General features: G+C 67.6%; 44 protein-coding genes and 2 pseudogenes (1 of these 46 running past the window's edge). 32 read left to right on the plus strand and 14 right to left on the minus strand.

Annotated elements, in window-relative coordinates:
* A pseudogene (locus MBTS_RS04475) lies at positions 1-1117 on the minus strand (hypothetical protein); the annotation flags it as partial.
* Between the two features lie 131 nt (positions 1118-1248).
* Positions 1249-1575 carry a HesB/IscA family protein gene (locus tag MBTS_RS04480; RefSeq protein WP_018043514.1) on the minus strand — a complete coding sequence of 109 codons (327 nt, stop codon included), beginning with the start codon at positions 1573-1575 and terminating at the stop codon, positions 1249-1251.
* 99 nt (positions 1576-1674) lie between these two features.
* On the opposite strand from MBTS_RS04480, the gene MBTS_RS04485 reads away from it, so the two are divergent.
* The 12 genes from MBTS_RS04485 (at position 1675) to MBTS_RS04540 (ending at position 14690) form a co-directional block, all read left to right on the plus strand.
* Positions 1675-2943: a deoxyguanosinetriphosphate triphosphohydrolase gene (locus MBTS_RS04485; protein WP_192215175.1), complete on the plus strand. Its 1269-nt coding sequence runs from the start codon at positions 1675-1677 to the stop codon at positions 2941-2943.
* A 22-nt stretch (positions 2944-2965) separates the two neighbouring features.
* The gene (locus MBTS_RS04490; RefSeq protein WP_056149402.1) at positions 2966-3553 is read left to right on the plus strand and encodes a GDSL-type esterase/lipase family protein; all 588 of its coding nucleotides are present in this window, start codon (positions 2966-2968) and stop codon (positions 3551-3553) included.
* A 135-nt stretch (positions 3554-3688) separates the two neighbouring features.
* Positions 3689-5434, plus strand: a complete 1746-nt coding sequence (gene argS / locus MBTS_RS04495) for an arginine--tRNA ligase (protein WP_192215176.1) — start codon at positions 3689-3691, stop codon at positions 5432-5434.
* 30 nt (positions 5435-5464) lie between these two features.
* Positions 5465-6889 carry an SPOR domain-containing protein gene (locus tag MBTS_RS04500; RefSeq protein ID WP_192215177.1) on the plus strand — a complete coding sequence of 475 codons (1425 nt, stop codon included), beginning with the start codon at positions 5465-5467 and terminating at the stop codon, positions 6887-6889.
* A 205-nt stretch (positions 6890-7094) separates the two neighbouring features.
* On the plus strand, positions 7095-8099 hold the full coding sequence (nagZ, locus tag MBTS_RS04505; RefSeq protein WP_147830321.1) for a beta-N-acetylhexosaminidase: 1005 nt from the start codon (positions 7095-7097) through the stop codon (positions 8097-8099).
* Between the two features lie 175 nt (positions 8100-8274).
* Complete coding sequence (locus tag MBTS_RS04510) at positions 8275-8538, plus strand: twin-arginine translocase TatA/TatE family subunit (RefSeq protein WP_018043520.1); 264 nt, start codon at positions 8275-8277, stop codon at positions 8536-8538.
* Between the two features lie 149 nt (positions 8539-8687).
* On the plus strand, positions 8688-9203 hold the full coding sequence (gene tatB / locus MBTS_RS04515; RefSeq protein WP_056149410.1) for a Sec-independent protein translocase protein TatB: 516 nt from the start codon (positions 8688-8690) through the stop codon (positions 9201-9203).
* The gene (tatC, locus tag MBTS_RS04520; RefSeq protein WP_018043522.1) at positions 9200-10000 is read left to right on the plus strand and encodes a twin-arginine translocase subunit TatC; all 801 of its coding nucleotides are present in this window, start codon (positions 9200-9202) and stop codon (positions 9998-10000) included. The genes tatB and tatC overlap by 4 nt, the downstream gene beginning before the upstream one ends.
* Before the next feature lie 234 nt (positions 10001-10234).
* Positions 10235-11521 carry a serine--tRNA ligase gene (gene serS, locus MBTS_RS04525; protein ID WP_056149417.1) on the plus strand — a complete coding sequence of 429 codons (1287 nt, stop codon included), beginning with the start codon at positions 10235-10237 and terminating at the stop codon, positions 11519-11521.
* Positions 11521-12285: a 5'/3'-nucleotidase SurE gene (gene surE, locus MBTS_RS04530; RefSeq protein ID WP_147830325.1), complete on the plus strand. Its 765-nt coding sequence runs from the start codon at positions 11521-11523 to the stop codon at positions 12283-12285. Before serS ends, surE begins: the two co-directional genes overlap by 1 nt.
* A gap of 111 nt (positions 12286-12396) precedes the next feature.
* On the plus strand, positions 12397-13050 hold the full coding sequence (locus MBTS_RS04535; RefSeq protein ID WP_147830327.1) for a protein-L-isoaspartate O-methyltransferase family protein: 654 nt from the start codon (positions 12397-12399) through the stop codon (positions 13048-13050).
* A 212-nt stretch (positions 13051-13262) separates the two neighbouring features.
* Positions 13263-14690 (plus strand): murein hydrolase activator EnvC family protein, encoded by a 1428-nt coding sequence (locus MBTS_RS04540; RefSeq protein WP_192215178.1) that lies wholly within the window; start codon positions 13263-13265, stop codon positions 14688-14690.
* A 106-nt stretch (positions 14691-14796) separates the two neighbouring features.
* On the opposite strand, the gene MBTS_RS04545 is transcribed toward MBTS_RS04540, so the two are convergent.
* Positions 14797-15459 carry a LysR family transcriptional regulator gene (locus MBTS_RS04545; RefSeq protein WP_238253899.1) on the minus strand — a complete coding sequence of 221 codons (663 nt, stop codon included), beginning with the start codon at positions 15457-15459 and terminating at the stop codon, positions 14797-14799.
* Positions 15460-15495: 36 nt separating this feature from the next.
* A pseudogene (locus MBTS_RS24210) lies at positions 15496-15693 on the minus strand (helix-turn-helix domain-containing protein); the annotation flags it as partial.
* A gap of 79 nt (positions 15694-15772) precedes the next feature.
* On the opposite strand from MBTS_RS24210, the gene MBTS_RS04550 reads away from it, so the two are divergent.
* Complete coding sequence (locus MBTS_RS04550; protein WP_238253897.1) at positions 15773-16420, plus strand: cysteine hydrolase family protein; 648 nt, start codon at positions 15773-15775, stop codon at positions 16418-16420.
* A 174-nt stretch (positions 16421-16594) separates the two neighbouring features.
* Here MBTS_RS04550 and MBTS_RS04555 read toward each other — a convergent pair whose 3' ends face one another.
* Complete coding sequence (locus tag MBTS_RS04555) at positions 16595-17485, minus strand: ATP-binding protein (protein WP_192215180.1); 891 nt, start codon at positions 17483-17485, stop codon at positions 16595-16597.
* 233 nt (positions 17486-17718) lie between these two features.
* Between MBTS_RS04555 and yajC the strand changes: the two genes are divergently transcribed.
* The 5 genes from yajC (at position 17719) to MBTS_RS04580 (ending at position 22252) form a co-directional block, all read left to right on the plus strand.
* Entirely contained in the window at positions 17719-18054 is a 336-nt protein-coding gene (gene yajC, locus MBTS_RS04560) for a preprotein translocase subunit YajC (protein ID WP_056164250.1), read from the plus strand.
* A 91-nt stretch (positions 18055-18145) separates the two neighbouring features.
* Positions 18146-19753: a protein translocase subunit SecD gene (gene secD, locus MBTS_RS04565; protein ID WP_056149426.1), complete on the plus strand. Its 1608-nt coding sequence runs from the start codon at positions 18146-18148 to the stop codon at positions 19751-19753.
* 287 nt (positions 19754-20040) lie between these two features.
* On the plus strand, positions 20041-20988 hold the full coding sequence (secF, locus tag MBTS_RS04570; RefSeq protein ID WP_018043530.1) for a protein translocase subunit SecF: 948 nt from the start codon (positions 20041-20043) through the stop codon (positions 20986-20988).
* A gap of 2 nt (positions 20989-20990) precedes the next feature.
* Positions 20991-21377 (plus strand): Mth938-like domain-containing protein, encoded by a 387-nt coding sequence (locus MBTS_RS04575; protein WP_018043531.1) that lies wholly within the window; start codon positions 20991-20993, stop codon positions 21375-21377.
* Positions 21374-22252 carry a phytoene/squalene synthase family protein gene (locus MBTS_RS04580; protein ID WP_056149427.1) on the plus strand — a complete coding sequence of 293 codons (879 nt, stop codon included), beginning with the start codon at positions 21374-21376 and terminating at the stop codon, positions 22250-22252. Before MBTS_RS04575 ends, MBTS_RS04580 begins: the two co-directional genes overlap by 4 nt.
* A gap of 228 nt (positions 22253-22480) precedes the next feature.
* On the opposite strand, the gene MBTS_RS04585 is transcribed toward MBTS_RS04580, so the two are convergent.
* Positions 22481-23404: a manganese catalase family protein gene (locus MBTS_RS04585; protein WP_026175884.1), complete on the minus strand. Its 924-nt coding sequence runs from the start codon at positions 23402-23404 to the stop codon at positions 22481-22483.
* A gap of 303 nt (positions 23405-23707) precedes the next feature.
* On the opposite strand from MBTS_RS04585, the gene MBTS_RS04590 reads away from it, so the two are divergent.
* The 4 genes from MBTS_RS04590 (at position 23708) to MBTS_RS23965 (ending at position 26469) form a co-directional block, all read left to right on the plus strand.
* Positions 23708-25393, plus strand: coding sequence for an L-lactate permease (locus MBTS_RS04590; RefSeq protein WP_018043534.1), 1686 nt, complete (start codon positions 23708-23710; stop codon positions 25391-25393).
* 140 nt (positions 25394-25533) lie between these two features.
* Complete coding sequence (locus MBTS_RS04595) at positions 25534-26058, plus strand: GNAT family N-acetyltransferase (RefSeq protein ID WP_056149748.1); 525 nt, start codon at positions 25534-25536, stop codon at positions 26056-26058.
* Between the two features lie 36 nt (positions 26059-26094).
* Positions 26095-26331, plus strand: coding sequence for a hypothetical protein (locus MBTS_RS04600; RefSeq protein ID WP_238253895.1), 237 nt, complete (start codon positions 26095-26097; stop codon positions 26329-26331).
* Between the two features lie 6 nt (positions 26332-26337).
* Positions 26338-26469, plus strand: coding sequence for a hypothetical protein (locus MBTS_RS23965; protein ID WP_274534509.1), 132 nt, complete (start codon positions 26338-26340; stop codon positions 26467-26469).
* Positions 26470-26599: 130 nt separating this feature from the next.
* Here MBTS_RS23965 and trmFO read toward each other — a convergent pair whose 3' ends face one another.
* A complete protein-coding gene (gene trmFO / locus MBTS_RS04605) occupies positions 26600-28030 on the minus strand; it encodes a methylenetetrahydrofolate--tRNA-(uracil(54)-C(5))-methyltransferase (FADH(2)-oxidizing) TrmFO (RefSeq protein WP_147830332.1) in 1431 nt (476 codons plus the stop codon).
* Between the two features lie 31 nt (positions 28031-28061).
* A complete protein-coding gene (locus MBTS_RS04610) occupies positions 28062-29036 on the minus strand; it encodes a S1C family serine protease (RefSeq protein WP_018043539.1) in 975 nt (324 codons plus the stop codon).
* Between the two features lie 270 nt (positions 29037-29306).
* Here MBTS_RS04610 and MBTS_RS04615 point away from each other — a divergent pair, with 270 nt between their 5' ends.
* From MBTS_RS04615 to glgB, 7 genes are all read left to right on the plus strand, one after another.
* Positions 29307-29858 (plus strand): sigma-70 family RNA polymerase sigma factor, encoded by a 552-nt coding sequence (locus MBTS_RS04615; RefSeq protein WP_018043540.1) that lies wholly within the window; start codon positions 29307-29309, stop codon positions 29856-29858.
* Positions 29855-30568 (plus strand): anti-sigma factor, encoded by a 714-nt coding sequence (locus MBTS_RS04620; protein WP_192215181.1) that lies wholly within the window; start codon positions 29855-29857, stop codon positions 30566-30568. The genes MBTS_RS04615 and MBTS_RS04620 overlap by 4 nt, the downstream gene beginning before the upstream one ends.
* Before the next feature lie 40 nt (positions 30569-30608).
* Entirely contained in the window at positions 30609-31406 is a 798-nt protein-coding gene (gene otnI, locus MBTS_RS04625) for a 2-oxo-tetronate isomerase (protein ID WP_056149432.1), read from the plus strand.
* Between the two features lie 179 nt (positions 31407-31585).
* Positions 31586-36151 carry a malto-oligosyltrehalose synthase gene (gene treY / locus MBTS_RS04630; protein ID WP_244973498.1) on the plus strand — a complete coding sequence of 1522 codons (4566 nt, stop codon included), beginning with the start codon at positions 31586-31588 and terminating at the stop codon, positions 36149-36151.
* Positions 36152-36285: 134 nt separating this feature from the next.
* Complete coding sequence (locus tag MBTS_RS04635) at positions 36286-39669, plus strand: maltotransferase domain-containing protein (protein ID WP_192215182.1); 3384 nt, start codon at positions 36286-36288, stop codon at positions 39667-39669.
* 169 nt (positions 39670-39838) lie between these two features.
* Entirely contained in the window at positions 39839-43096 is a 3258-nt protein-coding gene (gene treS / locus MBTS_RS04640) for a maltose alpha-D-glucosyltransferase (protein WP_147829920.1), read from the plus strand.
* Complete coding sequence (gene glgB / locus MBTS_RS04645; RefSeq protein ID WP_192215183.1) at positions 43097-45409, plus strand: 1,4-alpha-glucan branching protein GlgB; 2313 nt, start codon at positions 43097-43099, stop codon at positions 45407-45409. It begins immediately after the preceding gene.
* Between the two features lie 306 nt (positions 45410-45715).
* Here the strand turns inward: glgB and glgA are convergent, their stop codons facing one another.
* Positions 45716-47248 (minus strand): glycogen synthase GlgA, encoded by a 1533-nt coding sequence (gene glgA / locus MBTS_RS04650; protein ID WP_147829916.1) that lies wholly within the window; start codon positions 47246-47248, stop codon positions 45716-45718.
* A gap of 146 nt (positions 47249-47394) precedes the next feature.
* Entirely contained in the window at positions 47395-49020 is a 1626-nt protein-coding gene (locus MBTS_RS04655; protein WP_187273328.1) for an alpha-amylase family glycosyl hydrolase, read from the minus strand.
* A gap of 318 nt (positions 49021-49338) precedes the next feature.
* On the opposite strand from MBTS_RS04655, the gene MBTS_RS04660 reads away from it, so the two are divergent.
* Together MBTS_RS04660 and MBTS_RS04665 are read left to right on the plus strand one after the other, a co-directional pair.
* Complete coding sequence (locus MBTS_RS04660) at positions 49339-51870, plus strand: glycogen/starch/alpha-glucan phosphorylase (protein WP_192215184.1); 2532 nt, start codon at positions 49339-49341, stop codon at positions 51868-51870.
* 185 nt (positions 51871-52055) lie between these two features.
* Complete coding sequence (locus MBTS_RS04665) at positions 52056-52430, plus strand: VOC family protein (protein WP_056150048.1); 375 nt, start codon at positions 52056-52058, stop codon at positions 52428-52430.
* 128 nt (positions 52431-52558) lie between these two features.
* Here the strand turns inward: MBTS_RS04665 and MBTS_RS04670 are convergent, their stop codons facing one another.
* Together MBTS_RS04670 and MBTS_RS04675 are read right to left on the minus strand one after the other, a co-directional pair.
* Positions 52559-52975: a DUF779 domain-containing protein gene (locus MBTS_RS04670; RefSeq protein WP_056426231.1), complete on the minus strand. Its 417-nt coding sequence runs from the start codon at positions 52973-52975 to the stop codon at positions 52559-52561.
* A gap of 59 nt (positions 52976-53034) precedes the next feature.
* On the minus strand, positions 53035-55239 hold the full coding sequence (locus MBTS_RS04675) for a 3-hydroxyacyl-CoA dehydrogenase NAD-binding domain-containing protein (protein ID WP_192215185.1): 2205 nt from the start codon (positions 55237-55239) through the stop codon (positions 53035-53037).
* A 111-nt stretch (positions 55240-55350) separates the two neighbouring features.
* Between MBTS_RS04675 and MBTS_RS04680 the strand changes: the two genes are divergently transcribed.
* Positions 55351-56139, plus strand: a complete 789-nt coding sequence (locus tag MBTS_RS04680; protein WP_056150034.1) for an EAL domain-containing protein — start codon at positions 55351-55353, stop codon at positions 56137-56139.
* A 125-nt stretch (positions 56140-56264) separates the two neighbouring features.
* Here the strand turns inward: MBTS_RS04680 and MBTS_RS04685 are convergent, their stop codons facing one another.
* Positions 56265-56753: a DUF2059 domain-containing protein gene (locus tag MBTS_RS04685; RefSeq protein WP_056250108.1), complete on the minus strand. Its 489-nt coding sequence runs from the start codon at positions 56751-56753 to the stop codon at positions 56265-56267.
* A gap of 103 nt (positions 56754-56856) precedes the next feature.
* Positions 56857-57671 carry the 3' portion of an acetyl-CoA C-acetyltransferase gene (locus MBTS_RS04690; RefSeq protein WP_192215186.1) on the minus strand. 394 nt of this gene lie beyond the right edge of the window, so the window shows 815 of its 1209 coding nt (coding positions 395-1209); its start codon lies beyond the right edge, outside the window; its stop codon occupies positions 56857-56859.

Consider the following 57671-nt stretch of genomic DNA (forward strand, 5'->3'; position numbering starts at 1 on the left):
CGGGGGGCTTGGGCGAAGCGGGCACCTCGTCCGGCGGCAGGTCGAGACTCAGATCCTTGAATGCCAGGGTGCCGAGCGCCGGCGTCATCTGCCGCAAATCCGCTTCGGTGGGCTCCCCGGCCTGGGTCGAAAGCTTGCGCATGGCCACCACGGTCGGGGCAAAGGAGAAGCCCGCGACGCTCAAGCGCGCGAGCTTTCCGGCGGCATCGCCCGCGGTGAAGCCGAGATCTTCCATGCTGAGGCCACCGGAGGACAGGACCATGCGCCCCATGCCGATCGATACGGGCTCGCCGTCCTTCGTCTGGCTGATGGTGAGCCCGGTGGCCTGGACCGAGCCGACGGAGAAGCCGTCGAGAACGTCCGCCATCACCCCGAAGATTCTCGCCCTGTCGGCGGGATTGCCCTGAGCTTGGTCCGCGCGCGCCATCGCGTCCAGCGCGCCCGTCCAGGTCGCCGGAATCTGGCGCCCGCTGAGGTCGGTGCCCTCGATGCGCGCCACCTTCACCACCGTGCCGTCGGCCTCCATCAGCGTATCGGAGACCGAGAACGCGCCATAGAGGCGCATCATCGGGCTCTTGGCATCGCCGGCCTCACCGTAGAGACGCGCCATCGCCATGAGATCGACGTCCCGCATCTCCATGCGGCCGTAGCTGGCGCTGCGCTTCTCGCCGCCTCCCGCCTCGGCAGCCGTCGCCCCCGCCGCTGCCGCCTGGGCGATGCGGCCGCCGCGCACATCCTTGGCAGTCACGTCGCGGTAGATCACGGTCTGGGTCCTGGGGCCGACCCGTATCTCGGAGCGAAGCTCGGGAATCACGATGCTCGCGGCATCGAACTTCGCGAGACGCGCTGGCAGAGGCTCGGGGCCGGATCTGAGCAGGGCGAGAAGGTCGTCCTTCGTCAGGCGCGTGCCGCTGACGATGACCTGCGGCGCGGTGAGGACCGTGCCGCCGAAGGTCATCGTCACGTTCTGGAGCGTGACGTCCTGCACGGCGGAGGCGGCTTCCTGCGCCGAGGCCGGCAAGGGGCCGATCGGGCCGCCGCCGCCGAAGACGAGGAGGGCGCAGACCGAAAGGCCAGCCGTCCGCATGAGAAAGGGACGACCTTGTGGGACGATCATGAGCGGATCCGGGGCGCTGCGAAAAAAGGCGCTTCGTGCAACGGTGCCGCGCCGAACCGCATCCGTGCCGCTTTTTCCACGGCGAGGCAATCGCGCTGCCTCACGCCGTGCTGTGACGGAATGACGAAGCCTCAGAGCGAGAACGAGGTGCCGCAGCCGCAGGAGGAGGTGACCTGCGGATTCTCGATCTTGAAGGCCTGGCCAATCAGGTCGTTGGCGAAATCGATGGTCGATCCGCTCATGTATTCGAGGGAAACCGGATCGACGAGGACGGTGGCGCCGTCCCGCTCGATCACCACGTCGTCCTCGGCCCGCGCCCGCTCGATGTCGAAGGCGTAGGAGAAGCCCGAGCATCCGCCGCCGTTCACGCTGATCCGCAGGGACGCGCCGGGAGGCTCGGCTCCCATGATCTCGTTGATGCGCTTGGCCGCGCGGGGGGTCAGGGTGATGTCGGCCATCGTGATGCTCTTGGGTTCTTGTCGATTGCCAGAAGCGCTAGCCCACACAAGATATGCGCCGTAGAGACGCGCTGCAACGCGGGATGATCGTTGCGCGCGATGGCGCATTCAGGAGGTGACGTGCGGCACAGGGGCGAACGCTGGCGGGCGCGCTACGCCACCGATCCGGCGGCCACGCGCGGGCGGCTGATCCCGGAGGCGATCTCGCCCACACGCAGCCACTTCCAGCGCGACCGCGACCGGATCATCCATTCGGCCGCCTTCCGCCGCCTCAAGCACAAGACCCAGGTCTTCGTCCACCACGAGGGCGACCATTACCGCACCCGTCTGACCCACACCCTCGAAGTCAGCCAGATCGCCCGTGCGCTGGCCCGCGCGCTCGGCCTCGACGAGGATCTCGCGGAGGCGCTGGCACTCTCCCACGACCTCGGCCACACCTGTTTCGGCCATACCGGCGAGGACGCGCTCGATGCCCTCATGGCCGCTCACGGCGGGTTCGACCACAATGCCCAGGCCCTGCGGATCGTCACCCGGCTCGAGCGGCGCTATGCCGGGTTCGACGGGCTCAACCTCGCCTGGGAGACCCTGGAGGGCCTCGTCAAGCACAACGGCCCGCTCCTCACGAAGGAGGGCGACCCGACCCCGCGCTGGGCGGCACGGGGCATTCCCGCCGCCATCCTCGAATACAACGCACAGAACGACCTCGACCTCGCCCGTTTCGCCGGGCCGGAGGCACAGGCGGCGGCTCTGGCCGACGATATCGCCTATGACAGCCACGACCTCGACGACGGTCTGCGGGCGGGCCTGTTCGAACTGTCGGATCTCGACGGCGTCCCCTTCCTCCGGGACATCCTCGACGAAATCGACGCGCTGCACCCGAATCTCGAGGAATCGCGAAAGATCCACGAACTGGCGCGGCGCGTGATCACCCGCTTCGTCGAGGACGTGATCGCCGAGAGCACCCGGCGGATCGAGGCCCTGGCACCGGCTTCCGTCGCCGATATCCGCGCGGCCGACGAGGCGGTCGTCTCCTTCTCGCCGGCCCTGGAGGAGGCGGATGCCGCGATCAAGCGCTTCCTCTACGCGCGGATGTACCGCCACCCGAGCGTGCTGGCGGTGCGGGCGCAGGCGGACATCATCGTCGCGGACCTGTTCGATGCCTTCAGCACGAACCCTGCCCGCATGCCCGAGGAATGGCGGGCCGGGCTCGAGGCGGCGGGGGAGGGGCGCATCGCCCGCCGGGTGGCCGACTATATCGCCGGCATGACCGACACCTACGCGGTGCTCGCCCACAAGCGCCTGTTTCCCACGACGCCGGACCTGCACTGGAGTCCCGAGAGCCGGGGCCTGCCGCTGGCGGAGGGGTAGGGCCGGGATGTCGGGACGATCCATGCGCATCTGCTTCATCGGCGACAGTTTCGTGAACGGGGTCGGTGACGACACCTGTCTCGGATGGACGGGCCGTCTCTGTGCCGAGGCCCGTCGCGCGGGCTGGGACGTCACGCATTACAATCTGGGCATTCGCCGCGACACCAGCCTCGACATTCAGGGCCGCTGGCGCGGCGAGGCCGAAGCCCGCCTGCCCAAGGGGCTGGACGGCCGGCTCGTTTTCGCGTTCGGCGCAAACGATTGCACCCTCATGGATGGCCGAACCCGCGTCGCCCATGACAGCTCCCTCGATGCAACACGGGCAATTCTCGCAGACGCCGCCGGTTGGCGAAAAACCCTGATGATCGGCCCGCTTCCCGTCTGCGACGATCCCTCGACGGATGCACGAATCCTGGCTCTGTCGCGCGACATCGCTCCCCTCTGCGCCCGACTGGGTGTTCCGTTCCTGCCGGTCTTCGGCGTGGCCACGGGATCCGATGCATGGACCAGCGAGGCCGCGGCGGGGGACGGAACCCACCCCAATGCCGGCGGCTACGCGGCCCTGGCCGGCGCCGTGGCCGAGTGGGAGGCTTGGCGCGCCTGGTTCTGAAGCGCCGGGCTGATGGGGGCAGCAAAGGGCGATGGGCGGCCTCCCGTGACACCTGCCCCCCGCATTGGTATGCCGCCGCATTGAGGCGCAGGCCGTCGTGACGATGCGGCTTGGCGCGAGCGGAATAGATATCCCATGAACATCTTCGCCACCTTCGAGACGCGCGTACGCGAGGCGCTCGAGAGCCTGATCCGGTCCGGGACGCTGCCCGAGGGGCTCGATCTCTCCCGCGTGGTGGTCGAGCCGCCGCGCGATGCCACTTATGGCGACCTCGCCACCAATGCCGCCCTGGTCCTCGCCAAGGAGGCCCGGACCAATCCGAAGGCGCTGGGCGAAGCGCTTGCGGCGGAGCTCCGGCAATATCCCCGCGTGATCGAGGCGAGCGTGGCCGGACCGGGCTTCATCAACCTGCGCCTGACGCCCGAGACCTATCACGAGGTCGTGCGTGCCGCGCTCGGCGAGGGCACCGAGTACGGTCGAGCCCACCTGCCCGGCGGCAAGGTCAACATCGAATATGTCTCGGCCAACCCCACCGGGCCGATGCATGTGGGCCATGGCCGCGGGGCGGTGTTCGGCGACGCGCTGGCCAACCTGCTCGTGGCGGCCGGCCGCGACGTGACGCGCGAGTACTACATCAACGATGCCGGTGCGCAGGTGGACGTGCTCGCCCGCTCCGCGTTCCTGCGTTACCGCGAGGCGCTGGGCGAAGAGGTCGGCCCTGTGCCCGAAGGCCTCTATCCCGGTGACTACCTCGTGCCGGTGGGCAAGGCCCTCGCCGAGACGCACGGACGCGCACTCCTCGACACGCCGGAATCCGACTGGCTGCCGCAGGTGCGGGCGGATGCCATCGCCGCGATGATGGACCTGATCCGGGGCGATCTCGCCCGGCTCGGCATCCACCATGACGTGTTCTTCTCGGAAGCCACCCTGAAGGAGGCGGTGCCCGCTCTTCTGGCGGAGCTTCGTGAAAAGGGCCTCGTCTACGAAGGCCGGCTGCCGCCGCCGAAGGGCCAGCTGCCCGAGGATTGGGAGGACCGCGAGCAGACCCTGTTCCGCACCGTGGAGTTCGGCGACGACGTCGACCGGCCGCTGCTGAAATCGGACGGCTCGTTCACCTACTTCGCCTCGGACATCGCCTATCATCGCGACAAGATCAGGCGCGGCGCCACAGACCTGATCGACGTCCTCGGCGCGGATCACGGCGGCTACGTCAAGCGCATGCAGGCGGCGGTGAAGGCGGTGAGCGACGGGAACGCCACCCTCGACGTCAAGCTATGCCAGTTGGTGCGGCTCCTTCGGGCCGGCGAGCCAGTGAAGATGTCCAAGCGCGCGGGCGAATTCATCACCCTCGCCGAGGTGGTCGACGAAGTCGGCCGCGACGCGATCCGCTTCATGATGCTCTACCGCAAGAACGACGCGACCCTGGACTTCGACCTCGCCAAGGTGGTGGAGCAATCCAAGGACAACCCGGTCTTCTACGTCCAGTACGCCCATGCCCGCTGCGCCTCGGTGTTCCGGCAGGCGCGCGAAGCGATGCCCGGCGAGGACTTTTCCGTCGCCGGCCTCGCGGATGCGGATCTGACGCTGCTGGCCGATTCCGCGGAAATCGAGATCATGCGCCTCATCGCCCAATACCCGCGGGTGATCGAAGCGGCGGCGGCGGCACACGAGCCACACCGTGTGGCATTCTACCTCTACGAGCTGGCAAGTTCCCTGCATGGTTTCTGGAACAAAGGCAAAGACCTGCCGCAATTACGGTTTATTAATCCAAACGACCGAAACTCGACACGGGCAAGACTGGCCCTCGTGGAGGCTTTGAGAGGCGTCGTCGCCTCCGGCCTCGCGGTCTTGGGTGTCACCGCGCCGGATGAAATGCGGTGAGGTGATCTCGGCGTGAAGAGGAATGCTGCCATGACGACGAACGCTTCGCGAGCGCCTGTCGATTTCGACGCCTTCGCGCGTGACTTGCAGCCCACGACGCCGCCCCAGCCGCAGGGCCAGCCTGCGGCCAAGCCCGATCCGCTGGCGGAACTCGCCCGCATCGTTGGCCAGGACGACCCCTTCCGCGCCCTCCTCGAAGCCCGCGATTCCCGTACCGCGCCCCAGCCGCAGGGCCAGGGCGGGCGGAGGGAGCCGATCTTCCACGACGAGGCACCGGCAGCCGCCCCGTCGGCCCATTCCGGGTCACCTGCGGCCTATGCACCTGCGCCTGCGGCCTACGCCCAGCATCCTCAGTACCAGTCCGAATCGGAGGCCTCGCTCTCGGCTCATCCGGCCGATGCCTTCGACCAGTATCTCGCCTCCGTCGATCACAGCGCCTATGCCGACGGGGTCCACGATCCCCGCGGATCGGAGGCCTATGCGCCGGAGCAGGAAGACCGCCTCAACCGCGCGGCCGAACGGCCCCGCCAGCGCAGCCGCCTCGTCTCCGTGGGTGCCGGCCTCGGCGTGCTGGTGGTCTGCGTCACCGGCGCGCTCACCTGGCGCGGCCTGCATTCGAGCCAGGGCGACGGCACCGTGCCGACGATCCTGGCCGACAAGGCTCCGCTGAAGATCGCCCCGCAGAAGGCGGACGGCGTCGAGATTCCCGACCAGAACAAGCAGATCTACGATCGCAACGCCAAGGACGGCCAGATCCGCATCGTCAACCGCGAAGAGCAGCCGGTCGACGTCGCGCAGGCCGCCCGTTCCGCCCAGCGCGCCGGGGAGGGCGGAGCCACGCCCTCGACCGGGCAGGGCGGCAATACGGCCCCCCTCACCGAAACCCTCGGCGAGCCACGCCGGGTGCGGACCGTCTCAGTGAAGCCGGATACGCCTCCGCCGCCGCCCCAGCGCGAGGCTTCCGCCGCCCAATCCGTGATCCCCACGATGACGCTTCCGGGCGATAACGGCGGCTCCACCAGCGGGTCGATGCATCCGCGTGTCGGAAAGCTGCCGACGGCGACGCCCGCAGTGGCCGACGAAACTGCGGTACCCGAGCAGGCCGCCCCCGCTCCCCGCGTGAAGGCCCCGCAGCGCGTTAGCGCCGTCGCTCCCGATGCGACGTCCGCCCTGCCGACGCCCGCCCCCGTTCCGGCGGCTTCGACCGCGCCCGTCAGCGGGTATTCGGTCCAGCTCGGGGTGCGCACCAGCGAGGCCGAGGCTCAGGCCGCCTTCAAGCAGATGCAGGGCAAGTTCAGCCAGCTCTCCGGCAAGCCCGCCCTGATCCGTCAGGCCGAGGTAAGCGGCAAGACGATCTACCGCGTCCGCGTCGGACCCCTGGCCAAGGCCGAAGCCACCACCCTCTGCACCGAACTGCAGGGTGCAGGCGGCCAGTGCTTCGTGGCCAAGAACTGAGCCAAGGGAATTGAGTTTCGGGATCCGGGCCTGAGGATTCCAGGCCGAGGGAGCCGAAGCGAAGACCTCGAAGGCGATCGTCGACACCTCGCATCCCGGTAGCGCTTCGTGCGAGCCCCGCCCGGGCGAGGGCCGCCGCGACCGGCAAGAGCAGGGGCGGACGTCCCTCGGATCGTCTGTCCATTCAAGCCGAGCAGCATCCCCCATGACCACTCGCGCCCTGATCCTCGGCTGTGCCGGCCGGACCCTCTCGGACGAGGAGGCCGCGTTCTTCCGCGATGCGCAGCCCTGGGGCTTCATCCTGTTCAAGCGCAACATCGGCTCGCCGGACGAAGTGAGGGCGTTGACCGATGCGCTGCGGGCCACGACGGGCCGGGCCGACACGCCGATCCTGATCGACCAGGAGGGCGGACGGGTGCAGCGGATGGGGCCGCCGCACTGGCCGTCCTATCCGGCGGGCGCCCGTTTCGGCCGGCTCGACGGGTCGGGCATCGCCATGGCGCGCCTCGGCGCGCGGCTGATGGCATACGATCTCGCCTCGGTGGGGATCAACGTCGATTGCGCGCCCGTTCTCGACGTGCCCGTGGCCGGCGCCCACGACATCATCGGCGACCGCGCCTACGGCACCGATCCGCACGCCGTCATCGCCCTGGGGCGCGCGGTGGCCGAGGGGCTAATGGAGGGGGGCGTCCTCCCCGTCATCAAGCACATCCCCGGTCACGGCCGCGCCGCCTGCGACAGCCACATGGACCTGCCCGTGGTGGAGGCAGAGGGCGTGAGCCTGGCCGCCCACGATTTCGTTCCCTTCCGCGCCCTGGCGGACCTGCCGATGGCGATGAGCGCCCACGTGGTCTACGCCGCCCTCGACCCGCACCATCCCGCCACGCAGTCCAGCGTGGTGATCGGACAGGTGATCCGCGGCCTGATCGGTTTCGACGGACTGCTCATGACCGACGACCTCTCGATGAAGGCACTGGACGGCACCTTTCGCGAGAAGGCCGAGAAGGCGTTCGCCGCCGGAATCGACGTCGCTCTCCATTGCAACGGCGATCGGCAAGAGATGCAGGCCGTTCTCGAAGGCACGCCGATCCTGTCCGGCGAAGCCCTGCGCCGCGCCGAGGCCGCCCTGGCCCGGCTCGCACCGCAGGAGGAGTTCGACGTCGCCGAGGCGCGCTCGCGCTTCGAGGCAGGCCTTTCCGCCCAGGCATGAGCGCGATGCTCCCGACGCGTTTATGACGCACTGCACAATTGCCTCAGATGCCGCGAATGCCGTGGCCAGAGACCCCGTGGTTCTTGTGTTCGCTTCCTCCCATCCCTAGTTTCCCGACAATCCGTCGTGAGAGGGCGTCGCTGGGCAGGCGACCGCATGGGCGCAGGAGTTTGCCATGGGCAGCATGAGTATCTGGCACTGGATCATCGTCGCGGGCATCGTGATGCTGCTGTTCGGGCGCGGCAAGATCTCCGACCTGATGGGCGACGTCGCCAAGGGTATCAAGGCCTTCAAGAAAGGCATGGCCGAGGATGAGACGCCGGCCGGGCAGGCGCCGGCCGTGCCGCCGCCGAGCAACGGCGAGCCCGTTCGCACCCTGCCTCACCAGGGCGAGCCGGCCACCGCCAGCCACGTGTCGGCCGACCGCAAGGTCGTCTGAGACCGTCAAGGCGACATCGGCGGTCCTGGACGGGATCGCCCGAAGTTCGTGTGAGCGAAATCGCCCGACGGAGATCGGTCTTGCGTGAACCATGCTAGGCCGTCGGTCGTGACGAGGCATAGGCCATCGGCCGCGGGACGAGCGACACCATGTTCGACATGAGTTGGGGCGAGGTGATGCTGATCGGCGGCGTCGCCCTCATCGTCATCGGGCCCAAGGATCTTCCCAAAGCCCTGCGCACCGTGGGCCAGGTGACGGGCAAGATGCGTCGCATGGCCGGCGAGTTCCATGCCCAGTTCAACGAGGCGATCCGCGAGGCCGAGTTCGACGAGGTCCGCCGCGAAGTCGACGGTATCAAGCGTTCCGCGAGTACGATGGGGCCGAGCTTCAATCCGGTCCAGACCATCCGCGACGAGATCCGCGGCGCCGTGGACGGACGCTCGCAATCGAGCACGCAGCCCCTGGCCAACGTGGCCGCCAAGCTCGCCGAGAACGACCCGCCCGCGCCGTCCGAGCCGTCGATCCAGGCTCCCGCATCGGCTGAGCCGGCGCACGTCGAGCCACCGCCCCCGCCGGATTACGCGCTGCCCGATCTCCCGCCCCGGACTGCCATGGCCCCGACCGAACCCTCCACCAAGCCTACCGAGCCCGGCGCTGCCTCATGATCGATCCGGTCGACGAATCCGAGGTGGAGGCATCGCGCGCGCCGCTCCTCGACCACTTGATCGAATTGCGCTCGCGGCTGATCAAGTCCCTGGCGGCCTTCGTCGTGATGTTCTTCGCGTGCTTCTTCGTCTCGCGGCACATCTACAACATCCTGCTCCACCCCTACGTCTCCATCGTCGGCCCGGAGAAGGCACAGCTCATCGCGACGCATTTCCTCGAACAGGTGTTCACCAACATCAAGCTCAGCGTGTTCGGCGCGGGTTTCCTCGCCTTCCCGGTCATCGCGACGCAGATCTACGCCTTCGTCGCGCCCGGCCTCTACCGCAACGAGCGTCAGGCCTTCCTGCCCTATCTCGTGGCGACGCCGATCTTCTTCGTTCTGGGCGCACTGGTGGTGTTCTTCCTGGCGATGCCGCTGCTCATCCAGTTCTCGGTGAGCCTGCAGCAAGTCGGCCAGCCGGGCGAAGCGACGATCTCGCTTCTGCCGAAGGTGGACGAATATCTCTCGCTCATCATGACCCTGATCTTCGCCTTCGGGCTGGCGTTCCAGCTGCCGGTGATCCTCACCCTGCTCGGCCAGATCGGCGTGATCGACACCGTCTTCCTGCGCGAGAAGCGCCGCTACGCCATCGTCCTCGTCTTCGTGGCGGCCGCGATCCTGACGCCGCCCGACGTGATCTCGCAGCTGTCGCTGGCCCTGCCGATGCTCCTTCTCTACGAGGCCTCGATTTTCTCGGTGGCCCGCGTCGAGCGCCGCCGCAAAGCCAAGCGGGTCGCGGAAGGGCTGGAGCCGTAGGCGCCACATAAACGCCATCCCCCCCCCCCTCATCCTGAGGTGCTGCGTAAGCGGCCTCGAAGGAGGCCTCCAGTCCGCAACTTGGTGTCTGGAGGCCTCCTTCGAGGGCTGCGCTGCGCTGTGCCGCCTCAGGATGAGGGGATATCGGGGATGCTCCGTCGACTCATGCCCGGCCTTGTCGGGGTCGCCCCGATGCTGCAAAGCGTCGGCGACTCACAGCGAACCGAGCCGCCCATGCACGACATCCGCGCCATCCGCGAGAATCCGCAAGCGTTCGACGAAGCCCTGCGCCGTCGCGGCCTCGACGCGCTCTCGGCCGAGCTGATCGCCCTCGACGACGCGCGCAAAACCGCCACCTCGGCGGCGCAGGCCAACCAGGAGCGGCGCAACGCGCTGGCCAAGGAGATCGGCGGCGCGAAGAAGGCGAAGGACGAGGCGCGTGCCGCCGAGTTGATGGAAGAGGTGGCGCGGCTGAAGGAGGAGGGGCCCGCCCTGGAGGCGGCCCAGACGGAGGCCGGCAAAGTCCTCGACGACCGCCTCGCGGCGATCCCCAACCGCCCGAACCCGGAGGTGCCGGAAGGCGCCGACGAGCACGGCAATGTCGAGCACCGCGCCTTCTCCGGCAGCCGGACCAAGCTCGCCACCGGCCGCCAGCATTTCGAGCTCGGCGAGGCCTTCGGCCTGATGGATTTCGAGGCGGCCTCGCGCATGTCCGGCGCGCGGTTCGTGGTGCTCAAGGGCCAGCTCGCGCGGCTGGAGCGGGCGCTCGGGCAGTTCATGCTCGATCTTCACACCGGCGAGCACGGCTACACCGAAGTGGCGCCGCCGATCCTGGTGCGCGACGAGGCGATGTTCGGCACTGCGCAGTTGCCGAAGTTCCGGGACGACCAGTTCCGGGCCGGAGAGGAGCACTGGCTCATCCCCACGGCCGAAGTCCCCCTCACCAACCTCGTGCGTGAATCGATCCTCTCCGAGGACGAGCTACCCTTACGCTTCACCGCGCTGACCCCGTGCTTCCGCGCCGAGGCCGGGTCGGCCGGGCGCGACACGCGCGGCATGCTGCGCCAGCACCAGTTCAACAAGGTCGAGCTCGTCTCGATCACCACGCCCGATCAATCCGCCAACGAGCACGAGCGGATGCTCGGCTCGGCCGAGGCGATCCTGAAGAAGCTCGACCTGACCTACCGGGTGATGACGCTCTGCACCGGCGACATGGGCTTTGCCAGCCAGAAGACCTACGACATCGAGGTCTGGATGCCAGGGCAGGAGACGTTTCGCGAGATCTCGTCCTGCTCGGTCTGCGGCGACTTCCAGGCGCGGCGGATGAACGCGCGCTACCGCCCGAAGGAGGGCAAGGGCGCACAATTCGTGCATACCCTCAACGGATCGGGCGTCGCGGTCGGCCGCGCCCTCATCGCCGTGATGGAAAATTACCAGAACCCGGACGGCAGCGTCACCATCCCGTCGGTTCTCAAGCCCTACATGGGCGGCATCGAGAAGATCGAAGGGCTCAAGAGCTGATGCGCATCCTGGTCACCAACGACGACGGCATCCACGCGCCGGGCCTCGAAACCCTGGAGGGCATCGCCCGGACCCTGTCCGACGACGTCTGGGTCGTGGCGCCCGAGAGCGATCAGTCCGGCGTCTCGCACTCCCTGTCGCTCAACGATCCCCTGCGCCTGCGCCAGGTCTCCGAGAAGCGCTTCGCCGTGAAGGGCACGCCCTCCGACTGCGTGATCATGGGGGTGCGCCACATCCTCAAAGACCATGGGCCGGACCTCGTCCTGTCCGGGGTCAATCGCGGCCAGAACGTCGCCGAGGACGTGACCTATTCCGGCACCATCGCGGCGGCCATGGAAGGCACCATCCTCAACGTGCGCTCCATCGCCCTGAGCCAGGCCTACGGCGCCGGCGGGCGCGGGGCGATCAAGTGGGCCTGCGCCGCCCATCACGGGCCGGGCGTGGTGAAGAAGATCCTGGAGATCGGGATCGAGCCCGGCATCGTCGTCAACGTCAACTTCCCCGATTGCGAGCCCGAGGAGGTCGTCGGCACCTCCGTCGCCGCGCAGGGGATGCGCAATCAGGCGCTGCTCGCCATCGATGCGCGCCATGACGGACGCGGCAACCCGTATTTCTGGCTCGCCTTCGCCAAGGCGCGGTTCGAGCCCGGCCACGGCACCGACCTGAGGGCCATCGCGGAGAATCGCATCTCGGTGACGCCGCTGCGCCTCGATCTCACCGACGAGCCGACGCTGACGCGCTTCGCCCAGGCCTTCGCCGAGTGAGACGCCCCGGCCTTCGCGCGGCGCAAGCGCGACCGCGTGTCGGCGCCCCGATGCCGGATCGCGGACGTTCCGGGAATCGGACCATCCGCACACAGCCGTGAGACGACGTCCATGACGATGGAAGGCTCGGTCGAGGATGCCGCCTTCGTCATGGCCCTGCGCGGCCTCGGCGTGCGCGACACCGATACCCTGCGGGCGATGGAGCGGGTGCCCCGCGCCCGTTTCGCGCCCCGCGAGCACCGGGATCTCGCCCGGCGGGACGTGGCCCTGCCGCTCGCCTGCGGACAGACCATGTCGGCGCCCACCGTGGTCGCCGCGATGCTCACCGCCCTGAAGGTGAAGCCCGGCGCCCGCATCCTCGAGATCGGCACCGGCTCGGGCTACGTCACCGCCCTGCTCATCCGCCTCGGCGCCGCCTCCATCCTGAGCGTCGAGCGTTACGCCACCCTGGCGGAGGATGCCGTCTCGGCCCTCGACCCGGAGGACCGGGTGATCGCCCGTGTGGAGGTCGGCGACGGCCTCGATCCCGACGTCGCAGGGGAGGGGGCGTTCGACCGCATCCTGGTCAACGGCACCCTGCCGGCCATGCCCGCCCATCTCGACTCCCTCCTGGCGCCCGGCGGCAGGCTGGTGGGCGCTCTCGCGCAGTCGGGCGGCGCGCGCCTCGTCCTCGCCGATCGGGGCGGGGAGGGCGCCGTCGTTAAAAATCTCGGCGTCCAATTAAGGCTGGCGCCCCTCACACCCGGCAGAGCCTTCGTTCTCTAGGTAACAGGAGCAGGCCCGGATCCAGGGACCCAAACCCTTGATCCATCACGATCTTATCGCCGGGCACAGCCGCGGTCGATTTGGATCGAGCCGGGACGTGCCTGCCAGGAAAGTTCCTTCGACGCCGAAAACGTGGTGAACGGGAACGGTTGTTTAACCTGAATCCCGTTTGAATGACGTCATCAAGTTGCGTCAGGCAAACAGGTGCGTCGATGCGGGTTCGCGGGACTGGTCTAGGGTTGAGGACGCTGTCGCGTTTCGCGCTCATCGGTGTGATCGGCGGCAGTGCCGCCGGATGCTCAACCGATGCGTCGCGGTTGGGCGACCCCTTCGGGAACCCCTTCGCCTCGAATGTTTCGAGTGAGCCGAGCGCCACGGGCAGCCTGCCCGATGACGGCGAGATGGCTCCGGCTCCGGCGGTACGGACCCCCAGGATCCAGTCGCAGGCCCTCGGTGCGCCGATGTCGCCGCGTCCGCTGGCCGCGACGCCTCCCATGGCCACGGGCCGCGTCGCCTCCACCGCGCCGTCCTCCGGGATGGTCTCCGGCATGAACCCCTCGGGAATGAATCCTGCGGGCATGAATCCGGATGCCGGCCGCGGCATGGTCGCGACGCCGCGCACCGTTCCTGCGGCGCCCCCGCCGCGCATCCCGTTCAATGCCGGGGCCAAGGCCGCGGAGGCCAGGGCCGCCGAGGCGAAGGCCGCGGAAGCGAAGGCTCGTGCCGAGGCTGCCCGCGCCGAGGCCGCGCGCCAGGACAGCGTCCGCCAGGAAGCCGCCCGCAAGGAATCCGAAGCCCGGACGCTGGCTGCGGCCAAGACTGCCGCCGAGGCCAAAAAGATCGCCGAGGCGAACAAGGCGTCGGAGTCCAAGCGCGCCGTGGAAACCAAGAAGCTGGCGGAGGCCAAGCTCGCGGCCGATGCCAAGCATGCGGCCGAAGCCAGGAAACTCGCGGAGGCCAAGAAGGTCGCTGAGGTGAAGAAGGCCGCCGAGGCGAAGAAGCCCGTCGAGGTCGCCAAGGCCGAGGCTCCGAAGGTCGATCCCGCCAAGGCGAAGGCCGAGGCCGCCCGCAAGGCCGCAGACGCCGAGGCCAAGCTCGCCAAGGCCGAAGCCGCCAAAGATGCGGCCAAGAAGGTCGCCGAGGCCAAGGCCGCCGACTTGGCAGCCGCCAAGGCCAAGACCGCGCCGGTCAAGGTCGCCTCACTGACGCCCGTGCCCGAAAAGGCCGAGCCCGCCAGCACCGGCTCCGTCGCGGCTCCCGCCGCCGAGCCCGACCAGTCGTTCCGCTGGCCCGCCAAGGGCCGGGTGATCTCGGGCTACGGCACCAGCGGCAACGAGGGCATCAACATCTCGGTGCCCGAGGGTACGGCGGTGAAGGCCGCCGAGGACGGCACGGTCGCCTATGCCGGCTCGGACGTGAAGGGCTACGGCAAGCTGGTGCTGGTTCGCCACACCAACGGCTACGTCTCGGCCTACGCCCATAACGGCGAACTCGACGTCCGCCCCGGCGAGAAGGTCAAGCGCGGCCAGACCATCGCCAAGTCCGGCGCCTCGGGCAACGTGACTTCGCCCCAGCTGCACTTCGAGATCCGCAAGGGTGCGACACCGGTCGACCCGATGCCGCACCTCGCCAGCAACTGAGCGGATTACCATTCACACAACGAACGGCGGCTCCCAGGAGCCGCCGTTTTCATTTGTGCTCTGCTGCTTTGCGAACGCTCGAAGACGGCGGGGCCGTTAGCGCAGATCAGCGATGGTGTGCCTCGCAGAACCGGTCATCGCGTTCGAATGCCTCGGCAAGCCGATCCGCCACCATCCTGACGGCCGGCGCCTTGCGGATGTCCTGATGCTGCGCGAGCCAGATTTCGCGTGTCGGAAGAGAGCCATCGAAGGGGAGGCGCTGGAGCTGCCCCTCGAAGGGTCCGATCATGAACTCGGGAAGCAGCGCAATCCCCATTCCAGACAGTGCGGCTGCCCGCTGTCCGGTGATGTCGTCGATCCGAGCCGCGAACCCGTCGCTGCCGGCCTGCTCGATCAGCCAACGCTGTTGTGGCAGCGTATCGAAGCGGTGCGAGTAGCCGATGAACCGGCGACGGGCATTGCCGGGGTCGTAAGTCTTCGCGGCGACCAGAGCGAAGCGCATGATTCCAAGGCGCCGACGAGCATGCGAACCCTCCTCAGGTCGCGTCAGCCGGATCGCGAGATCGGCTTCGAGCCGGTCGAGGGAGACCAGCGGGACGCCGCTCGCGATGGTCAGGACGATCCCGGGATGTTCCGTGCCAAGGGACGCCAGCGCCGGCACGACGACCTCATTGGCGAGGCCCGGTGTCACCGCCACCACAACTTCGCCCGACAGGAGTTGCCGTGCTCCTTTCGCATGCCTGATCAATGAAACGGCATCGTCGGCCATGCGTGCCGACAAGATGCCGAGCTCCCGGCCCGCCGTAGTGAGGATGGCTCCCGTCGCCATGCGGTCCACCAAGCGCAGGCCGAGCACTTCCTCCAACCGGGCCAGACGGCGACTGACCGTGGCATGACTGACACCGAGCCTGCGTGCCGATGCCGAGAGCGAGCCCTCCATCGCCACGGCGTGGAGAATACGCAAGTCATCCCAATCGATATCCCGTTCGGACATGCTGCTCATTTCCGTACAAGACTTGGGTGAAACTGCTCATTTTTGTGCAGCAGCCCAGGTGGTACCCCGTTCGGCGGAGGATGATTCCATGTCGAACATGTTGCTTGGCGCCGTATTGCTGGCTCTGTCTACGCCTGCCGTCGCCCCACGCACCCTCTTGGAAATAGCGGGAGCCCGCCCCCCGGCCTTGGACAAGACTCGTGCCGCGCTCGTCATCATCGATGCGCAGAAGGAGTATCGATCCGGCGTGCTACCTCTGCCGGGGTTCGATCCAGCCGTTACTCGGATCGTGGAACTACGGGATTGGGCGCATGCGAACGGCGTTCCGGTGATCCATGTCCGGCATGTGGCCAAAGCCAATTCGGCCGCCTTCGCCGAGGGGTCGGCTGGAGCCGAGTTCATACCCGAATTGACCCCGATACAGGACGAGATGGTCGTGACGAAGCGCCTTCCCAACAGCTTTGCAGGAACCGATCTCGACGACATTCTTCATCGCGAGCGGCGCGGCCTGTTAATCCTCGCCGGCTTCATGACTCACATGTGTGTGGAGGCAACCGCCCGCTCGGCACTGGATCGGAGTTATGAGAGCTTCGTCGTGGCCGATGCGACAGCAACCCGCTCCCTGCCGGCAGGGAGCGGTTCCATCGCCGCGGAAGAGGTTAAGCGCAACGCCCTTGCGGCTATCGCTGACCGCTTTGCCTGGATCGTCCCCACCTCCTGGGTGACCGGCCGGTAGCCGCGCTCGCACACTATCCGCCTCCCGATCACGGACCGCCTCAAGACCGTAGTGGGCATGCCCCTGCCATCCGAGGCTCATCCGCGCGCAAGCCCCAGATCTCTCTCCGCTCGCGCTCGATGTATCCGGAAAATCGACCTCCCGGCATACCGACGCGACTGCGGGCGGCCACGTTCAATCGAGCCGCTGTCCCAGCCGCCCCGCGAGGTCCTGGATGAACTGAAAGGCGGTGCGGCCGGAGCGCGAACCGCGGGTGGTGGCCCATTCCAGGGCCTCGGCCCGTACCGTATCCGGGTCGGCCTTCAGCCCGTGGCGCTCCACATAGGCGCGGATCATGGCGAGGTACTCGTCCTGGCTGCATTTGTGGAAGCCGAGCCAGAGGCCGAAGCGGTCGGAGAGCGAAACTTTCTCCTCCACAGCCTCGCCGGGATTGATCGCGGTGGAGCGCTCGTTCTCCACCATGTCGCGGGCGAGGAGATGCCGCCGGTTGGAGGTGGCGTAGAACAGCACGTTGTCGGGTCGGCCCTCGATGCCGCCGTCGAGAGCCGTCTTGAGCGACTTGTACGATGTGTCGTCGCCATCGAAGGACAGGTCGTCGCAGAACACGATCCAGCGGTGCGCATCGCCGCGCAGGGTCGCCATCAGGTCGGGCAGGGCCTCGATGTCCTCGCGGTGGATCTCCACCAGCTTCATCGGTAGCTCACCCTCCGCCCGCTCCGCGTTGATCCGGGCATGGGCCGCCTTCACCAGGGACGACTTGCCCATGCCGCGCGCGCCCCAGAGCAGGGCGTTGTTGGCGGGCAGGCCTTTGGCGAAGCGCGTCGTGTTGTCCACGAGGATGTCGCGGGCCCGGTCGATGCCGGTCAGCAGATCGATCTCCACCCGGTTGACCTTCGGCACCGGGATCAGACGGCGGTCCGATCCCCAGAGGAAGGCATCCGCCGAATTCAGGTCCAGGGCCGGCTTCGCGGCCGGGGCGGAACGCTCCAGGGCGGCGGCGATCCGCCCGAGGACGGGCAGGATCGCGTCGAGCATCGCCCGGTCGGCAGGTGGGGTCGAGGTCATGGCGTCTCGAAACTCCTTGGATGTGCTGTCGAGCGCGTCCATACGGACAATGCGGCGGAAAATCACGGGTGCGGCATCGGGTGCGGGCCATCCGATCCGCGCATCCTGCGGACGCGCCGTTGCTTTCACCAAGTGCATGGCTATAGTCCGCGCGCTTTTCGACCTGTCCTGACGCGCCCATACCCGCCTGCGCGCGACTCCCTAGGACCGGCTCAGCCCAAGGAGTCACCCGCTTGATTACCCCCGCCTTCGCGCAAGGGGCCACCGCGGCCGCTGGCGGAGCGGACATCGCCTTGCAGGTGGTGCCGTTCGTCCTCATCTTCGTCATCATGTACTTCCTGATCCTCCGCCCGCAGCAGCGCCGCGTGAAGGAGCATCAGGCCCTCGTGAAGAACGTGCGCCGGGACGACACCATCGTCACCACCGGCGGGCTGGTCGGCCGCGTCACCAAGGTCGCCGACGAGGCCTCCGAGATCGAGGTCGAGATCGCCCCGAACGTCAGGGTGAAGATCGTCCGGACGATGATTTCGGAAGTCCGCGTCAAGGGCGGTCCGGTCAAGGCGGCCTGAGATCCCGGGGCCGTCACGCGTGGCGGCCTTGTGCACCGCTTGAAGATGCCGGTGCAAACACCGGCATCGTAAGAAGAAACGGAACGGGCGGATGCTGCGCTTTTCGAGAACCAAGATCGTCGCGACGCTGGCCGTCATCCTCATCGGCCTGAGCCTCGCCGTGCCGAGCTTCTTCTCGGCCGAGCAGCGCAAGGGCTTCATGGCGTCCCTGCCGGGCTGGTTCCCGAGCTGGATCGTGCCCCAGCGGGCCATCGTGCTGGGGCTCGATCTCCAGGGCGGCTCGCAGATCCTCCTCGAAATCGACCGGAACGACCTGATCCGCTCGCAGACCACGGGTCTGCGCGACGACGTGCGCCGCACCCTGCGCGAGGCCGGCATCACCCCCGAGGGCGGCATCCAGCTGATTCCGCGTGGCGTCCAGATCCGCATCTCCGATCCGGCCAACCGCGCCAAGGCCCTGCCGAAGCTGCGCGAACTGTCCCAGCCGATCTCCAACGCCATGGTGGCCCAGGCCGGCGGCCAGACCCTCGACGTCACAGACCGGCCCGACGGCACGATCCAGTTGCTGCTCACCGATGCCGGCCTCACCGACCGCACCCGCCGGGCCGTGACGCAGGCCATCGAAGTCATCCGCCGCCGCATCGATTTCGGCGGCACCAAGGAGCCCTCGATCCAGCAGCAGGGTGCCGACCGCGTCCTCGTCCAGGTCCCCGGCCTGCAGGACCCGCAACAGCTCGAGGATCAGCTCGGCAAGACCGCCAAGCTCGAATTCCGCATGCTGGCCGATTCGCCCTCCGGCGATGTCGACATGCTCACCAACAAGGACGAAGGCGGCGGCAAGGTGCCGGTGGAGCGCCGGGTCATGGCCGATGGCGGCGATCTCACCGACGCGCAGCCGGCCTTCGACCAGCAGAGCCACGAGCCCATGGTGAGCTTCAAGTTCAACCTGAAGGGCGCCCAGCGCTTCGGCCAGGCTACCTCGGAGAACGTGGGCCGCCGCATGGCCATCGTGCTCGACAACGAGGTCGTCTCGGCGCCGCGCATCAACACCCCGATCACCGGCGGTTCGGGCCAGATCACCGGCAACTTCACCGTCAAGCAGGCCAACGACCTCTCGATCCTGCTGCGCGCCGGTGCGCTGCCCGCCAAGCTCACCGTGGTCGAGCGCCGCGTCGTCGGCCCCGGCCTCGGCAACGATTCCATCGAGGCCGGCAAGAAGGCGACCATGGTCGCCGGCATCCTCGTCATCGTCTTCATGTTCGCCACCTACGGGGTGTTCGGCTTCTTCGCCAACATCGCCCTCCTCGTCCATGTGGGCCTCATCCTCGGCCTGATGTCGGTGCTGGAGGCGACCATGACCCTGCCGGGCATCGCCGGCATCGTGCTCACCATCGGCACGGCGGTGGATTCCAACGTGCTGATCTACGAGCGCGTGCGGGAAGAGGTGCGGGCGGGACGCTCCATCGTCTCGGCCCTGCAGGCCGGCTTCGACAAGGCCTTCGCCACCATCATCGATTCGAACTCGACCATGGCCATCGCCGCCCTGATCCTGTTCTTCCTCGGCTCCGGCCCGGTGAAGGGCTTCGCCGTGGTGTTCATCCTCGGCATCCTCACCACCGTCATCACGGCGGTGACGCTCACCCGCATGATGATCGCCCTGTGGTACAACTACGCCCGACCCAAGGCCTTGCCGTTCTGAAACAAAGCTCTGCCGTTCTGAAATCAGTCCGAGCATTCACAGTTTGCGAGAGGAGCCCGATCCGGTTTTCGAGTGATCCGTCCATCTGCAAAACAATCCCGTCACCCCGGGGCCGCTAAGCGGAGCCCGGGATTCAGACACCCGGGATTGCCAGGAGAACCTCCACCTGAGTGCCTGGATTCCGGGCTCGCCCTGCGGGCGCCCCGGAATGACGGACGTGCGGTGGAACCGGACGCGCTCTTTTCGACGACCCGATCGACCTCATTGCCGAAAGACCGAGACCGAACATGCGTCTGCTCCGCCTCTGGCCCGATGAGTCGCACGTCGACTTCATGCGCTTCCGGCGCTTCACCTTCCCGCTCTCGGCCTTGCTGTCGGTGGGGACGGTGATCCTGTTCCTGACGGTCGGCCTGAATTTCGGCATCGACTTCAAGGGCGGCACCCTGGTGGAGTTGCAGGCGAAATCGAAGACGGCCGACGTGGCCGCCGTGCGACACACCGCCAACAGCTTCGGCTTCGGCGAGACCGAGGTGCAGGAACTCGGCGGCGACGGGCAGATCCTCGTCCGCTTCCCGCTCCAGCCGGGCGAGCAGGGCCAGACGGCGGTGATGCAGAAGGCGCACGGCGCTTTCGACGCGGAATACGAGTTCCGCCGCACCGAGACGGTGGGGCCGCGCGTGTCGGGCGAGCTCGTTCAGTCGGGCACGCTCGGCGTGGTGCTGTCGGTGCTCGCGGTGCTCCTCTACCTCTGGTTCCGCTTCGAGCGGGAACTGGCGCTCGGCGCCATCGTCGGCACCCTGCACGACATCGTGCTCACCATCGGCATCTTCGTCATCAGCCGGATCGAGTTCAACATGACCTCGATCGCGGCGATCCTCACCATCGTCGGCTACTCGCTGAACGAGACGGTGGTGGTGTTCGACCGGACCCGCGAGCTGATGCGGCGTTACAAGACCATTCCCACGGTGGAACTGCTCAACCTGTCGATCAACTCCACCATGTCGCGCACGGTGATGACGGCGACCTCCGCCTTCCTGTCGCTGCTCGCCCTGGTGCTGTTCGGCGGAGAGGCGATCCAGGGCTTCGCCGTGGTGATGCTCGCAGGCGTGGTGATCTGCACCTATTCGGCGATCTTCGTGTCGACCCCGGTCCTGATCTATCTCGGCCTGATGCTGTCGGGCGTGAAGTCGCAGAGCCGTCCCACCGGCGGCCGCGTGCCCCAGGCGGCGGAATAGAGATGGCGGAGGGCAGCCTGCATGACGGGTTCGTTCCCGGGCGCCACCTCATCGACGCCTATGGCAATGGCGGCTTTCGCTTCGCCGACATGTCGCATCGCGGCTCGATCCTGGTGACGCCGGGGGGCATCAGGGCCTGGGATGTCGTGGAGGCCAAGGCCATCGACCGCAACGCCCTGCGCCCGGTCGTGGCCGAGGCGGGGGCGGTCGAGCTCCTCCTCATCGGCACCGGCCTCGACATAGCGCCGTTTCCGGACAATCTGCGGCGCTGGCTCAAGGACAACGGAATCGGCCTGGACGTGATGCAGACGGGGGCCGCCGCGCGGACCTACAACATCCTGATGGCGGAGAACCGCAAGGTCGCCGCCGCGATGATCGCGGTCGCGTGACGAAGACCGAGACCAGCCCCGGAACGGCCGAACCCCTCGCCTTCGCCTTCTCGCATTGTGAGGCCCTTGTCCGCGAGGGCGACCCAGACCGCTACTTCGCCACCCTCTTCGCGCCGGCGGCCTTCCGGCCGCATCTCTTCGCGCTTGCCGCCTTCAGCCTCACCACCGCCCGCGTGCGCGACGCCGTCACCAACCCGATAGCGGGCGAGATCCGTCTGCAATGGTGGCGCGACGCGCTGCAGGGGGAGGCGAGGGGCGACGTGAAGGCCAACCCGGTGGCCGCCGCGCTGGACGACGCCATCGTCAAGCGCAAGCTCGGGCGCCAGCCCTTCGTCGATCTGATCGATGCCCGCGTCTTCGACCTCTACGACGATCCGATGCCGCGGGTGAACGATCTCGAAGGTTATTGCGGGGAGACCGCCTCCTCGCTCATCCGCCTCGGCGGCCTCGTCCTCTGCGACGGCGCGGAGCCGGGGGGCGCCGCAGCCGCCGGCCATGCCGGTGTCGCCTTCGGTGTCGTCGGATTGCTACGGGCGCTGCCGTGGCACGCCCGCAACGGGCAGGTCTACCTGCCGGCCGATATCCTCAAGGATCATGGCGTCACCCGCGAAGACATCGTCACGGGACGCGGCGGCCCCGGTCTCCTCGGGGCGACGGCCGATCTGCGGGCCCTGGCCCGGCGCCACCTGAAGGCCTTCGAGGACGCGCGAGCCAATATCGCGCCTGCCGCTCTGCCCGCCTTCCTGCCGACGGCCCTGGTGGAACCGAGCCTCGCGATGATGGAGCGGCCGGGCTACGACCCGCTCAACACAATCATCGCCCTGCCGCGCTGGCGGCGGCTGTGGCGGCTCTGGAGGGGGTCAAGAAGGGGATGAGATTTCACCCAACCTGTCACCTCATCCTGAGACGCCGCGCAGCGGCCTCGAAGGAGACCTCCAGTACCCGCGGCGCGAACTGGAGGCCTCCTTCGAGGCCTGCGCTTCACTCCGGCGCCTCAGGATGAGGTGGTAGGTGGGAGGGCGTGCGCCCCGGACTGCATTCCTGCCCGTCGCACGAAACGAAAGAAAAGCCCCCCGACAGTAATCCGTCGGGAGGCCAAGGCTTCAGCGTGCCTTCTTCGTCAGCTTCTCCGCGATCTCGAACATCTCCTGCGGGGCGTAGTCCGGGGTGAAGGCCGAAGGGACGCCGGTGAGCTGGTGGATCTTGCCGCCGTCGGGCATGCCCTCGACCACCGACAATTCGCCCGGCGGATCACCCGGCAGAGCCATCTCGCCATTGCCCCAGATGCCGGCCATCTCCGTGTAGTCACCGGGGCTGAAGGTGTAGAGCCGGCGGTGCGAGCCCTCCTGCAGGTACTTCTGGCATTCGGGGATCTTGTCGAGGTTGATGTTCGGCGTCGGCAGGAACTTCTCGATCTCGACGCCTGTGATCTTCTTCAGTGCCAGGGCGTAGGCATGGGCGTGGACCGAACCGCGCACGAGAAGGTAGCCACAGACCTCGCGCCCGGTCGGGTCGGTCAGGGTCTCGTAGACGCGCAGCTTGTGCAGGCGGGCGCCGCATTCGAGATGGAAGTTGTGGAGCAGGTCGACGACCACGTTGCCGGTGGTGGTGATGAAATCGTTGTTCCAGGACGCGCCGTTGCTGTTCACCGGGGTGACGCCACCGCCATTCGACAGGAACGCGGCCGCAAGGCGAATGTCCTTCATGTCCTCGAAGGGCGCACCCGAAATGTCGCCGCCATCTTTCTCGTCGCCATCATTGTCGGGGCCGTTGTTGAGCATGGCGACGCCATTGCTCACCAGCTCCACATGGCCCAGCTCCTCGGCTGTGATCGCGGCAACGAGGCTATAGAACGGGCGTAGCTTAGACTTGCTGCGGAAATTGAAGCTCTGGAACATGTAATTCCCAAGAGTCGACATCTCCCCATATTTACCACCCAGCAGTTCCTGCAGGGCAGCGGCAGCGTTCGGATCTTTCCTTTTGGGTGCGGGCAGTTCGGCTTGCAGCTTATCGACGCGCATGAACATAGGTTGATCTCCGTATCGCTGGCATGGAGGATACCAAGGGGAACGGTCTCCCGACTCTCATGTTCCGAGGCTGCGACAGGTCGCACAGCCGCCTCGCTTCCGTTTCGGAACGGCTCCGCTTGTGTTTCGAAGGAGATGCCTTGCCGTTTCCGGGCGTCTGCAGTCTCGGCGGACAGAAAGCGAAGCACGCGCGCAACATGATCTGAATACAAGATTCTTCGCGTTGAGCCAGCTCCACTGCTCTGCTAGCTACGATGTCAAGGGCCCGGCGAGAGATCGGGCTCACCGAGGAGCGCGACGCCCGTGAATACGTGGAACCAGGTCTACGATCCCTTTGGGAGCCCATGGCTCTCGACGCTTGCGGCATCCCTGCCGGTCATCGCCCTGCTCGGCATGATCGCCAGCGGCAAGGTCAAGGCTCACATCGCCGCCGTCCTCTCTCTGGTCCTGGCGTTCTGCGTCGCCGTCTTCCTGTTCGGCATGCCGGCGGATCTGGCCACCCGCGCCTCCGGCTACGGCATCGCCCTCGGGCTTTTCCCCATCGGCTGGATCATCCTCAACGTCATCTTCCTCTACCGGCTCACGGTGGAGAAGGGTTGGTTCGCCACTCTGCAGCAGTCGGTAGCCGGCATCACCACCGACAGGCGGCTCCAGCTGCTGCTGGTCGCCTTCGCCTTCGGCGCGTTCTTCGAAGGCGCGGGCGGCTTCGGCACCCCCGTGGCGGTCACCGGCGCCATCCTGATCGGCCTCGGCTTCTCGCCGCTGGCCGCCTCGGGCTTGTCGCTCATCGCCAACACCGCCCCGGTGGCCTATGGCGCGCTCGGAGCGCCCATCGCCGGCCTCGCCTCGGTGACCGGCTATGACCCCTACGTTCTCGGCGCCATGATCGGCCGGCAGCTGCCGTTCTTCTCGGTGCTGGTGCCGTTCTGGCTGATCTGCGTGTTCGCGGGTTTCCGCGGGATGCTGCAGATCTGGCCCGCCATCCTCGTCTGCGGCGGCTCGTTCGCGCTCGCCCAGTTCGGCATCTCGAACTACGTCAACCCGTGGATCGTCGACATCGGCGCCGCGCTCGTCTCCATGGGCGCCCTGGTGCTGTTCCTGCGCTTCTGGCGCCCGGCAGTGATCTGGACCTCGCCGGCCCTGCGCGGCAACGATCCGTCCATCGGCTACGTCACCACCGTCGACGGCCCCAAGGCCGCCGCCGCCACCCGCACCGCCACCTCTTCCGAGATCCTGCTGGCCTGGGTGCCGTGGATCATCCTTTCGGTGATCGTGGCGATCTGGGGCACCAAGTTCTTCAAGGACATCGTCGACCCGATCTTCATCTGGAACTATCCGGTGCCGGGCCTGCACAACGTCATCATGAAGGTGCCCCCCGTGGTGGCCACCGCCCATCCGGAGCCTGCCGTCTTCAAGTTCGCCTACATGTCCTACACCGGCACCGGCGTCCTGTTCGCGGCCATCATCTCCGGCCTCCTGATGCGGTTCTCGCCCTGGCGCCTCGTGACCGCCTACATCGAGACCATCTGGGTGCTGCGCTACTCGCTCATCACCATCTCGGCGATGCTGGCGCTCGGCGTGCTCACCCGTTACGCGGGCGTCGATGCCACGTTGGGTCTCGCCTTTGCGGGCACGGGCATCCTCTACCCGTTCTTCGGCACCCTCCTGGGCTGGCTCGGCGTCGCGCTCACGGGCTCCGACACCGCGTCGAACGTCCTGTTCGGCGGCTTGCAGAAAATCACCTCGGAGCAGCTCGGCCTGTCGGGCATCCTCATGGCCTCGGCGAACTCGTCGGGCGGCGTCATGGGCAAGATGATCGACGCCCAGTCGATCGTCGTCGCCTCCACCGCCACCGGCTATTTCGGCCAGGAGAGCAAGATCCTGCGCTTCGTGTTCTGGCACTCCATCGTGCTGGCCTGCCTCGTCGGCGTGCTCGTGATGCTGCAGGCCTACGTCTATCCGTTCAACGCGATGGTCATCCATCCGTGAGGGCGAACCGATAGGCCGGATCGATGACCCGTCCCGGCGATGCCGGGGCGGGTTTCATTTTTGTCGCGCCGCGCGAGGAAGGAGCCCTTCGGCGAAGAGGGATCTTGCCCTCGTGGCCGCGCGGCTCCACCACGGAAGCCATGTTCTTCCGCACGCTCGCCTCGCGCTACTCCCTGTCGAACCTGCCCACGCAGGCGACCGCACGCCTGCGTCTCGCGCCGCTGGTCCAGGCGGATGCGGAGGCGGTCCAGGCCCTCACCGACGATCAGGCGATCACGGGGGCGGTGGATTTCCTGCCCGATCCCTTCACCCTCGATCATGCCCGCCGCCTGATCGGCAGGGGGAAGCCGACCAAGGATTGCTTCCTCGGGGCCAAGGCCGACGGCGTTCTCGTGGCGGTGGTCGGTCTCCACCTGCGTGGCGAGCACGCGGTGGAACTCGGCTACTGGGTCGGCGGCGGCGCCCGGGGCCAGGGCTACGGCAGCGAGGCGGTGACGGGGGCCATCGCGATCCTGCGCAAGCGCTTCCCCCACCGCTTCATCGTCGCCGAGTGCCGGCCCGAGAACGAAGCCTCGCGCGGTCTCCTTCTCAAGACCGGGTTTCGCGATACCGGTGACGAGGGCCACCGGCCGGGCCGACGCATCTTTTCGCTGGATCCGGTGTGATTGGACGATGTCGGAATCGCAGCCGCGGAGGGAGGCGTGACCGAAGGCGGCAATAGAAAATTTCTTGCCAAGCGGTTCAATGAGCACGTCAAGCTTCTCGCGACGCTCTTCAACGCCTTGTCGATTGCAACATTCGGCGCCGCCTTCGTCGTGCCGCTCGCGCAAGGCCAATATGGCGTGCTCAGCGGAGGACATTGGATTTTGATTTTCGCTGCCCTCGCACTACATTTAGCGGGGCACGCTGCTCTTCGATTCATGCGCAGTGAGGATTGAAGCTCGATGACGCTCTCCCTGCAGATCGCCGGCCTCGCCGCCATTCTCATTGTTGGTGGATTGTCCGCGCTCAAGCTCGCGGCGATGGATTTCGACCGGCGCCACCCACGCCGCACCGAGCCCGCACCACGCGATTGATCGTGGACGGACCTGAGGTCGGTTGCGGCTTCTGGTGGCACTGCCCCGAAAGCGTTCGCTGGAAAAACCGAAGTCTTGGTTCGCATGTCCCCCGCCCCCTACGCGGGGAGAGGGCATGCGCACGCGCCGTCTATTCCGCCGCGATCGGTACCGCCTCGCCTCCCATCCACGAAGCCAGATCCGCCCGCGCCCGGTCGGTATAGGCGCGCTTCTTCGCCACCGCCTTTTCCGGCCCCTTCAGGCGCTTGCCGCCCTCGCCCTTCGGGGCATGGGCGAGGGGCGGAAACAGGCCGAAATTCACGTTCATCGGCTGGAACGAGCGGGGGCTCCCGGCCTCCTCGGCTGCGATGTGGCCGCCGGTGATGTGGCCGATGAGGGCGCCGAGCGCCGTGGTGGCGGGGAGTGGCGCCAGGGTCTCACCACGTGCCTCGGCAACGGCGAAGCGACCGGCCATGAGGCCGATGGCGGCGCTCTCGACATAGCCCTCGCAGCCCGTGATCTGTCCGGCGAAGCGCAGGCTCGGCCGGGCCTTGAGGCGCAGGGTCCCGTCGAGGAGACGGGGGGAATCGAGATAGGTGTTGCGGTGGAGGCCGCCGAGACGCGCGAATTCGGCGTTTTCCAGGCCGGGAATCGTGCGGAACACCCGGACCTGTTCGGAATAGGTCAGCTTCGTCTGGAAGCCGACCATGTTGTAGAGGGTGCCCAGCGCATTGTCCTGGCGCAGCTGGACGATGGCGCAGGCCTTCACCGTGGGATCGTGCGGGTTGGTGAGGCCGACGGGCTTCATCGGGCCGTGACGCAGGGTCTCGGGCCCGCGCTCGGCCATGACCTCGATCGGCAGGCAGCCGTCGAAATAGGGGGTGGTCGCCTCCCATTCCTTGAACCCGATCTTGTCGCCCTCGATCAGCGCCTGGATGAAGGCGTCGTACTGTTCGCGGTTCATCGGGCAGTTGATGTAATCGGCCCCCGTCCCGCCCGGCCCGACCTTGTCGTAGCGCGACTGGAACCAGGCCTTGTCCATGTCGATGGAGTCGCGGTGGACGATGGGCGCGATGGCATCGAAGAAGGCCAGCGCCTCGGCCCCGGTCAGGCCGCGGATCGCCTCCGCCAGGGCGGGCGATGTGAGGGGGCCGGTGGCGATGATGGTCCGGCCCCATTCCTCCGGCGGCAGGCCCTCGACCTCCTCGCGGGCGATGGTGACGAGGGGATGCGCCTCCAGAGCGGCGGTGACGGCGGCGGCGAACCCGTTCCGGTCCACGGCGAGCGCGCCGCCGGCCGGCACCTGGTTGGCGTCGGCCGCGCGCAGGATCAGCGAGCCGAGCGTCCGCATCTCCTGGTGCAGCAGGCCGACGGCGTTGCCGTTGGCATCGTCCGAGCGGAACGAGTTCGAGCAGACGAGCTCGGCCAGGTCCTGACCGTGATGCGCCTCGGTGGCACGCACCGGGCGCATCTCGTGCAGCACCACAGCATGGCCGCTCTCGGCGATCTGCCAGGCGGCCTCGGACCCGGCGAGGCCGCCGCCGACGATGTGGATGGGGGAGGTGTCTACGTGGTCCGTCATGGGCACGGGATAGACCCGCGTCCCGTCCCGATCAATGCAGCTGCGGCGAGACCAGGAAACGCTCGCGGTCGCTCGACGTCACGACGAGCTTGATCGGACGCCCGTCCCGCTCGATCGTAAGCGGCACCCGCACCCCCGCCTCGCCCAGCGCCCAGACCTGACGGAAGAACCCGGCGAGATCCTCCACCGGCTCGCCCGCCACCGCCGCGAGCACGTCGCCCACGCGCAGATCCGCGCTCTCGGCGGGGCCGTCATCGGCGAGCCCCATCACCACCACCGCCCCGTCGCTGTCGCTGGCATAGAGACCGAGCCAGGGCCGGGTCGGACGGTCCGCCCGCCCGCGAGTGGTCAAATCCTCGAGGATCGGCGGCAGGAGGTCGATGGGAACGACGAGGTTGATCGCCTTCGGGCCTTCCGCGCCGCCCTGCTGCAACTGCAGCGAGCCGATGCCGAGGAGGTCGCCGGCCGGGCCGATCAGGGCCGTGCCGCCCCAATGCGGGTGCGAGGGCGCGGTGAACAGGGCCTCGTCGAGGACGTATTCCCAATAGCCCGCGAATTCCTGCCGCGCGATCAGCTCGGCGGCGACGCAGCGGGTGCGTCCGCCGGCTCCGGCCACCACCGCCTTGTCGCCGATCTTGAGGCTGGCCGAGCGCCCGATGGGAAGCGGCGGCAGCGCCAGGTCGCCCAGGGCCTGGACGAGGCCGAACCCGGTGACGGCGTCGAAGCCGACCACATGGCCGGGAACAGAGCGTCCGTCATGCGTCGTCATCCAGACGCTGTCCGCCTCGGTGACGAGGTAACCGATGGTGAGGACGAGGCCGTCTTCGCGGATCACCACGCCGTTGCCGGCCCGCTCCGTGCCCAGGGTCTCGGCGGTGAACGCCTCCGGCGGGATGCGTGTCGAGAGCGACACGATCGCCGACAGGGCCCTGTCGAGGTCGTACGCGTAATCGCCCGCCTTGGGCTGCACGGCGGCGGGAATTTTCCAGTCTCCGTGCGACGTCATGAATCCCGTATCCTTGTCCTGCGCCTGGGAGTTCCACGGCCCCACATCCTCGAAGGATCGGCGACCGTCTGCGGGAGATAGGTCGCCGGCTCGCCGTCGAACACCCACGCCCGGCCGCACGCAGATCAGCATTGAGAGAAGACGTGCCGATCCCCATCGATCGCGCGCCATGCAGTAGCCGGCGCGCGTCCGCTCCATTAAGACTCGCTTGCAACGTTCCCGCCAGATCGAACGGTCGTATCATGTCGTGCCGAGAGGATGCCCCGACCCTTGCGTGACGACGCGGCACTGGCGCGACTGATCGCGGCCGTGGCATCCGGCAACGAGCAGGCCCTTCGGGCTCTCTACGATCTCACCGCTCCGAAACTTTTCGGCATCGTGCTCCGTATCCAACGGGATCGCGGTATGGCGGAAGACGTGCTCCAGGACGTCTACCTGCGCATCTGGCAGAATGCCGGTTCGTTCTCTCCGGAAGCGGGCCGCCCGTTGCCGTGGCTCTGCACCATCGCCCGCAACCGGGCGATCGACGGGGTTCGGCGCAAGGGCGAGGTGCAGGGGCCGGTGAGCGAGGACGGAGAGGATTGGGTGGAACGGTTGGCCGATCCGCATGACAGCGAAGGTGCGATTCTCGGGCGCGATGCCCTTCGCACCTGCCTGTCCCGCCTGGAGGCGACGCAGCGCGACTGCATCGTGCTCGCCTATTGCGAGGGCCATTCGCGGGAAGAGCTGGCCGAGCGGTTCGCGCGTCCCGTCAACACCATCAAGACCTGGCTGCATCGCGGGCTCGCGGCCCTGCGCGGCTGCCTGGAGGGGCCGGCATGACCGAGGACCCCGCCGAGCGTGACCTGCGCGCCGCCGAATACGTCATCGGCACGCTCGACGCCACCGAGCGCGCCGCCATGGATCTCGAACTCGCCGTCGATCCCGCCGCACGCGCCGCCGTGCGGGAGTGGGAGCGCCGGCTGGCGCCCCTCGCCGCCGCCATCCCGGAGATCGAGCCGGGCGAGGGCGTGTGGCCGGCGATCCTGCGCGCGCTGCCCCACCGCTCCTCCGCGTCTCCGGCGGCGAACGAAAACCGCGTGACCGCCCTCTCGCGCAAGCTCGGCCTGTGGCGGGCGGCAGCGGCGGGCGCCGGAGCCCTGGCCGCCGGGCTGGCCCTGTTCATCGCCGTCGGCCCCCGTCCCGGCGTGGAGGGCGAGACACGCTACGTCGCCGTGGTCAGCAGCGGCGGCGAGGCGCCGGCCCTCATCGTCAGCATCGATACGGCGGCGGGAACCGCGCGGGTACGCCCGGTGGGCGCCGAGGCGCCGGCGGGACGCAGCCTCGAATTGTGGTATGTGGGAGCCGACAAGACGCCGAAATCCCTCGGGCTGATCGGCAAGGACGCCGCACGCCTGGCTCTGCCCGCCGGGTCCGAGGCCGCGCGGCGCGGCGAGGGTGTCTTCGCCGTCTCGGTGGAGCCGCCGAACGGCTCGGCCACCGGCCTGCCCACCGGCCCCGTCGTCTATACGGGCAAGCTGATCCGCGATTGAGGATGGCCCGGATGGGACCCCGCCACCATGGAGCCCTCCCATGCCGCGCTTTGCCGCCAACCTGACGCTGCTCTTCACGGAGCTCGCCTTCCTCGATCGGTTCGAGGCCGCGTCCCGTGCCGGGTTCACGTCGGTGGAGTTCCTGTTCCCCTACGAGCATTCGCCGGATGCGATCGCCGCGCGCCTCGCCGCGCACGGGCTCGACCTCGTCCTGTTCAACATGCCGCCCGGCGATTGGATGGCCGGTGAGCGCGGTCTCGCCGCTCTGCCAGACCGCTTCGATGAGACCACCGCCGGGGTCGAGACGGCGCTCGCCTATGCGCTGGCGACCGGCTGCCCGCGCCTGCACATGATGGCGGGCCTGGCCGACGGGCGCGACAGCCGCGCCGGGCAAGCTTATCGCCGGTCCCTGCGCCACGCCGCCGGGCGCCTTGCCGAGCATGGCATCGACCTCCTGATCGAGCCCATCAACCGCCGCTCCATGCCGGGCTATTTCCTCGACGATGTCGATGCCGCCGCCGATCTCGTGGCGGAGCTGCGCGCGGAGGGTCTCGCCAACCTCAAGCTCCAGTTCGACATCTTCCACTGCCAGATCCTGCACGGAGACGTCACCACGCGGCTGACCCGACTCCTGCCGCTGATCGGCCATGTCCAGGTCGCGAGCGTACCGGCGCGCCACGAGCCCGGCACGGGGGAGGTGAACGACGCCTTCGTCTTCGCCGAACTCGACCGGCTCGGATATTCGGGCTCGGTCGGGTGCGAGTACAATCCGCGTGGCCGAACCGAGGATGGGCTCGGCTGGCTGAGCGCCTGTGCGAGCGGACGAGCACGGATTTAGCGCGGTGAGGCCGGTTCCCTCCCGAACCCGATGAAGCATACCGCTTTCACTTGGCACGGTTCGCCGCGGAGGTGTGGGACCGTCAATTGTTTATGACGCGGCATCGTGGTTAGGGACTGCCCCGGCCGGCTCGAACGGCCAAGCTTCCAGAAGCTTTTCCCCAAGGGACAGATCAATCGATGGCCGACCTCTTCAAACCCGTCGGCGTGACGGGGAACGCCGTCGTGGACAGCCTCATCCTCGGCGGCGCCTGGAACGCCGCGACCCTGACCTACGGGTTCAAGGCGCAGGACATCGATGCGAACGGGATCGACGATTTCTCCGAGGGCGACTGGAAGGCGTTCTACAGGGAGATCTACGACACCGTCAGCAGCGTCGCGAATGTCGATTTCGTCGAAGGCAGCGTGGCGCGGGCCCAGTTGATCCAGCGGCTCGATGTCGGCGGAGGCGGCGAATCCGGCACGCCCGCCCAGGGCACCACCTCGCTGGAAACGGCGGTGGGCATCGACCCGACGAGCGTGAAAGGGGCCGCGGACGTGGTCCGCCTCGGCACCTATTCCGAAACCTGGATCCACGAAATCGGCCACAGCCTGGGGCTCGGCCACCCCCATGACGGGGAGAACGGCAAGCTGCCGGGCGTCGTCGAGCCGGGCGATTTCGGCACCGGCAACCTCAATTCCCAGATCTACACGGTGATGGGCTACACCTTCCCGTTCTGGGGCGAGGACAACCCGTTCACACCCGAGCACGACGAGAACACCGCGCTCAACGCCCAGCCGGGCTCCTTCGGTGCCATCGACATCGCGGCCCTGCAGCATCTCTACGGAGCCCGCGCCCACAACACCGGCAACGACGTCTATCGCTTCAGCGACGATGTCGATGCCAACCGCGGCTACACCACGATCTGGGATACGGGCGGCTCCGATACGATCGTCTATGAGGGATCGAGCGCGGCCAAGATCGACCTGCGCGCCGCCACCCTGAAAGCCGAGATCGGCGGGGGCGGCTGGCTCTCCACGTCGGAACCCCTCACCGGCGGCGTGACCATCGCCAACGGCGTCTCCATCGGTGCGCCGCCCGATCTGCTGGCGCCCAAGGGCCAGGATTGGGGCCTGCCGGCCTTCCACCCCCTCGAAATGGAGCGCGACGGGCTCGCGGCGTTCCGCGCCCTGGTCCAGGCGAACATGCGCCATGCCGGCGCGATCCGCATCGACCATGCCTTCCAGCTCGCCCGCCTCTTCCTCATCCCTGTCACCGGATCGGCGAAGGACGGCGCCTATGTCGCCATGCCGTTCGAGCCCATGCTCGCGGTGCTTCGGCTGGAGAGCCACCGGGCAAAATGCCTCGTCATTGCCGAGGATCTCGGCACCGCGCCGCAGGGCTTCTCGGATGCGCTGATGCAGGCCGGCATCCTGAGCTACCGCATCCTCGCCTTCGAGCGCGAGCATGGCGGCCGCTTCAAGAGCCCCGGCGCCTATCCGCGCGACGCTCTGACGGCGATTACCACGCACGACCTTCCGACCTTCGTCGGCTGGTGGCGCGGGGTCGACACCGACACCCGCCAGGCGCTCGGCCTCTACGACGCCGAGCGGGCAGAAGCGGAGCGCCGTGAGCGCGTCACCGAACGCTCCCGCCTTACCGAGGCGCTCGCCTCCGAGCAGCTGCTGCCGAGCTACGACGTGCCCGAGGTGGCGCCGTTCGAAGCGGCGGCGCGCTACTTGGCGCGTGCACCGTCCATGCTCACGGCGGTGCAGTACGAGGATGTCGTCTCGGAACTGAGCCAGGCCAACGTGCCGGGCTCGACCGAAGGCTATCCCAACTGGCGACGCAAGCTCGACCGCAGCCTGGAGGCCATCGCCGCGCCGGGCGGTCCCTTGGCGAAGCTCGCCGCCGCGCTCTCGGCCGAGGAACGCGGCCCCCGTTCGGGTGCGGCGCGTCTCTCCTCGCCGCCGCCGCGCGCCACCTATCGGCTGCAGTTCCACAAGGACTTCACCTTCGCCGATGCCGAGCGGATCGTGCCGTATCTGGCGAAGCTCGGCATCAGCCACGTCTATGCCTCGCCGATCCAGAAGGCGCGGCCGGGCTCGACCCATGGCTACGACATCGTCGACCATTCGACGATCAACCCGGAACTCGGCGGCGAGGAGGGCTTCGTCCGCTTCTCCGACGTGATGCACCGGCACGGCCTGAAGCTGCTCCTCGACATCGTACCGAACCACATGGGCGTCGGCGGCGCGGACAATCCGTGGTGGCTCTCCGTCCTCGAATGGGGCGATCTCTCGCCGCTGGCGCACGCCTTCGACATCGACTGGCAGCGGCAGGGCGCCCGCAACAACCTCGTCATCCCGTTCCTGGGCGACCGCTACGGCGAAGCCCTCGAACACGGCACCCTCGACTTGAAATACGATGCCGCCGCCGGCGCCTTCAGCGTCTGGCATTACGAGCATCAGTTCCCGATCTGCCCGCTGCAATATCCCTCGATCCTCAACCGGGCGCTTGCGGCGCATGGCGAGATCGGCGACGACGCGGCGGCAGAAGTTCTCGCCGTCTCCGAGCGGCTGCGGCTGATGAGCGAAGAGACGAATGCGGAGCGCCGCCGGGGCTTCCCGGAGGAGGCCGACGGCCTCAAGCGCCGGCTCGCCGACGCGGTGGAGGCTTCGCCGGCCATCGCGAAGGCCATCGACCGCACGCTGACCCTGCTCAACGGTTTCGAGGGACGGCCCGACAGTTTCGGGCCGCTCCACCGGCTCCTCGAGCAGCAATCCTACCGTCTCGCCCATTGGCGCGTGGCGGCCAGCGACATCAACTACCGTCGCTTCTTCGACGTGAACGGCCTCGCGGGCCTGCGCGTGGAGAAATCCGACATCTTCCACCGCTCGCACGAGACGGTGTTCCGCCTCATCTCCGAGGGGCGGATCGACGGGCTGCGGATCGACCATATCGACGGTCTCGCCGACCCGCAGGGTTATGCGCGCGCCCTGCAGAGCGCGGTCGGCCCCGGCTTCTACGTCGTGGTCGAGAAGATCCTCGAACCCGGCGAGAAGCTGCGGCCCTGGCCCGTCGCCGGAACCACCGGCTACGACGTGCTCAACCAGCTCGACGGCATCCTGGTGGACCAGGAGAAGCACACCCGGATCACCCGGTTCTATCGCTGGGCCACCGGCATGGACGAGCCCTACAAGGCGCAACTCCGGGCGGCCAAGGCGGAGATCCTCGAGATCAGCTTCGCCAGCGAGCTCGAAGTGCTCACCGCCGACCTGAAGCGCATCGCCGATGCCGACCGGCGCACGCGCGACTTCTCGGTGAACGCCATCCGCCGGGCGCTGATCGAGATCATCGCGCGCTTTCCCACCTACCGCTCCTACCTGGCGAGCGACCTCGACGAGAGCGATGTCGAGGACGAGGACGTCCGCCTCATCGAGGGGGCGGTGGCCAAGGCCAAGCGCTGGAGCGCTCTGCCGGACCGGTCGGTCCACGACTTCGCCTCGAAGGCCTTGCTCGGCCGGATCGATGCCGGGGGGCCGGGGCGTCCCGATCCCGCCGTCATCCTGCGGTTCCGCCGCCGGTTCCAGCAGCTGACCGGTCCGGTCATGGCGAAAAGCCTGGAAGACACGCTGTTCTACCGCTTCTCGGAACTCCTCGCCCTCAACGAGGTCGGCGGCGATCCGGGGGAATACGGCATCGATCTGGAGCATTTCCACGCGCTCCAGGCGGCGCGGGCGCGTGACTGGCCGAACGCCATGATCACCACGGCGACCCACGACACCAAGCGCGGCGAGGATGCCCGCTCGCGCTTGCTGGCCCTGTCCGAGATCCCCGAAGTCTGGGCCGAAGCCTGGACCATCCTCGGCCAGTCGGCCCGCACCCACCTCACCGCCATGGAGGAGGGGCCGGCGCCCGATGCCAACGACCAGTGGATGTTCCTCCAGGCCATCCTGGGCGCCTGGCCGCTCGAATTGCTGGAGCGGGACGACGAGGCCGCCATCGCGGAGTTCCGCGACCGTCTCGACGCTTATTCCGAAAAGGCCCTGCGCGAGGGCAAGCGCCGGTCGAGCTGGGTCAATGTGGATGAGCGGTACGAGGCCGCGGTCAAGCGGCTGTTCGCCGGCCTGATCGCGCCGGGCGCGAAGTTCATGACGCTCATGCGCCCGATCGCGCGGCGGCTCGCCCATCTCGGCATGATCGCCGGCCTCGGCCGGACGGTGCTGAAGGCGACCCTGCCGGGGCTCCCCGACGTCTACCAGGGCACCGAGTTCTGGGACTTCTCCTTCGTCGATCCCGACAACCGCCGCCCGGTGGATTACGCGGCGCGGGAGGAGGCCTTGAGCGACACGGCCGATCTGCCCGCCTTGCTCGACCATTGGCCGGACGGGCGGGTGAAGCAGGCGACGCTGGCGCGTCTCCTCGCCGACCGGGCGGAGCGACCCAGTTTCTATGCCGATGCCGACCATATCGCCGTGACGGCCGACGGCAGGCTCGCCGCCCATGTCATCGCATTCACACGCTCGGATGCCACAAGCGGGGAGGGCGACCTTCTCGTGGCGGTGCCGCGCCTCGTCTCCGGCCTCGTCGGCGACGCGACGTGGTCGGGCGAGGCCTTTGCCGGCACCACCCTTCCGGTGGCGGCGGAGAGCCGCTGGATCGACCTCATGACGGGCGGCGACGTCCAGCCGGAGGGAACTTCGGTCGATCTCGGCCGGTTGTTCGCGCGTTTGCCCTACGCGGTCCTGAAGCGGATCGCCTGAGTCCCGGATCCGGGACGGTCGCCGAACCTTGAAGGGTGGTCCTCGCCGAGGACCGCCCATCCCCACCCCACCCGCCGCCGCGCGGGAGGCTCCTGCGGGAGACGGGGATACGTCTTTACGAGAACGGAGTACGCATGAACGCGCCGAGCCCAGCCAAGATCTCCGCCGAGCGGACCGAAGCCGGAACCGTGGCGCTGCCTGCGGGCCTTGCCCCCCGCGCCGAGGGGCCGCGCATCTACAACCTGTTCCCCCTCCTCGTCGGACGGGTCTCGGCCTGGACGGCGGAGCTTCCCCGCATTGCCGGGATGGGGTTCGACTGGATCTACCTCAACCCGTTCCACCAGACCGGCGGCTCGCGCAGCCTCTACGCGGTCTCCGATCCGGACCGGCTCGACGAGCGGTTCCGTGACGATGACGGCACCTCGGACGACGAGCAGATCCGTCGCTTCTGCGCCGCCGCCGCGGCGCACGGCATGGGCGTGATGACCGACCTCGTCATCAACCACACGGCCAAGGACGGCCCCCTGGCGCGGGAGCGGCCGGACCTGTTCCTGCGCGACGAGGCCGGCAACATCGAGAGCCCGGCGGCCGTCGATCCGGACGATCCGTCGATCCGCACGGTCTGGGGCGACCTCGCCGAGTTGAACTACCATTCGGCGGGTGCGCGCGAGGAGCTGACCCGGCTCTGGGCCGGCTACATCAACCGGATGCAGGACCTCGGCGTCGGCGGGTTCCGCTGCGACGCCGCCTACAAGGTGCCGCCGGACGTCTGGCGCAGCCTGATCGGCGCCGCCAAGGCGCTGGAGCCCGATTGCCTGTTCGCCGCCGAGACCCTGGGCTGCACTTTCGAGGAGGCCCAGGCCACGGCGGGTGCGGGTTTCGACTATCTGTTCAATTCCTTCGCTTGGTGGGACCTGAAGGCGCCGTGGGCGCTCGAGCAGTACGACCGCCTGCGCGTGATCGCCCCCTCCATCGCCTTCCCCGAGAACCACGACATGCCCCGCCTCGCCGCCGGCCTCGGCGGTAGCGCGGAGGCTGTGGCGCGGCACCTGAAGGCGCGCTACGCCCTGGCCGCGTTCTTCTCGGCCGGCGTGCTCCTGCCCATCGGCTACGAATGGGGCTACCGCCGCGCCCTGCACGTGGTCGAGACCACCCCGGATTCCCGCGAGACCGACACCGGCATCGACATTTCCGGTTATGTGAAGGCGATCAACGCCCTGAAGGCCAGCCTCGCCTCCGCCAATGTGGAGGGCGCGCAGTCCCGCATCTCCGCGCCGGATGCGGATTACGTGGCGCTCCTGAAATTCGATACCGGGCACGGTGCCTCCGCGCGCCACGCCACCCTCGTCCTGTTCAATCCCGGCTCCACTGCGGTGGCGGTGGAGGCCGGGCCGCTGGTGGCGCGGACGGGCGGCATGCTCGACCGCTTCAAGGACGTCACCCCCGAGGCGGAGCCCATCGACTTCCTCCCCGGCACGAGCCTCGACCTCGCGCCCGGAGAGATCCGCATCCTCGCCGCCGAACGGCGGGTGGTGGCGAAGCCCCCGGCTCCCTCGACCCCGTCGGGCGAAGGCCGCGTCGTCATCGAGGCGGTCTCGCCCGAGATCGACGGGGGCCGCTCCCCGGTCAAGCGCGTGGTCGGCGAGCAGGTGGCGGTCTCCGCCGACATCTTCAGCGACGGCCACGAGATCATCGATGCCGCGATCCTGTCGCGCGTCGTCGGCGAGGAGGAATGGCGCCGGGACCGCATGGTGTTCGTGGACAACGACCGCTGGAGCGGCTCCTTCCCCCTCGAGCACAATGCCCGCTACGAATTCACCATTGAGGCCTGGCGCGATGCCTTCTCGTCCTGGATCCGCGACACGCTGAAGAAGCGCGATGCGGGCGTGGACGTGCGCCTGGAGACCATTGAGGGCGTGACCTTCGTGCAGGGGGCGGCCGACCTCGCCACCGGACCGGACCAGGCTCGGCTCCAGGCCATCGTCTCGGCTCTCGCGGCCGAAAAGACCGGATCGGCGGCGCAGCTCGACCTCATCCTCGCGCCCGAGACCGCGTCCCTGATCCGCAAGCATGCCGAGCGGGTCAACCGCTCGCGTTATCCGGTGAACGTTCCGGTGATCGCCGACCGTCTCGCGGCCCGCTTCTCGGCCTGGTACGAGATCTTTCCGCGCTCGCAATCCATGGACGTCAACCGCCACGGCACGTTCGACGACGTGATCCGGCGCCTGCCCGAGATCCGCGAACTCGGCTTCGACGTGCTCTACTTCACGCCGATCCACCCGATCGGGAAGACCAACCGCAAGGGCAAGAACAATACCCTCACGGCTCTCGAAGGCGATGTCGGCTCCGTCTATGCGGTCGGTTCGGAGGCGGGTGGGCATGAGGCGGTTCACCCCGAACTCGGCACCCTCGACGATTTCCGCCGTCTGGTCGCGGCCAGCCACGCCTACGGCATGGAGATCGCCCTCGATTTCGCGATCCAGTGCTCGCCGGACCACCCGTGGATCAAGAACCACCCGGAATGGTTCGAGTGGCGCCCCGACGGCACGCTGAAATTCGCCGAGAACCCGCCCAAGAAGTACGAGGACATCTCCAACGTCCACTTCTACGGTGGCGCGCTGCCCTCGCTCTGGATCGAGCTGCGCGACATCGTCATGGGCTGGGCCGAACTCGGCGCCCGCATCTTCCGGGTCGACAACCCCCACACCAAGCCGATTCCGTTCTGGGAATGGATGATCGGGCAGGTGAACGCGCGCTATCCCGACGTGATCTTCCTCGCCGAGGCCTTCACCCGGCCGAAGATGATGAAGAAGCTCGCCAAGGCCGGCTATCAGCAGAGCTACACCTACTTCACCTGGCGCAACACGAAGCAGGAGCTCATCGACTATTCCACCGAGCTCGCCGGCGAGATGGGGGAGTATTACCGGCCGAACTTCTTCGCCAACACGCCGGACATCAACCCGGTCTATCTCCAGACCAGCGGCCGCGCCGGATTCATCGTGCGGGCGACGCTCGCGGCCACCCTGTCCTCGGTCTACGGCATCTATAACGGCTTCGAGATGTGCGAGGCAGCGCCGTATCCGGGCAAGGAAGAGTATCTCAATTCAGAGAAATACGAGCTGAAGGCCTGGGACTACCACGCGCCGGGCAACATCCGTGCGCACATCATCAAGCTCAACCGGATCCGGCAGGAGAACCCGGCGCTCTGGGACTTCCGCAACGTCATCTTCACGGGGGCCTATAACGACCAGATCGTCGCCTATGCCAAGACGACGCCCGAAGGCGACAACTGCATCTTCGTGATGGTCAATCTCGATCCTAAGAACCGTCAGGAATGCACCTACGAGGTGCCGCTCTGGCTCCTCGGAGAGCCCGATGACGGCGCCGTCGAGGTGGAGGACCTGCTGCTCGGCTATAAATTCGAGCTGCGCGGCAAGTCCCACCGCATCGCCCTCGATCCGGCGGAGCGGTCCGTGGTGATCTGGCGTCTACGCGCGCCCCGCCGGGTTGCGGAGTAGCGGCCCGCGTGTCAGCACAAAACTTCGAGTTTTCAGCCGTCCGTCGCGTTGTCGCCCAGAAGCTGGTGCCAAAGCTGCGGCCGACGCGGCTGGCACCGTTCGCATCCGCGACCGGTGCCGCTGTGACGCCGAACACGCCCTTGAACCCGACGCATGAGGCAACGACGCGATGATCGATCGTAGCGATCCGCAATGGTACCGTGACGCCATCATCTATCAGATCCACGTCAAGTCGTTCTTCGACTCGAACAACGATGGGATCGGCGATTTCGAGGGCCTGACGCAGAAACTGGACTATGTGCGGGACCTCGGGGTCACCGCCATCTGGCTGATGCCGTTCTATCCGTCGCCCCTGCGCGACGATGGCTACGATATCGGCGACTACCGCGACGTGAACCCGTCCTACGGGACGATGGAGGAGTTCCGGAAGTTCGTGGAGGCCGCGCATGATCGTGGCCTGCGCGTCATCACCGAGCTCGTCATCAACCACACGTCGGACCAGCATCCCTGGTTCCAGCGCGCCCGCGAGGCGCCGGCCGGGTCGCCGGAGCGCGACTTCTACGTCTGGTCGGACACCGACACGCCGTATTCCGACACGCGCATCATCTTCCTCGACACCGAGACCTCGAACTGGACCTGGGACCCGGTCGCCAAGCAGTATTTCTGGCACCGGTTCTACAGCCACCAGCCGGATCTCAACTTCGACAACCCCGCCGTGCTGGAGGGCGTGATCGAGGTCATGCGCTACTGGCTCGACATGGGTGTCGACGGCCTGCGCCTCGACGCGATCCCCTACCTGATCGAGCGCGACGGCACGAATTGCGAGAACCTGCCGGAGACTCACACGGTCATCAAGGCGATCCGCGCCGCCCTCGACGCGAGCTATCCCGACCGCATGCTGCTGGCGGAGGCCAACCAGTGGCCGGAGGAGACAGCGCAGTATTTCGGCGATGGCGATGAATGCCACATGGCGTTCCACTTCCCGCTGATGCCGCGCATGTACATGGCGATCGCCCGTGAGGACCGGCACCCGATCACCGACATCATGCGCCAGACCCCGGAAATCCCCGAGGGCTGCCAATGGGCCATCTTCCTGCGCAACCACGACGAGCTCACCCTCGAAATGGTCACGGCGGAAGAGCGTGATTACCTCTGGTCGTTCTATGCCGCCGAGCGCCGCGCCCGCATCAATCTCGGCATCCGCCGCCGTCTCGCTCCGCTCCTAGAGAACGACCGCCGCAAGATCGAGCTGATGAAGTCCCTCGTCCTGTCGATGCCCGGCACGCCGGTGCTCTACTACGGCGACGAGATCGGCATGGGCGACAACATCTATCTCGGCGACCGCGACGGCGTGCGGACCCCGATGCAATGGTCCCCGGACCGCAACGGCGGATTCTCCCGCGCCAACCCGGCCAAGCTCTTCCTGCCCTCGGTGCAGGACCCGATCTACGGCTTCGACGCCATCAACGTCGAGGCGCAGACCCAGTCGCAGACGAGCCTGCTGAACTGGACGCGCCGCATGATCGCGATCCGCAACAACTCGGTCGCCCTCGGGCGCGGCGCCATGCAGTTCCTGTATCCGACCAACCGCAAGGTGCTGGCCTGGATCCGCGAGTTCGAGGGGGAGCGCGTCCTCTGCGTGGCCAACCTGTCTCGCGCGCCGCAGGCCGTGCAGCTGGACCTGTCCGAGTTCCGCAGCGCCGTGCCGATCGAGCTTACCGGCGGTTCGGAATTCCCGGCCATCGGCGAGTTGCCCTACCTGCTGACCCTGCCGTCCTACGGGTTCTACTGGTTCTCCCTCAACGCCGCGAATGCCGGCGAGATCGGCCCGCAGCCGGAGACGCCCGAACTGTTCACCCTCGTCCTCACCGGCGGGGTCGAGACCCTCATGGCCGGGCGCGAGCGGACCGCCTTCGAGCGCACCGTGGCGCCGCGCTTCATCGGCACCCGCCGTTGGTTCGGCGCCAAGGGCACCCGCATCAAGTCGGTCTCGGTGATCGACAGCGCCACCCTGAAGGATGCCGGCGGCGCCACCCGCTTCCTGCTGCCGCGCGTGGCGGTGCATCTCGCCAATGGCGAGCGCCAGGATTACTTCGTGCCCCTCGGTGTCGATGAGGGCCGCGAGGACGAGACGCTGCTGTCGCACGCGGTCGCCCGCGTCCGTCGCGGACCGCGCACGGGCCTCTTGTTCGGGGCCTCCGCCTCGCCCGCCTTCTCGGTCGCCCTGATCGACGGCATGCGCAACGGCGTCGAGCTGCCGACGGAGACCGGCAAGCTCGTCTTCTCCCATACCTCGGCCTTCGATCGCGACGTCGTCGTGGATCTGGCGGAAGTCCGCAGCCTGAACGCGGAGCAGAGCAACACCTCGATCGCCATCGGCTCGAAGATGATGCTCAAGCTCCTGCGCCGCATGCAGACGGGCGTCCATCCCGAGATCGAGGTCGGCCGGTTCCTCACCGAGCAGGCGGGCTTCGCCAACACCCCGGCTCTCCTCGGCGTCGTCGAGCACGTGGCCGAGGACGGGACGCGGACGGCGCTCGCCGTGCTCCAGGCCTTCGTGCCGAACCAGGGCGATGCCTGGACGCTCATGCTGGAAGGCTTACGTCGCGACTTCGACACCGTCGTGCTCGCGCCCGAAAGCGAGGCGCCGGACCCGACCGAAGCCTTCGCCCCGCATCTGCGCTGGGCCGAGCTCCTCGGCCGCCGCACCGCCGAGCTGCACAACGCCTTCGCCATCGAGACCGACGACCCGGCCTTCGCGCCCGAGCCGTTCACGCATGACGACCTGCGCGACCTCGGGGAGGACGCGCGCCGTCTGGGCGAGCGGGCGTTCCGCGCCCTCGACGCCCTGGCGGGACGCACCTCCAGCACGGCGATCACGGAGCTCGCCGGCCGCCGCCGCGAGGTCGAGCTTCTGATCGAGGACATGACGGCGCGTGCGCCGGTGGGGGCGACCAAGACCCGCATCCACGGCGATTTCCACCTCGGTCAGGTTCTCGCCTCCGAGAGCGATCTCATCATCATCGACTTCGAGGGCGAGCCCGCTCGCCCCGCCGACGAGCGCCGCGCCAAGTCGACGCCGCTGCGCGACGTCGCCGGGATGCTGCGCTCCTTCGCTTACGGCGCCGAGACCGTCACCCGCGAGATCGCGAGCCGGTTCGCGGATTCGGAAGGCCGCGCCCGCAGCGCGTCCATCGCCTGGCGCGGCATGATCGATGCCGCGTTCCTCGACGCCTACCGTGCCGTGGCCTCCACCAGCCGCGCCGCAGTGACGGACCCGGAGACCGAGACGCGGCTGCTGTCGCTCTCACTCCTGGCGAAGGCCCTCTACGAAGTCGATTACGAGGCCAATAACCGGCCGGATTGGATCGAAATCCCAGCCCGTGGGGTTCTCACAATTCTGGACGACACCAAGAGAGGCGTTTGAATGACGGATATCGACGAGAGCCTGGCGAAGACGTCCGAGCAGGAGCGGAAGCGGTCCGAACGGATCGCGGACCGCTCGGCCGCGTCGGGGAGTTCCCGCCAGGCCGATGCCGATACGTCGACCGTTCAGGGCGTCCATCCGGACGCGGTCGCCGCGGTGATGAGGGCGGATCACGGCGATCCGTTCTCCGTGCTCGGCCCTCACCAGATCGGCCCCGGCCTCTGGGAAGTGCGGGTCATCCTGCCCGAGGCGAAGTCGGCGACCCTTCTCACCGCCGGCAAGCGCATCCCGTTCGAGCGGCGCCACCAGGACGGGTTCTACGCCGCCCGCGTGCAGAGCGAGGGGCGTCCGCTCTACGAACTCGCGGTGGAGGGCTGGGACGGCACCGAGCGCACGCGCCACGACCCCTATAGCTTCGGCTCGTCGCTGCATCAGCAGGACATCGACAACCTGCGCGAGATCGGCAGCGACGTGACCTATCGGGTGCTCGGCGCCCAATCCATGGTGCTCGACGGCATCGACGGCTTCCGCTTCGCGGTCTGGGCGCCCAATGCCCGCCGGGTGAGCATCGTCGGCGATTTCAACGAGTGGGACGGTCGCCGCCACCCCATGCGGCTCTGGCAGACCGGCGGCATCTGGGAACTGTTCGTCCCGGGCCTGCGCGCCGGCGTCCACTACAAGTTCGAGATCCGCGGACCCGACGGGTCGCTCCTGCCGCTCAAGGCCGATCCCGTCGCCTTCGCAGCGCAGAAGCCGCCCGAGACCGCCTCCGTGCTCCAGGGCACGAACGCGCCCGTCTGGAGCGACGGCAAGTGGATGGCGACGCGGGGCGAGAAGGACCCTCGCCACACCGCCATCTCGATCTACGAGGTGCATCTCGGCTCCTGGGCGCGCGTCGCCGAGGAGGGCAACCGCTACCTGACCTACAAGGAGTTGGGCGAGCGCCTGATCCCCTACGTCAAGGAGATGGGCTTCACCCATATCGAGATGCTGCCGATCACGGAGTATCCGTTCGACGGCTCATGGGGCTACCAGCCGGTCTCGCTGTTCGCGCCGACGAGCCGCTTCGGAACGCCGGACGATTTCGCGGCCTTCGTCGACACGGCCCACGAGGCCGGCATCGGCGTGATGCTGGACTGGGTGCCGGGCCACTTCCCCCTCGACGCCCACGGCCTCGGCCAGTTCGACGGGACGCATCTCTATGAGCATGCCGACCCGCGCCAGGGATTCCACCAGGACTGGGGGACCTACATCTACAATTTCGGCCGCACGGAAGTGTCGAGCTTCCTCGCCGCCAATGCCCGGTTCTGGCTCGAGCATTATCATCTCGACGGTCTGCGCGTGGATGCCGTCGCCTCCATGCTCTACCTCGACTATTCGCGCCGGCAGGGCGAGTGGATCCCCAACCAGTACGGCGGTAACGAGAATCTCGACGCCATCAACTTCCTGCGCAAGACCAACGAGGCGACCTACAGCCACGCGCCGGGCACGATGACGATCGCCGAGGAATCCACCTCCTGGCCGGGCGTCTCCCACCCGACCTATACGGGCGGACTCGGCTTCGGCTTCAAGTGGAACATGGGGTGGATGCACGACACCCTGGAATTCATGTCGAAGCAGACGATCCATCGCCGCTATCACCACCACGACCTGACCTTCGGGCTGCTCTACGCCTTCTCCGAGAACTTCATCCTGCCGCTGTCGCATGACGAAGTCGTCCATGGAAAAGGCTCGCTGCTGGACAAGATGCCGGGCGACCGCTGGCAGAAATTCGCGAATCTGCGCGCCTATTTCGGCTACATGTGGGGCCATCCGGGCAAGAAGCTGCTCTTCATGGGCGGCGAGTTCGGCCAGCAGAAAGAGTGGAACCACAACCAGAGCCTCGACTGGCACCTGCTCGACGATCCTCTGCATCGCGGCGTGAAGGATCTCGTCCGCGACCTGAACCGCCTCTACACCTCGACGCCCGCCCTCCACGTGAGGGATTGCGAGGCCGCCGGCTTCCAGTGGCTGGTCTCCGACGACCAGGACAACAGCGTCATCGCCTGGGCACGCAAGGGCACGAATCCGGGTGAGGTCGCCGTCGTCGTCTCTAACTTCACGCCGATTCCGCGTGAGGGATATCGGATCGGCGTGCCGGAGGCCGGGTTCTACCGCGAGGCGATCAACTCGGATTCCGAGCGCTATGGCGGCTCGAACGTCGGCAATATGGGCGGCGTCCAGGCGGAGCCGGTGGAGAGCCACGGCCAGCCCTATTCGCTGGTTCTCGCAGCGCCGCCGCTCGGGACGATGATCTTCGTGCGCGAGGGCTGAGATCGGCCCGTGTCATCGGGATAGTATGAGAAAGGGCGCCGGTTCGATGAACCGGCGCCTTTTTTGTTTGAGGCTGTTTGATCGGATCGCTTAACCGGTGCTCTCGCCAAAGTAGAGCATCCCACCAGACCACCTCATCCTGAGGTGCCGGAGCGCAGCGGAGGCCTCGAAGGAGTACTCCAGTTCGCGCAGTGGCTTCTGGAACTCTCCTTCGAGGCCGCTACGCAGCACCTCAGGATGAGGTAAAGCTTTGGACAGACAACACAAATCGGCTCGTCGGACGCAAGATTGCTCCGAGGCAGACGATCAGACCGTGCGGGCGCGAAGACCGCCGCCATTGCCCAGCGCGCGGGCGTAGAGCGCCGAGTAGTCCATGGCCGCGCCGTCCCAGGTGAAGGAGCGGGACATGGCGCGGCGGCGCATGGCGTTGAGGCGCTTCTTCTCGCCGAACGTGTCGAGGGCGCGGCGGACGGCGCCGAGGAACCCCTTCTGCGAGGCTTCGCCGAAGGTGAAGCCGGTCACGCCGTCCTCCACCGTGTCGGCGAGGCCGCCGGTGCGACGCACGATCGGCAGAGAGCCGAAACGCTGGGCGTACATCTGCGCGAGGCCGCAGGGTTCGAAGCGCGAGGGCATCAGCAGGAAGTCGCTTCCGGCGAACATCCGCCGGGCTTCCTTCTCCTCGAACCCCACCTGGACCCCGACGGCATCCGGATGGCGGCGGGCGAGATCGCTCAACGCAGTCTCGAACCGGCGCTCGCCCTCGCCGATGACGACGATCTGGCCGCCCTCGGCCACGATGGTCTCGGCCGCGCTGAGGCTGAGGTCGATGCCCTTCTGGTGGACCAGGCGCGAGACGATGGCGAAGAGCGGGCCGCGCGAGACGGCGAGGCCGAAATGGCGGCGGACCGTCTCGGCATTGGCGCGCTTGCCCTTCCAGTCGTCGGCCTCGAAGCGGGTGGCGAGGTGCGGATCGGTGCGCGGGTCCCAGCTCTCGTCGATCCCGTTGAGGATGCCGGCCAGCCGCCCCTGTGCGGCGCGGGTGCGCAGGAGGCCGTCGAGGCCGCAGCCGGATTCCGGCATCATGATCTCGCGGGCATAGGTCTCGCTCACCGTGGTGACGTGCGAGGCGTAATAGATGCCGGCCTTGAGGAAGGAGAGATGCCCGTAGAACTCGCAGCCATCCATCTGGAAGGCCCCGTCCGGGATGCCGAGGCGACCGAGGGAATCGCTCGGGAACAGGCCCTGATAGGCGAGGTTGTGGATCGTCAGGACGCTGGGGACGCGCTGCCCGGTCCATTCGAGATAGGCGGGGGCGAGCGCCGTCTGCCAGTCGTTGAGGTGAAGCAGGTCGGCCGACCAGGACGGGTCGACCCCGCCGGTCAGTTCCGCAGCCGCGAGGCTGAGGCGCGCGAAGCGCAGGTCGTTGTCGCGAAAATCGCCCTGCGCGTCGCCATAGGGCGTGCCGTCGCGCTGGTAGAGGTCGGAACTCAGGATGATGTAGACCTTGAGGCCGTCACCCGTCTCGATGAGCCCGAGATCGCAGGGCGGGATGCCGGCATGGCCGCGCAGATGGGCGACGACGGGGATGTGATCGAACCGGTCCACCACCTGGCGATAGCCGGGGATGAGGACACGAACATCGTAATGGCGGCGCAGCGACCGGGGCAGGGCGCCGGCGACCTCGCCCAGACCGCCGGTCTTGACGAAATCCGCCATCTCCGGGGTCGCGTAGAGGATGCGCGGCTGGAGCGAAAGGCCCCGAATTACCTCGGCGTCGGCCGCGCCGGAGGCGAAAATCGGCGAGGCGAGGTCGGCACTGGAGGTGGTCGTCGCCGGCATATGATGGAGACCTCTAGGGCAGATCGTGCTCTTCGCGATGCACAACTCAAGCCACTGGGTCGGTTAATACTACGTTCAGTTTGCTGCGGCGCGGGGAAAATGTCGCGCCGCGATAGTTTTTTCGGCCTCCCTCGGCTCCGCCGCCTTCAGTCAGGGTGCCGGAGCAGGATCACGCCCTCGTTTCCGGCCATGTCGAGCACCTCCGAGGCGCCGATATCGGCTCGTCCGGGATGGGTGGAGAGGAGGACGCTCCAGCCTGATTCGCCCGCCAGCGGGAACCGGACCGGCCAGCCCGAGAAGTTCAGTACGATCCGCACGGTCTCGCCGGCCTCCACCCTCTCATAGGCGAGGACGTGGTCGAGCCCGTCCGTATCGAGCCTGCGGTAGCTTCCCACCGCCAGGGCCGGATAGGCGCGGCGGAGATGCAGGAGCCTCCGGTAGAGGGTGAGGATCGAGGTGGAATCGTCGCGCAGGGCCTCGACATGCCGCCTGTCCCGGTCGGCGCTCAAGGGCAACCAGGGTTCGGCCTCGCTGAAGCCGGCATGCTCGGTGTCGTCCCACTGCATCGGGGTCCGTTCCGGGTCGCGGCCATGGCCCGGCTCGTTGAAGCCCCAGGGGTCTCGCATCCGCTCCGGCGGGATCTCCACATGGGCGAGGCCGATCTCGTCGCCGTAATAGACCGTGGGTGTGCCGCGTAAGGTGAGGAGGAGGATCGCCGCGATCCGCGCCTGCGCCTCGCCGATCCGTGCGGCGATGCGGGGCTGGTCGTGGTTGCCCAGCACCCAGTTCGGCCAGCCGCCGGGGGGCAGCGCCTCCTCGTACTCGTCCACCAGGGCCGCCACGGCATCGGCCTGCCACGGGGTCTGGATCAGCTGGAAGTTGAACGGCAGGTCGACGCCGGTCAGACCGGGGCCGTAATAAGCCACCAGCCGCTCGATCGGCAGGTAGATCTCGCCGATCAGCACCCGGTCGTCGTAACCGTCCAGCACGCGGCGCATGCCGGCGATGATGTCGAACACTTCCGGGCGGTCGGCGGAATAGACCTGATCGAACCGGTTGATCTCCGGCTGTTCAGGGTGGAAGGCGGGGTTCGCCGGATTGTCGCGAAAGCCCTCGTCCTTCATCAGGTGCCAGATCACGTCGACGCGGAACCCGTCGATCCCCCGGTCGAGCCAGAAACGCAGGACGTCGTGCATCGCTTCCCGCACCGCCGGGTTGCGCCAGTTCAGGTCGGGCTGCTGGCTCAGGAACGCGTGGTAGTAATATTGGCCGCTGGGCTCGTCGAAGGTCCAGGCCGGGCCGCCGAAATTGCTCAGCCAGTTGTTGGGCGGCCCGCCATCCGGCGCCGGATCGCGCCAGATGTACCAGTCCCGCCGCGGATTCTCGCGCGAGGCGCGGCTCTCGGTGAACCACGGATGCGCGATGGAAGAGTGGTTCGGCACGAAGTCGAGGATGACCCTGAGCCGGCGGGCATGGGCCTCCGCGATCAGCGCGTCGAGGTCGGCGAGGCTGCCGAAGAGCGGGTCGACGCCGCAATAATCGGCGACGTCGTAGCCGTAATCCGCCATGGGCGAGGGATAGATCGGCGAGATCCAGACGGCGTCGACGCCGAGCCAGGCGAGATAGTCGAGCCGGCGCGTGATGCCGGGAAGATCGCCGACACCGTCGCCATTGGTGTCCTGAAACGAACGCGGATAGACCTGATAGACGGTCCCCCGCTTCCACCAGACGGCTTTCGCCAGATCCGGAACAGTCGTCTCGCCTGACGTCATCCGCCCCCCGATTCACACCCCGATGCCGGTCACAGCCTAGCCTGTGGCGGAGCACCAAGCGACCCCGCCCCGGGCCTCCTTCCCGCTGCCGCGCCAGCGCGCTTCCGCCGCATTCATGAAACCTTCAGCGCTAAATGGTCTCATTCCCGCACGGTTTGGATGGGAGACAGGCGAATCGCGGGGACCGGTCACCGCCAGCGGGATCGGTCGATCCCGGAAGTCCGACCTGTCCATAGCGACGCCGCCGCACGGTCACCGCCGGAAGAAGCGGGTGCCGAACAGCGCTCTGCGGCAGCGACACTGAGGGGGAATGAGACCATGCTGAACGAAATCCTGGGCGCCACCGCTCGGAGCGAGGACATCGGCACGCGTACCGCCGCCGGAGACGCCCCGGCCCGGCCGGGCTGGACCGCTCCGGCCAAGCCCGCCTCCGGCGACCCCGTGGCGGATCTGCGCGAAGCCATCCTCGCCAAGCTCGCTTATGCCATCGGCAAGACCCCCGAGACCGCCCGCGAGCGCGACTGGTTCGCCGCCACCGCCCTGGCCCTGCGCGACCGGATCGTCGATGCCTGCATGGACGGCAGGTCCACCAGCATCCCCAACAAGCGCGTCTATTACCTCTCCCTCGAATTCCTCATCGGCCGACTCCTGTCCGACGCCATGAACAATCTCGGCCTCGTGGATACGACCCGCCGGGCCTTGCGCGATCTCGGCATCGAACTCGGCGACGTCGAGGCGGCCGAACCGGATGCGGCGCTCGGCAATGGCGGTCTCGGCCGTCTCGCCGCCTGTTTCATGGAGAGCATGGCGAGCCTGTCGATCCCCGCCATCGGCTACGGTATCCGCTACGATCACGGCCTGTTCAAGCAATCCCTGGAGGATGGCTGGCAGAAGGAGGCGCCGGAAACCTGGCTCGCCGAGGGCAATCCCTGGGAATTCGTGCGGCCCGAAGCGACCTACACGATCGGCTTCGGCGGCCACGTCACCATGTCGGCGATCTCGGACGGCGTGATCCGTCGGCACTGGCACCCGGCCGAGACCGTTCGGGCCGTGGCCCATGACGTCCCCGTGGTCGGCTGGCGCGGTAAGCACGTCAACACCCTGCGGCTCTGGAAGGCGGAGGCGAACTCGCCCCTCGAACTCGCGCAGTTCAACGGCGGCGACCATGTGGGCGCGGTGGCGGCCCGGTCCAAGGTCGAGGCGATCTCGCGGGTGCTCTATCCGAGCGATTCCTCGGAGAGCGGCCAGGAACTTCGACTGCGCCAGGAATACTTCTTCACCTCGGCCTCGCTGCAGGACCTCGTCTCCCGGCACGTGGCCGAGCGCGGCGACCTGCGCTCCCTGCCGGACCATGCCGCGATCCAGCTCAACGACACCCACCCGGCCATTGCCGTGCCGGAGCTGATGCGCATCCTCCTCGAGGATCACGGCCTCGCCTGGGAGGATGCCTGGCACATCACCACCCATACCCTGAGCTATACCAACCACACCCTCCTGCCCGAGGCGCTGGAGACATGGCCGGTGGAGCTCATGGAGCGGCTACTGCCGCGCCACATGCAGATCATCTACCTGATCAACTGGATGCATCTCGAAGAGCAGGGACGCCACGGCAGGGCCGATGCGGCGCAGCTCGCCTCGGTCTCGCTCATCGACGAGGCCAACGGCAAGCGCGTGCGGATGGGCCATCTCGCCTTCCTAGGCGCACGCCGGGTGAACGGCGTCTCGGCGCTCCACACCGACCTGATGCGCTCCACGGTATTCAAGGACCTCCACGCCCTCGACACCGACAAGATCGTCAACAAGACCAACGGGATCACCTTTCGGCGCTGGTTCCACAACTGCAACCCGGAGCTGACGAAGCTCGCCGTGGAGGTGGTGGGCGAGCGCGTCCTCGACGATCCCGAGGCGCTGCTGGGGCTGGCCGATTACGCCGCCGATTCCGCCTTCCAGGCCCGCTACGCCGCCATGCGCACATCCCGGAAGGAGGCGCTGGCCAAGGTGGTGGCCGAGAATTCCGGCATCGTCGTCGATCCGTCGGCCCTGTTCGACACGCAGATCAAGCGCATCCACGAATACAAGCGCCAGCTCCTCAACGTGATCGAGACCGTGGCGCTCTACCAGGCGATCAAGGCCGAGCCGCACAAGGACTGGACGCCGCGCGTCAAGATCTTCGGCGGAAAGGCGGCGCCGAGCTACGTCCAGGCCAAGCTCATCATCAAGCTCGCCTGTGACGTGGCCAAGCTCGTGAACAGCGACCCGGATATCGCCGGCCGGCTCAAGGTGGTGTTCCTGCCGAATTACCGCGTCAGCCTCGCCGAGGCGATCATCCCCGGCTCCGACCTATCGGAGCAGATCTCCACCGCCGGCATGGAGGCGTCGGGCACCGGCAACATGAAGCTGGCGCTGAACGGCGCGCTCACCGTGGGCACACTCGACGGCGCCAATATCGAGATCCGCGACCATGTGGGGGCGGACAACATCTTCATCTTCGGCCTCGACGCGGCCGGGGTTCAGAAGCGCGCGGCCGAGCCGGATTACGCCGCCCGGGCCATCGCGGCCTCGCCGCGCCTTTCCGCCGCCCTCGACTTCATCGAGGCGGGCGGGTTCTCGCCGGAGGAGCGCGGCCGCTTCCAGCCGATCGTGGACGACCTGCGCCACAACGACCGCTACCTGCTCACCGTCGATTTCGACGATTACTGGCGCGTCCAGCGGGAGATCGACGCCGCCTGGATCGACAAGGCGAGCTGGTGGAAGAAGGCCATCCTCAACACCGCCCGGATGGCCTGGTTCTCCTCCGACCGCTCCATGCGCGAATACGCCGACGACATCTGGCGGGTGAAGGTGGGGTGAGGCGAGAGGTTCGTCCTTTATCTTCCGCAAGGCGGTCGAAAACCGACGACCCGGCTTCCATCCCGGAGCATCAGGGATTGGGAGCCGTAGTTCTGCGAAAGCCGGATGCGCGTTCGCAGACGGACTGGACTCGGCTCCAGGCTCGACCGCCGTTATCTCGTGCCGCCCCTTTCCGGAGAGACTCGATGTTCACGCACGTGATGATCGGCAGCAACGACCTGGAGCGGGCCCGAGCCTTCTACGATGCGACCTTCGTCGCATTGGGGGCCGAGCCCGGCGAGATGGATGCCAGAGGCAGGCTCATCTATTCCCATGAGGGCGGTCGGCTGATGATCACGACACCCATCGACGGCAAGCCCGCAACCGCGGCCAACGGCGGAACGGTCGGTATCGCCGCTGCGAGCCGCGACCATGTTCTCGCCTGGCATCAGGCCGGCACCGAGCGTGGGGGCAGCGCAATCGAGAGCGCTCCCTCTCAGCGTCCGAACGGCGCCTTCGTCGCCTACCTTCGTGATCCCGATGGCAACAAGCTCACCGCACGGACCGTGCCTGCGAAGTGAGGACAATCGTGGCCGCTTGGGTGGAGGCGCGGGCTGATGCCCGGGCGCAGACCCATGGGCCGTCGCAACCGTGCGCGACATCTGTCGTGCATCTCACGTCCAGACCAGCCGTGGGCGCCGCCTCCCGATCAGATCCGGCAAGCGCCTTCGAGCGCCGTGTTCTCCGCATCCGTAAAAATCCGCGAGCGGATGAGGAAGCGCTTGTCGCGGCCGTTCTCCAGCGAGAACATGCCGCCTCGGCCGGGCACCACGTCGAGGATCAGGTGGGTGTGCTTCCAGACCTGGAACTGAGGCCGGCTGATCCAGAAATCCGCGCCGGCCACCTGGCCGAGATGGACATCGCTGTCGCCGGTGAGGAAGTCGCCCACCGGGTAGCACATGGGCGAGGACCCGTCGCAGCACCCGCCCGATTGGTGGAACATCACCGGCCCGTGCTCGGCGCGCAATTCCTCAATCAGGGCGATGGCGGCCGGTGTCGCCGTGACCCGCAGGGGCGTTCCGTCGGCGCCGACCTGATCGGCGGTGGTCGCTTCGGTCGTGCTCATGGAACGCTCCCTCCCGTCATGTGACCCCGGCAGGGGATGTCCCGAGCCGGAATGTTCGTTCACGCCGCCTTCTTGGCTGCGGCCTCGCCGTAGAAAGTGCCGCCGGCCTCCGCCATGCGCAGGAGGTTCTCCGGCACCGCGAAGCGCGCCCCGTGCCTGGCCTCGAGACCCTGGGCCAGGGCCACGAACGCTTTCGCACCCATGAAGTCGATGTAGGACAGGGCGCCGCCGGTGAAAGGGGCGAAGCCGAAGCCGAGGATGGAGCCGACATCGGCCTCGCGCGGGTCGGTGATGACGCCTTCGCCCACGGTGCGGGCGGCCTCCAGCGCCTGAACCACCAGTAGCCGCTGCTTCAGCTCGGTGAAATCGACGTCGTCGGGGTCGATCCGCGTCGCCTGGAGCTCCGACAATCCGGGCCAGAGCTTCTTCGAGGCGCCGTCCGGATAGTCGTAGAAGCCTTTCCGGTTCTTGCGCCCGAGCCGGCCCTCGCCCTCCACCAGGGTGGTGAGCAGAGCCTTCTGGGCGGGGTCGATCGCCTCGGCGCCGAGCTGCGCTTCGGTGGCCTTGACGATCTTGAGGGCGAGGTCGACGGCCACCTCGTCGGTGAGGGAGAGGGGGCCGACCGGCATGCCCGCCTGGCGGCCTGCATTCTCGATCATGGCGGCGGGGATGCCCTCGATGAGCATCTTGTGGCCCTCGTAGAGATAGGCGCCGACGCAGCGATTGGCGAAGAATCCCCGGCTGTCGTTGACGACGATGGGCGTCTTCTTGATCGCCCGGACATAGTCGAGGGCGGTGGCGAGCGCCGCGTCCCCGGTCTCCTCGCCCTTGATGATCTCCACGAGCATCATCTTCTCCACCGGCGAGAAGAAGTGGATGCCGACGAAATTGCCCGCGCGCCGGGACGCCTTGGCGAGGCCCGAGATCGGCAGGGTCGAGGTGTTGGAGGCGAAGATCACGTTCTCGCCGATCACCGCCTCCACCTTGGCGATGACCTCGGCCTTCACCTTGGGATCTTCGAACACCGCCTCGATCACGAGATCACAGGATGACAGGTCGGCGTAATCGGCGCTGGTGGTGATGCGCGCGAGAAGCGCCTCGCGGTCGGCGGTCTTGGCCCGGCCCTTGTTGATCTGGTCGGTGACGAGCTTGTGGGCGTAGGCCTTGCCCTTCTCGGCGGCGTCCGTGGACTGGTCGAGGAGGATCACCTCCATCCCCGCATTGGCGCTGACGTAGGCGACCCCGGCCCCCATGAAGCCGGCGCCGACGACGCCCACCCGCTTCACGCTGGTCTTGGCGATCTCCTTCGGCCGGCGCGCGCCTTTGTTCAGCTCGCCCATGGAGATGAACAGCGTGCGGATCATCGCCGCCGCCTCCTTGGAGCGCAGGATCTTGGCGAAGTACCGGCTCTCGACCCGCAGGGCGAGGTCCATCGGCAGTTGCAGGCCCTCGTAGACCGAGGCGAGGATGGCCTTGGCCGCCGGGTAATTGTCGTGGGTCTCGCGGCGGTAGATCGCGTTGGCCGGGGGCCAGATCATCATGCCGGCGGGCGAATAGACCTTGCCCGAGGGTGCCTTGAACTTCGGCTGGTCCCAGGGGGCCACGGGCGAGCCGCCGGCCCTGATCCAGGCCTTGGCCTTCTCGACGATCTCGTCTTTCGGCGCGACCTCGTGGACGAGGCCCATGTTCTTGGCCATGAGCGGACGGATCTGCTCGCCCTTGAACAGCATCTGCAGGGCGTCGCCCGTCTGCATCAGGCGAGGGACGCGCTGGGTCCCGCCCGCGCCGGGGAACAGCCCGACCTTGATCTCGGGCAGTCCGACGCGGGTCTTCGGGTCGTCGGACAGCACCCGGTGGTGACAGGAGAGCGACAGCTCGAAGGCGCCGCCGAGGCAGATGCCATTCACCGCCGCCGCGAAGGGCTTGCCGCAGGTCTCGAGCTTACGGAAGACCAGGGTGAGCTTGCGCGATTCCTCGAAGAAGTGGCGCATGGCCTCCTCCTCGCCCTTCTCGGCTTTCAGCGTCTCGTAAGCCTGGCCGAGACCCTGCAGCATGGTCAGGTCGGCGCCGCCGGAGAAGTTGTCCTTGCCCGAGGTGATGACGCAGCCCTTCACGACCGGATCGGCCACCACGGCGTCGATGACCTGATGCAGGTCGCTCATCACCCCTTCGGTGAAGACGTTCATCGAGCGGCCGGGCATGTCCCAGGTCGCGAGCGCGATACCGTCGGAATCGACCTCGAAGCTGAAGTTCGTGAGATTCATGTCTGATCCTTGTGGGGTCGGCTTGAGGCGTGAGGCTATTAAGATGTTTTAAAAATTTGGGCTGGATAAAGAATCCCAGGATCGAAAAGGTGGAACGAGGAAACTTATCGAATGTTGGCGCGAAACGTCTGCCAGGGATGCCGCGACGGCGCCGATCTCGACTTTACGTTTACCATGGCGTTCCAACCCATCCTCGATCTCGACGCTCAGCGCGTGTGGGGATACGAGGCGCTGGTGCGCGGCCCCGAAGGCCAGTCCGCCGCCTCCATCCTCGATCGCGTCACCGAGACGACGGTCTATCGCTTCGATCAGGCCGCGCGGGTGCGTGCCATCGAGCTGGCCGGCCGGCTGTTCCCCGTCGACGACGAGACCAAGCTGTCCATCAACTTCATGCCGAACGCGGTCTACGAGCCGGCGGCCTGCATCCGCTCCTCGCTGGAGGCGGCGCGCCGGGCCGGATTCGCCCATGACCGGATCATGTTCGAGTTCACCGAGAACGAGAAGTTCCGGGACATCGACCATGTGAAGCGCATCGTCGCCGAGTATCGCAAGCAGGGCTTTCTCACCGCGCTGGACGATTTCGGCGCGGGCTTCGCCGGCCTCAACCTCCTGGCGAACTTCCGGCCCGACCTCATCAAGATCGACATGGAGCTCCTGCGCGGCATCGACACGGACAAGGGCCGTCAGATCATCACGGCGGGGATCATCTCCATCGCGCGGCAGCTCGGCGTCTCGGTCATCGCGGAAGGTGTCGAGACGCGGGGCGAACTCGAGACCCTGCGCGAGCTCGGGGCAACGCTGTTCCAAGGCTATCATTTCGCCCGCCCCCAACTCGAAGCCCTCCCGAGTGTCGCCGGATTCGAGGCACGGGAGCCGCGCCTCGCCGCCCTGGCGTCATAGCGCTCCTCTCGGCGCGCCCGTCGCGTCGCTGTGCCTGCAAGTTCGTGTCGTCGGTCTCATGCAGGGCCGCCCCAGGCGGTGCGGCCCTGCCGTCGATCCTCCGCTGGATCGACCTCAATCGTGTTTTACTTGGCCGGCGCCGTTCCGGGCAGCGGCGGTGCGCCCGCCGGCCTGTCGCCGGCCGAGGCGATGGCCAGCATGTTCAGGATCTTGGTGACCGCGCCCTGCGAGATCACCGTGACCGTCGAGGCCGGGTCCGAATTGATCGCCTGGAACTTCTGGTAGATCTTGTCGTCGTAGATGCCGCTGAGGTGCTTGAGCTCGTCGAGATTGAACTTCTCGGCATAGGCCTTCGACAACCCTTCGATCATCACCTCGCGCTGCTTGTCGAACTCGGCGCGGACCTCCTTGCGGATGGCCTCGGCCTTGTCCTCGGGCATCGGCTGCACGGTCTTTTCCAGGGCGCCGGTGAAGCCGGTTTCGAGGTTCTTGATCAGGGTCTTCTGAACCAGATCCTTGGCGACCGCGACGCGGTCGGTGGCGTCGTCCGCGTGGGCGGCGAACGGCGCGCAGAGCGCGGTCGTCAGCATCAGGGTCGCGAGAAGGCGTGTCATCGTGGCGTGTCTCCCGGTGTGTTTATGATTGCGCCGCCGGCATCGGCGGCGGGAGTGCGCCGTTTAGCAGCGTTCCGAAGGGTTTGGGAGGGATAGCGCCCCATCACACCCGCTCGATGATCGTGGCGGTGCCCATGCCGGCGCCGATGCAGAGGGTGACGAGGGCGCGCTCCTTGCCGGTGCGCTCCAGCTCGTCGAGCACCGTGCCGAGGATCATCGCGCCGGTGGCGCCCAGCGGATGGCCCATGGCGATGGCGCCGCCATTGACGTTCACCTCGGACGGGTTGAGCCCGAAGGCCTGGCAGAAGCGCAGGACCACGGCGGCGAAGGCCTCGTTGACCTCGAACAGGTCGATATCGGCGACGGTCATGCCGGCACGCGCCAACACCTTCTTCGTCACGTCCACCGGGCCGGTGAGCATCAGCGCCGGGTCCGAGCCGATATTGGCGAAGGCGCGGATGCGGGCGCGCGGCTTGAGGCCGGCCTTCTCGCCCGCCTCTTTCGAGCCCACCAGCACGGCGGCGGCGCCATCGACGATGCCGGACGAATTGCCGGCGTGATGCACGTGGTTCACCGTCTCCACGTCGGGATGCGCGTCGATCGCCACGGCGTCGAAGCCGCCCATCTGGCCCATCTGGACGAAGGAGGCCTTCAGCCCGGCCAGCGACTGCATGTCGGTGGAGGGACGCATGTGCTCGTCGGTGTCGAGCAGGGTGATGCCGTTGACGTCGCGCACCGGCACGACGGACTTGCCGAACAGCCCGTCGGCCCAGGATTTCGCCGAGCGCTTCTGCGACTCCACCGCATAGGCGTCGCAATCGTCGCGGGAGAAGCCGTATTTCGTGGCGATGAGATCGGCCGAGACGCCCTGCGGCATGAACCACGACTTGATCGCGATGGCCGGGTCCACCGGCCAGG

Origin of the sequence: Methylobacterium bullatum, assembly GCF_014845095.1 — a bacterium.
Taxonomy (GTDB): domain Bacteria; phylum Pseudomonadota; class Alphaproteobacteria; order Rhizobiales; family Beijerinckiaceae; genus Methylobacterium; species Methylobacterium bullatum.

What these genes read in the sequence shown, in the direction of transcription:
- MBTS_RS04480 (WP_018043514.1), bottom strand. Translation starts at nt 1,575, where the DNA reads ATGGCCGACATCACCCTGACCCCCCGCGCGGCCAAGCGCATCAACGAG.
- MBTS_RS04485 (WP_192215175.1), top strand. Translation starts at nt 1,675, where the DNA reads ATGGCGCATTCAGGAGGTGACGTGCGGCACAGGGGCGAACGCTGGCGG.
- MBTS_RS04490 (WP_056149402.1), top strand. Translation starts at nt 2,966, where the DNA reads ATGCGCATCTGCTTCATCGGCGACAGTTTCGTGAACGGGGTCGGTGAC.
- argS (WP_192215176.1), top strand. Translation starts at nt 3,689, where the DNA reads ATGAACATCTTCGCCACCTTCGAGACGCGCGTACGCGAGGCGCTCGAG.
- MBTS_RS04500 (WP_192215177.1), top strand. Translation starts at nt 5,465, where the DNA reads ATGACGACGAACGCTTCGCGAGCGCCTGTCGATTTCGACGCCTTCGCG.
- nagZ (WP_147830321.1), top strand. Translation starts at nt 7,095, where the DNA reads ATGACCACTCGCGCCCTGATCCTCGGCTGTGCCGGCCGGACCCTCTCG.
- MBTS_RS04510 (WP_018043520.1), top strand. Translation starts at nt 8,275, where the DNA reads ATGGGCAGCATGAGTATCTGGCACTGGATCATCGTCGCGGGCATCGTG.
- tatB (WP_056149410.1), top strand. Translation starts at nt 8,688, where the DNA reads ATGTTCGACATGAGTTGGGGCGAGGTGATGCTGATCGGCGGCGTCGCC.
- tatC (WP_018043522.1), top strand. Translation starts at nt 9,200, where the DNA reads ATGATCGATCCGGTCGACGAATCCGAGGTGGAGGCATCGCGCGCGCCG.
- serS (WP_056149417.1), top strand. Translation starts at nt 10,235, where the DNA reads ATGCACGACATCCGCGCCATCCGCGAGAATCCGCAAGCGTTCGACGAA.
- surE (WP_147830325.1), top strand. Translation starts at nt 11,521, where the DNA reads ATGCGCATCCTGGTCACCAACGACGACGGCATCCACGCGCCGGGCCTC.
- MBTS_RS04535 (WP_147830327.1), top strand. Translation starts at nt 12,397, where the DNA reads ATGACGATGGAAGGCTCGGTCGAGGATGCCGCCTTCGTCATGGCCCTG.
- MBTS_RS04540 (WP_192215178.1), top strand. Translation starts at nt 13,263, where the DNA reads ATGCGGGTTCGCGGGACTGGTCTAGGGTTGAGGACGCTGTCGCGTTTC.
- MBTS_RS04545 (WP_238253899.1), bottom strand. Translation starts at nt 15,459, where the DNA reads ATGGCCGACGATGCCGTTTCATTGATCAGGCATGCGAAAGGAGCACGG.
- MBTS_RS04550 (WP_238253897.1), top strand. Translation starts at nt 15,773, where the DNA reads ATGTCGAACATGTTGCTTGGCGCCGTATTGCTGGCTCTGTCTACGCCT.
- MBTS_RS04555 (WP_192215180.1), bottom strand. Translation starts at nt 17,485, where the DNA reads ATGACCTCGACCCCACCTGCCGACCGGGCGATGCTCGACGCGATCCTG.
- secD (WP_056149426.1), top strand. Translation starts at nt 18,146, where the DNA reads ATGCTGCGCTTTTCGAGAACCAAGATCGTCGCGACGCTGGCCGTCATC.
- secF (WP_018043530.1), top strand. Translation starts at nt 20,041, where the DNA reads ATGCGTCTGCTCCGCCTCTGGCCCGATGAGTCGCACGTCGACTTCATG.
- MBTS_RS04575 (WP_018043531.1), top strand. Translation starts at nt 20,991, where the DNA reads ATGGCGGAGGGCAGCCTGCATGACGGGTTCGTTCCCGGGCGCCACCTC.
- MBTS_RS04585 (WP_026175884.1), bottom strand. Translation starts at nt 23,404, where the DNA reads ATGTTCATGCGCGTCGATAAGCTGCAAGCCGAACTGCCCGCACCCAAA.
- MBTS_RS04595 (WP_056149748.1), top strand. Translation starts at nt 25,534, where the DNA reads ATGTTCTTCCGCACGCTCGCCTCGCGCTACTCCCTGTCGAACCTGCCC.
- MBTS_RS23965 (WP_274534509.1), top strand. Translation starts at nt 26,338, where the DNA reads ATGACGCTCTCCCTGCAGATCGCCGGCCTCGCCGCCATTCTCATTGTT.
- trmFO (WP_147830332.1), bottom strand. Translation starts at nt 28,030, where the DNA reads ATGACGGACCACGTAGACACCTCCCCCATCCACATCGTCGGCGGCGGC.
- MBTS_RS04610 (WP_018043539.1), bottom strand. Translation starts at nt 29,036, where the DNA reads ATGACGTCGCACGGAGACTGGAAAATTCCCGCCGCCGTGCAGCCCAAG.
- MBTS_RS04620 (WP_192215181.1), top strand. Translation starts at nt 29,855, where the DNA reads ATGACCGAGGACCCCGCCGAGCGTGACCTGCGCGCCGCCGAATACGTC.
- otnI (WP_056149432.1), top strand. Translation starts at nt 30,609, where the DNA reads ATGCCGCGCTTTGCCGCCAACCTGACGCTGCTCTTCACGGAGCTCGCC.
- treY (WP_244973498.1), top strand. Translation starts at nt 31,586, where the DNA reads ATGGCCGACCTCTTCAAACCCGTCGGCGTGACGGGGAACGCCGTCGTG.
- MBTS_RS04635 (WP_192215182.1), top strand. Translation starts at nt 36,286, where the DNA reads ATGAACGCGCCGAGCCCAGCCAAGATCTCCGCCGAGCGGACCGAAGCC.
- treS (WP_147829920.1), top strand. Translation starts at nt 39,839, where the DNA reads ATGATCGATCGTAGCGATCCGCAATGGTACCGTGACGCCATCATCTAT.
- glgB (WP_192215183.1), top strand. Translation starts at nt 43,097, where the DNA reads ATGACGGATATCGACGAGAGCCTGGCGAAGACGTCCGAGCAGGAGCGG.
- glgA (WP_147829916.1), bottom strand. Translation starts at nt 47,248, where the DNA reads ATGCCGGCGACGACCACCTCCAGTGCCGACCTCGCCTCGCCGATTTTC.
- MBTS_RS04655 (WP_187273328.1), bottom strand. Translation starts at nt 49,020, where the DNA reads ATGACGTCAGGCGAGACGACTGTTCCGGATCTGGCGAAAGCCGTCTGG.
- MBTS_RS04660 (WP_192215184.1), top strand. Translation starts at nt 49,339, where the DNA reads ATGCTGAACGAAATCCTGGGCGCCACCGCTCGGAGCGAGGACATCGGC.
- MBTS_RS04665 (WP_056150048.1), top strand. Translation starts at nt 52,056, where the DNA reads ATGTTCACGCACGTGATGATCGGCAGCAACGACCTGGAGCGGGCCCGA.
- MBTS_RS04670 (WP_056426231.1), bottom strand. Translation starts at nt 52,975, where the DNA reads ATGAGCACGACCGAAGCGACCACCGCCGATCAGGTCGGCGCCGACGGA.
- MBTS_RS04675 (WP_192215185.1), bottom strand. Translation starts at nt 55,239, where the DNA reads ATGAATCTCACGAACTTCAGCTTCGAGGTCGATTCCGACGGTATCGCG.
- MBTS_RS04680 (WP_056150034.1), top strand. Translation starts at nt 55,351, where the DNA reads ATGTTGGCGCGAAACGTCTGCCAGGGATGCCGCGACGGCGCCGATCTC.
- MBTS_RS04685 (WP_056250108.1), bottom strand. Translation starts at nt 56,753, where the DNA reads ATGACACGCCTTCTCGCGACCCTGATGCTGACGACCGCGCTCTGCGCG.